The organism is Arthrobacter paludis (genome assembly GCF_056782315.1).
In genome coordinates, this window is the sequence record NZ_JBXAEW010000019.1 from 1 (window position 1) to 55,368 (window position 55,368).

At 74.1% G+C, this 55,368-nt stretch carries 54 protein-coding genes, 1 tRNA gene, 1 rRNA gene and 1 riboswitch (1 of these 57 only partly in view); of the genes, 25 read left to right on the top strand and 31 right to left on the bottom strand.

The features are described 5' to 3' along the window. Positions 1–133: 133 nt before the first annotated feature. Positions 134–1,656 (bottom strand): 16S ribosomal RNA (locus tag AC1Q5D_RS14905). Positions 1,657–2,230: 574 nt separating this feature from the next. On the opposite strand from AC1Q5D_RS14905, the gene AC1Q5D_RS14910 reads away from it, so the two are divergent. After that, positions 2,231–3,238, top strand: coding sequence for an NAD(P)H-dependent flavin oxidoreductase (locus AC1Q5D_RS14910; RefSeq protein ID WP_481739249.1), 1,008 nt, complete (start codon positions 2,231–2,233; stop codon positions 3,236–3,238). A gap of 3 nt (positions 3,239–3,241) precedes the next feature. On the opposite strand, the gene panC is transcribed toward AC1Q5D_RS14910, so the two are convergent. The 14 genes from panC to dacB form a co-directional block, all read right to left on the bottom strand. Next, positions 3,242–4,177 carry a pantoate--beta-alanine ligase gene (panC, locus tag AC1Q5D_RS14915; protein WP_481739250.1) on the bottom strand — a complete coding sequence of 312 codons (936 nt, stop codon included), beginning with the start codon at positions 4,175–4,177 and terminating at the stop codon, positions 3,242–3,244. Positions 4,178–4,186: 9 nt separating this feature from the next. After that, a complete protein-coding gene (locus AC1Q5D_RS14920; RefSeq protein WP_481739251.1) occupies positions 4,187–5,083 on the bottom strand; it encodes a Rossmann-like and DUF2520 domain-containing protein in 897 nt (298 codons plus the stop codon). After that, on the bottom strand, positions 5,076–6,650 hold the full coding sequence (locus AC1Q5D_RS14925) for a PH domain-containing protein (RefSeq protein ID WP_481739252.1): 1,575 nt from the start codon (positions 6,648–6,650) through the stop codon (positions 5,076–5,078). The genes AC1Q5D_RS14920 and AC1Q5D_RS14925 overlap by 8 nt, the downstream gene beginning before the upstream one ends. A 38-nt stretch (positions 6,651–6,688) precedes the next feature. Beyond that, entirely contained in the window at positions 6,689–7,201 is a 513-nt protein-coding gene (locus AC1Q5D_RS14930; RefSeq protein WP_481739253.1) for a PH domain-containing protein, read from the bottom strand. Further along, positions 7,182–7,685 (bottom strand): DUF3180 domain-containing protein, encoded by a 504-nt coding sequence (locus tag AC1Q5D_RS14935; RefSeq protein WP_481739254.1) that lies wholly within the window; start codon positions 7,683–7,685, stop codon positions 7,182–7,184. Before AC1Q5D_RS14935 ends, AC1Q5D_RS14930 begins: the two co-directional genes overlap by 20 nt. A 4-nt stretch (positions 7,686–7,689) precedes the next feature. Continuing rightward, positions 7,690–8,193 (bottom strand): 2-amino-4-hydroxy-6-hydroxymethyldihydropteridine diphosphokinase, encoded by a 504-nt coding sequence (gene folK / locus AC1Q5D_RS14940; RefSeq protein WP_481739255.1) that lies wholly within the window; start codon positions 8,191–8,193, stop codon positions 7,690–7,692. Then, positions 8,190–8,564, bottom strand: a complete 375-nt coding sequence (folB, locus tag AC1Q5D_RS14945) for a dihydroneopterin aldolase (RefSeq protein ID WP_481739256.1) — start codon at positions 8,562–8,564, stop codon at positions 8,190–8,192. The genes folK and folB overlap by 4 nt, the downstream gene beginning before the upstream one ends. Positions 8,565–8,566: 2 nt before the next feature. Beyond that, on the bottom strand, positions 8,567–9,487 hold the full coding sequence (folP, locus tag AC1Q5D_RS14950; RefSeq protein WP_481739257.1) for a dihydropteroate synthase: 921 nt from the start codon (positions 9,485–9,487) through the stop codon (positions 8,567–8,569). A gap of 7 nt (positions 9,488–9,494) precedes the next feature. Beyond that, entirely contained in the window at positions 9,495–10,109 is a 615-nt protein-coding gene (folE, locus tag AC1Q5D_RS14955; protein ID WP_481739258.1) for a GTP cyclohydrolase I FolE, read from the bottom strand. Positions 10,110–10,154: 45 nt separating this feature from the next. Further along, a complete protein-coding gene (gene ftsH, locus AC1Q5D_RS14960; RefSeq protein ID WP_481739259.1) occupies positions 10,155–12,203 on the bottom strand; it encodes an ATP-dependent zinc metalloprotease FtsH in 2,049 nt (682 codons plus the stop codon). Positions 12,204–12,332: 129 nt separating this feature from the next. Continuing rightward, complete coding sequence (hpt, locus tag AC1Q5D_RS14965; protein WP_481739260.1) at positions 12,333–12,884, bottom strand: hypoxanthine phosphoribosyltransferase; 552 nt, start codon at positions 12,882–12,884, stop codon at positions 12,333–12,335. A gap of 130 nt (positions 12,885–13,014) precedes the next feature. Beyond that, complete coding sequence (tilS, locus tag AC1Q5D_RS14970) at positions 13,015–14,082, bottom strand: tRNA lysidine(34) synthetase TilS (protein ID WP_481739261.1); 1,068 nt, start codon at positions 14,080–14,082, stop codon at positions 13,015–13,017. Beyond that, positions 14,082–15,233: a zinc-dependent metalloprotease gene (locus tag AC1Q5D_RS14975; RefSeq protein WP_481739262.1), complete on the bottom strand. Its 1,152-nt coding sequence runs from the start codon at positions 15,231–15,233 to the stop codon at positions 14,082–14,084. The genes tilS and AC1Q5D_RS14975 overlap by 1 nt, the downstream gene beginning before the upstream one ends. Before the next feature lie 9 nt (positions 15,234–15,242). Further along, positions 15,243–16,676: a D-alanyl-D-alanine carboxypeptidase/D-alanyl-D-alanine endopeptidase gene (dacB, locus tag AC1Q5D_RS14980; protein WP_481739263.1), complete on the bottom strand. Its 1,434-nt coding sequence runs from the start codon at positions 16,674–16,676 to the stop codon at positions 15,243–15,245. Between the two features lie 131 nt (positions 16,677–16,807). Between dacB and AC1Q5D_RS14985 the strand changes: the two genes are divergently transcribed. Both AC1Q5D_RS14985 and AC1Q5D_RS14990 read left to right on the top strand, forming a co-directional pair. After that, complete coding sequence (locus tag AC1Q5D_RS14985; protein ID WP_481739264.1) at positions 16,808–17,386, top strand: inorganic diphosphatase; 579 nt, start codon at positions 16,808–16,810, stop codon at positions 17,384–17,386. A gap of 60 nt (positions 17,387–17,446) precedes the next feature. Further along, a complete protein-coding gene (locus AC1Q5D_RS14990; RefSeq protein ID WP_481739265.1) occupies positions 17,447–18,103 on the top strand; it encodes a hypothetical protein in 657 nt (218 codons plus the stop codon). Here AC1Q5D_RS14990 and AC1Q5D_RS14995 read toward each other — a convergent pair. Then, the gene (locus AC1Q5D_RS14995; protein ID WP_481739266.1) at positions 18,091–20,268 is read right to left on the bottom strand and encodes an MMPL family transporter; all 2,178 of its coding nucleotides are present in this window, start codon (positions 20,266–20,268) and stop codon (positions 18,091–18,093) included. The genes AC1Q5D_RS14990 and AC1Q5D_RS14995 overlap by 13 nt on opposite strands. A 35-nt stretch (positions 20,269–20,303) precedes the next feature. On the opposite strand from AC1Q5D_RS14995, the gene AC1Q5D_RS15000 reads away from it, so the two are divergent. Then, entirely contained in the window at positions 20,304–20,798 is a 495-nt protein-coding gene (locus AC1Q5D_RS15000; protein WP_481739267.1) for a MarR family winged helix-turn-helix transcriptional regulator, read from the top strand. Between the two features lie 94 nt (positions 20,799–20,892). Further along, on the top strand, positions 20,893–21,321 hold the full coding sequence (locus AC1Q5D_RS15005; protein ID WP_481739268.1) for a DUF1761 domain-containing protein: 429 nt from the start codon (positions 20,893–20,895) through the stop codon (positions 21,319–21,321). A 19-nt stretch (positions 21,322–21,340) separates the two neighbouring features. Here the strand turns inward: AC1Q5D_RS15005 and AC1Q5D_RS15010 are convergent, their stop codons facing one another. Beyond that, a complete protein-coding gene (locus AC1Q5D_RS15010; protein ID WP_481739324.1) occupies positions 21,341–22,171 on the bottom strand; it encodes an HAD family hydrolase in 831 nt (276 codons plus the stop codon). 81 nt (positions 22,172–22,252) lie between these two features. Further along, positions 22,253–23,545, bottom strand: a complete 1,293-nt coding sequence (serS, locus tag AC1Q5D_RS15015; protein ID WP_481739269.1) for a serine--tRNA ligase — start codon at positions 23,543–23,545, stop codon at positions 22,253–22,255. 43 nt (positions 23,546–23,588) lie between these two features. Between serS and AC1Q5D_RS15020 the strand changes: the two genes are divergently transcribed. Continuing rightward, positions 23,589–24,665 (top strand): diacylglycerol/lipid kinase family protein, encoded by a 1,077-nt coding sequence (locus AC1Q5D_RS15020; protein ID WP_481739270.1) that lies wholly within the window; start codon positions 23,589–23,591, stop codon positions 24,663–24,665. Positions 24,666–24,681: 16 nt separating this feature from the next. On the opposite strand, the gene pheA is transcribed toward AC1Q5D_RS15020, so the two are convergent. Together pheA and AC1Q5D_RS15030 are read right to left on the bottom strand one after the other, a co-directional pair. Next, positions 24,682–25,620, bottom strand: coding sequence for a prephenate dehydratase (gene pheA, locus AC1Q5D_RS15025; protein ID WP_481739271.1), 939 nt, complete (start codon positions 25,618–25,620; stop codon positions 24,682–24,684). Further along, positions 25,617–25,943, bottom strand: a complete 327-nt coding sequence (locus AC1Q5D_RS15030; protein ID WP_481739272.1) for a rhodanese-like domain-containing protein — start codon at positions 25,941–25,943, stop codon at positions 25,617–25,619. Before AC1Q5D_RS15030 ends, pheA begins: the two co-directional genes overlap by 4 nt. Before the next feature lie 82 nt (positions 25,944–26,025). On the opposite strand from AC1Q5D_RS15030, the gene AC1Q5D_RS15035 reads away from it, so the two are divergent. Both AC1Q5D_RS15035 and AC1Q5D_RS15040 read left to right on the top strand, forming a co-directional pair. Further along, the gene (locus tag AC1Q5D_RS15035; RefSeq protein WP_481739273.1) at positions 26,026–28,092 is read left to right on the top strand and encodes an ABC1 kinase family protein; all 2,067 of its coding nucleotides are present in this window, start codon (positions 26,026–26,028) and stop codon (positions 28,090–28,092) included. A 33-nt stretch (positions 28,093–28,125) separates the two neighbouring features. Beyond that, entirely contained in the window at positions 28,126–29,520 is a 1,395-nt protein-coding gene (locus AC1Q5D_RS15040) for an amidase (RefSeq protein ID WP_481739274.1), read from the top strand. Between the two features lie 24 nt (positions 29,521–29,544). Here the strand turns inward: AC1Q5D_RS15040 and AC1Q5D_RS15045 are convergent, their stop codons facing one another. After that, positions 29,545–30,129, bottom strand: coding sequence for a DUF4190 domain-containing protein (locus AC1Q5D_RS15045; RefSeq protein WP_481739275.1), 585 nt, complete (start codon positions 30,127–30,129; stop codon positions 29,545–29,547). A gap of 171 nt (positions 30,130–30,300) precedes the next feature. On the opposite strand from AC1Q5D_RS15045, the gene pgm reads away from it, so the two are divergent. Then, a complete protein-coding gene (gene pgm, locus AC1Q5D_RS15050) occupies positions 30,301–31,941 on the top strand; it encodes a phosphoglucomutase (alpha-D-glucose-1,6-bisphosphate-dependent) (protein WP_481739276.1) in 1,641 nt (546 codons plus the stop codon). A gap of 113 nt (positions 31,942–32,054) precedes the next feature. Here pgm and AC1Q5D_RS15055 read toward each other — a convergent pair whose 3' ends face one another. Then, positions 32,055–32,624: an NAD(P)H-dependent oxidoreductase gene (locus AC1Q5D_RS15055; protein ID WP_481739277.1), complete on the bottom strand. Its 570-nt coding sequence runs from the start codon at positions 32,622–32,624 to the stop codon at positions 32,055–32,057. A gap of 116 nt (positions 32,625–32,740) precedes the next feature. Then, positions 32,741–32,838: riboswitch (TPP riboswitch) on the top strand. Between AC1Q5D_RS15055 and thiM the strand changes: the two genes are divergently transcribed. The 5 genes from thiM to AC1Q5D_RS15080 all read left to right on the top strand — a co-directional run bounded on the left by thiM (position 32,830) and on the right by AC1Q5D_RS15080 (position 38,286). Then, entirely contained in the window at positions 32,830–33,645 is an 816-nt protein-coding gene (thiM, locus tag AC1Q5D_RS15060; protein WP_481739278.1) for a hydroxyethylthiazole kinase, read from the top strand. It overlaps the preceding riboswitch by 9 nt. Next, entirely contained in the window at positions 33,642–34,331 is a 690-nt protein-coding gene (gene thiE / locus AC1Q5D_RS15065; protein WP_481739279.1) for a thiamine phosphate synthase, read from the top strand. Before thiM ends, thiE begins: the two co-directional genes overlap by 4 nt. Next, positions 34,328–35,851, top strand: coding sequence for a bifunctional hydroxymethylpyrimidine kinase/phosphomethylpyrimidine kinase (gene thiD, locus AC1Q5D_RS15070; RefSeq protein ID WP_481739280.1), 1,524 nt, complete (start codon positions 34,328–34,330; stop codon positions 35,849–35,851). Before thiE ends, thiD begins: the two co-directional genes overlap by 4 nt. 71 nt (positions 35,852–35,922) lie before the next feature. After that, entirely contained in the window at positions 35,923–37,239 is a 1,317-nt protein-coding gene (locus tag AC1Q5D_RS15075; RefSeq protein WP_481739281.1) for a uracil-xanthine permease family protein, read from the top strand. Between the two features lie 48 nt (positions 37,240–37,287). After that, positions 37,288–38,286 carry a hypothetical protein gene (locus AC1Q5D_RS15080; RefSeq protein ID WP_481739282.1) on the top strand — a complete coding sequence of 333 codons (999 nt, stop codon included), beginning with the start codon at positions 37,288–37,290 and terminating at the stop codon, positions 38,284–38,286. Positions 38,287–38,316: 30 nt separating this feature from the next. On the opposite strand, the gene AC1Q5D_RS15085 is transcribed toward AC1Q5D_RS15080, so the two are convergent. Continuing rightward, positions 38,317–39,144 carry a glycerophosphodiester phosphodiesterase family protein gene (locus tag AC1Q5D_RS15085; protein ID WP_481739283.1) on the bottom strand — a complete coding sequence of 276 codons (828 nt, stop codon included), beginning with the start codon at positions 39,142–39,144 and terminating at the stop codon, positions 38,317–38,319. Positions 39,145–39,178: 34 nt separating this feature from the next. Between AC1Q5D_RS15085 and AC1Q5D_RS15090 the strand changes: the two genes are divergently transcribed. Continuing rightward, the gene (locus AC1Q5D_RS15090) at positions 39,179–39,844 is read left to right on the top strand and encodes a nitrilase-related carbon-nitrogen hydrolase (protein WP_481739284.1); all 666 of its coding nucleotides are present in this window, start codon (positions 39,179–39,181) and stop codon (positions 39,842–39,844) included. A gap of 42 nt (positions 39,845–39,886) precedes the next feature. On the opposite strand, the gene AC1Q5D_RS15095 is transcribed toward AC1Q5D_RS15090, so the two are convergent. The 3 genes from AC1Q5D_RS15095 to AC1Q5D_RS15105 form a co-directional block, all read right to left on the bottom strand. Further along, positions 39,887–40,699: an HAD family hydrolase gene (locus tag AC1Q5D_RS15095; protein WP_481739285.1), complete on the bottom strand. Its 813-nt coding sequence runs from the start codon at positions 40,697–40,699 to the stop codon at positions 39,887–39,889. 7 nt (positions 40,700–40,706) lie between these two features. Beyond that, positions 40,707–41,621: a carbohydrate kinase family protein gene (locus tag AC1Q5D_RS15100; protein WP_481739286.1), complete on the bottom strand. Its 915-nt coding sequence runs from the start codon at positions 41,619–41,621 to the stop codon at positions 40,707–40,709. Positions 41,622–41,744: 123 nt separating this feature from the next. Next, positions 41,745–42,557 (bottom strand): enoyl-CoA hydratase/isomerase family protein, encoded by an 813-nt coding sequence (locus AC1Q5D_RS15105; protein ID WP_481739287.1) that lies wholly within the window; start codon positions 42,555–42,557, stop codon positions 41,745–41,747. Positions 42,558–42,738: 181 nt separating this feature from the next. Between AC1Q5D_RS15105 and AC1Q5D_RS15110 the strand changes: the two genes are divergently transcribed. Then, positions 42,739–44,121, top strand: coding sequence for an OFA family MFS transporter (locus tag AC1Q5D_RS15110; protein WP_481739288.1), 1,383 nt, complete (start codon positions 42,739–42,741; stop codon positions 44,119–44,121). Between the two features lies 1 nt (position 44,122). Beyond that, a complete protein-coding gene (locus tag AC1Q5D_RS15115) occupies positions 44,123–44,263 on the top strand; it encodes an MFS transporter small subunit (protein ID WP_481739289.1) in 141 nt (46 codons plus the stop codon). Positions 44,264–44,267: 4 nt separating this feature from the next. On the opposite strand, the gene AC1Q5D_RS15120 is transcribed toward AC1Q5D_RS15115, so the two are convergent. Continuing rightward, entirely contained in the window at positions 44,268–45,032 is a 765-nt protein-coding gene (locus AC1Q5D_RS15120; RefSeq protein ID WP_481739290.1) for a LysR substrate-binding domain-containing protein, read from the bottom strand. 58 nt (positions 45,033–45,090) lie between these two features. Here AC1Q5D_RS15120 and AC1Q5D_RS15125 point away from each other — a divergent pair, with 58 nt between their 5' ends. After that, positions 45,091–45,480 (top strand): DUF5997 family protein, encoded by a 390-nt coding sequence (locus tag AC1Q5D_RS15125; RefSeq protein WP_481739291.1) that lies wholly within the window; start codon positions 45,091–45,093, stop codon positions 45,478–45,480. A 61-nt stretch (positions 45,481–45,541) separates the two neighbouring features. On the opposite strand, the gene AC1Q5D_RS15130 is transcribed toward AC1Q5D_RS15125, so the two are convergent. From AC1Q5D_RS15130 to AC1Q5D_RS15145, 4 genes are all read right to left on the bottom strand, one after another. Next, a complete protein-coding gene (locus AC1Q5D_RS15130) occupies positions 45,542–45,973 on the bottom strand; it encodes a universal stress protein (protein WP_481739292.1) in 432 nt (143 codons plus the stop codon). Between the two features lie 63 nt (positions 45,974–46,036). Further along, positions 46,037–46,747 (bottom strand): dienelactone hydrolase family protein, encoded by a 711-nt coding sequence (locus tag AC1Q5D_RS15135; protein WP_481739293.1) that lies wholly within the window; start codon positions 46,745–46,747, stop codon positions 46,037–46,039. Positions 46,748–46,844: 97 nt separating this feature from the next. After that, positions 46,845–47,258, bottom strand: coding sequence for a VOC family protein (locus AC1Q5D_RS15140; protein WP_481739294.1), 414 nt, complete (start codon positions 47,256–47,258; stop codon positions 46,845–46,847). 139 nt (positions 47,259–47,397) lie between these two features. After that, positions 47,398–47,481 (bottom strand) — tRNA-Leu (locus AC1Q5D_RS15145). A 325-nt stretch (positions 47,482–47,806) separates the two neighbouring features. On the opposite strand from AC1Q5D_RS15145, the gene AC1Q5D_RS15150 reads away from it, so the two are divergent. The 7 genes in view from AC1Q5D_RS15150 to pknB are tightly spaced (at most 21 nt apart) and all read left to right on the top strand, a layout consistent with a single transcriptional unit that may run on beyond the window. Continuing rightward, positions 47,807–48,514: an FhaA domain-containing protein gene (locus AC1Q5D_RS15150; RefSeq protein WP_481739295.1), complete on the top strand. Its 708-nt coding sequence runs from the start codon at positions 47,807–47,809 to the stop codon at positions 48,512–48,514. A 21-nt stretch (positions 48,515–48,535) separates the two neighbouring features. Then, positions 48,536–49,024 carry an FHA domain-containing protein FhaB/FipA gene (locus AC1Q5D_RS15155; protein ID WP_481739325.1) on the top strand — a complete coding sequence of 163 codons (489 nt, stop codon included), beginning with the start codon at positions 48,536–48,538 and terminating at the stop codon, positions 49,022–49,024. Position 49,025: 1 nt separating this feature from the next. Beyond that, a complete protein-coding gene (locus tag AC1Q5D_RS15160; protein ID WP_481739296.1) occupies positions 49,026–50,450 on the top strand; it encodes a PP2C family protein-serine/threonine phosphatase in 1,425 nt (474 codons plus the stop codon). 5 nt (positions 50,451–50,455) lie between these two features. Beyond that, complete coding sequence (locus tag AC1Q5D_RS15165; RefSeq protein ID WP_481739326.1) at positions 50,456–51,844, top strand: FtsW/RodA/SpoVE family cell cycle protein; 1,389 nt, start codon at positions 50,456–50,458, stop codon at positions 51,842–51,844. After that, positions 51,841–53,286, top strand: coding sequence for a peptidoglycan D,D-transpeptidase FtsI family protein (locus AC1Q5D_RS15170; RefSeq protein WP_481739297.1), 1,446 nt, complete (start codon positions 51,841–51,843; stop codon positions 53,284–53,286). Before AC1Q5D_RS15165 ends, AC1Q5D_RS15170 begins: the two co-directional genes overlap by 4 nt. After that, positions 53,283–55,256: a protein kinase domain-containing protein gene (locus tag AC1Q5D_RS15175; RefSeq protein ID WP_481739298.1), complete on the top strand. Its 1,974-nt coding sequence runs from the start codon at positions 53,283–53,285 to the stop codon at positions 55,254–55,256. Before AC1Q5D_RS15170 ends, AC1Q5D_RS15175 begins: the two co-directional genes overlap by 4 nt. Before the next feature lie 7 nt (positions 55,257–55,263). Beyond that, positions 55,264–55,368, top strand: the 5' portion of a protein-coding gene (pknB, locus tag AC1Q5D_RS15180) for a Stk1 family PASTA domain-containing Ser/Thr kinase (protein WP_481739299.1). Its footprint extends 1,899 nt past the window's final position; 105 of the gene's 2,004 nt are visible here — the first part of the coding sequence; the start codon lies at positions 55,264–55,266; its stop codon lies off the right edge, out of view.

Here is a 55,368-nt window from a genome sequence, read left to right on the forward strand (position 1 = left end):
CCTCCCGGCCACCATCCGTTGACATTCCACCCATGAGCACCCGCCGGCGGACACTGGCCGCCGCAACGGGCAAACACTGGACAAGCCCCCCAACACCACGCGGTGCGGAAGGCCATGCCGAGCTGCTCCTTAGAAAGGAGGTGATCCAGCCGCACCTTCCGGTACGGCTACCTTGTTACGACTTAGTCCCAATCGCCGGTCCCACCTTCGACGGCTCCCCCCCAAAGGGTTGGGCCACCGGCTTCGGGTGTTACCAACTTTCGTGACTTGACGGGCGGTGTGTACAAGGCCCGGGAACGTATTCACCGCAGCGTTGCTGATCTGCGATTACTAGCGACTCCGACTTCATGGGGTCGAGTTGCAGACCCCAATCCGAACTGAGACCGGCTTTTTGGGATTGGCTCCACCTCACAGTATCGCAACCCATTGTACCGGCCATTGTAGCATGCGTGAAGCCCAAGACATAAGGGGCATGATGATTTGACGTCGTCCCCACCTTCCTCCGAGTTGACCCCGGCAGTCTCCCATGAGTCCCCGGCATAACCCGCTGGCAACATGGAACGAGGGTTGCGCTCGTTGCGGGACTTAACCCAACATCTCACGACACGAGCTGACGACAACCATGCACCACCTGTGAACCGGCCCCGAAGGGAAGGACGATCTCTCGCCCGGTCCGGCCCATGTCAAGCCTTGGTAAGGTTCTTCGCGTTGCATCGAATTAATCCGCATGCTCCGCCGCTTGTGCGGGCCCCCGTCAATTCCTTTGAGTTTTAGCCTTGCGGCCGTACTCCCCAGGCGGGGCACTTAATGCGTTAGCTACGGCGCGGAGGACGTGGAATGCCCCCCACACCTAGTGCCCAACGTTTACGGCATGGACTACCAGGGTATCTAATCCTGTTCGCTCCCCATGCTTTCGCTCCTCAGCGTCAGTTACTGCCCAGAGACCTGCCTTCGCCATCGGTGTTCCTCCTGATATCTGCGCATTTCACCGCTACACCAGGAATTCCAGTCTCCCCTACAGCACTCAAGTCTGCCCGTACCCACCGCAGATCCGGAGTTGAGCCCCGGACTTTCACGGCAGACGCGACAAACCGCCTACGAGCTCTTTACGCCCAATAATTCCGGATAACGCTCGCGCCCTACGTATTACCGCGGCTGCTGGCACGTAGTTAGCCGGCGCTTCTTCTGCAGGTACCGTCACTTGCGCTTCTTCCCTACTGAAAGGGGTTTACAACCCGAAGGCCGTCATCCCCCACGCGGCGTCGCTGCATCAGGCTTGCGCCCATTGTGCAATATTCCCCACTGCTGCCTCCCGTAGGAGTCTGGGCCGTGTCTCAGTCCCAGTGTGGCCGGTCACCCTCTCAGGCCGGCTACCCGTCGTCGCCTTGGTGGGCCATTACCCCACCAACAAGCTGATAGGCCGCGAGCCCATCCCCAACCAATAAATCTTTCCACCACCAGGCCATGCGGCCAATGGTCGTATCCGGTATTAGACCCAGTTTCCCGGGCTTATCCCAGAGTCGGGGGCAGGTTGCTCACGTGTTACTCACCCGTTCGCCACTAATCCACCCAGCAAGCTGGGCATCATCGTTCGACTTGCATGTGTTAAGCACGCCGCCAGCGTTCATCCTGAGCCAGGATCAAACTCTCCGTAAAAAACAAACGGACACGGCAACCACAGGATCGGGAAAACAACCCCACAGCCACCGCACCAAGCAAAAAATCCCGGCAAAAAACCCAGCCAACCACACGGGATGCGGCCAACCAGGCAATTCACCAATCAAAAAATCGGTGTCAACAAACATGGCACACTATTGAGTTCTCAAACAACAGACACCCACGGCCTCCACACCCCAACCAGGGCGCTTCCGCTACCGGAGCAACTTGTCCATGACACCCTACCGCGTGTCCCCGCGCAATTCCACCGTATCCGGCGGTCTTACTGCTAGAATTCGCGTCCCCCTGAACCGGTCCAGCGCGCTGGGCGCGACCGAACCATTCGGTTCCGTGAGGGTGGGTGTCTGCCGTACGATCTTCAGCTTTTCGCTGTCCTCGTCCCGGCGACTTGCATAACTTTACACAGATGCCGGGCGCACGCCAAATCGAGGGGCCGCATGCCCGGAATCCGCACCATTGCTGGCATCTGCGGTCCTTCTTGACCCCTCGAGCCGCGACTGCCGCCCCCCGCGTTCCTGAGGGGCGCGTCACACTGTCTCCTATGCTGGCGTACATGAGCCTCCCTCCACAAGACCCCGCACACGATTCACCGCTTTGCGACCGCCTCGGCCTCCGGGAGCCCGTGATCAGCGCGCCGATGGCGGGGGCCGCCGGGGGCCGGCTGGCCTCCGCCGTGTCCGCGGCCGGCGCACTGGGGATGGTGGGCGTCGGGGGCGGGCAGTCCCCGGAGGCCGTCGCCGCCCAGTGCGCCGAGGCCGCGGCCGGCGGCCGGGCCTGGGGCGTCGGCTTCATGGCGTGGGCCCTCGAACGGGATCCGGCGCCCCTGCGCGCCGCCCTCGAGCACGGGCCCGCCCTGGTCTCCGTCTCCTTCGGGGACCCCGGGCCGCACCTGGCCGCCATCGGCGAGGCGGGGGCGCTGGTGGCCATGCAGGTCGGGGACGAGGCCGACCTCCGCCGGGCACTCGAGCTGCCGGTCGACGCCGTCGTCGTCCGCGGCGGGGAGGGCGGCGGCCACGGGCGCAACGACATCGCCACGCTCCCACTGCTCCAGCTCGCCCTGGAGACCACGGACCGCCCCGTCGTCGCCGGAGGCGGCATCGCGACCTCCCGCGGCGTGGCGGCGGCCCTGGCCGCCGGGGCGGCGGCGGTGTGGGTCGGCACGCGCTTCGCCGCGTGCGCCGAGTCCGCCTTCGCCGACACCGCGAAGGCCGCGGTGGCGCGGGCCGGCGTCGGGTCGACCGTGTACACGCGGGCGTTCGACGTGGCGCAACGGCTGCCGTGGCCCCCGGAATTCGGCGGGCGCGCGCTCGGGAACCGGTTCACGGACGAGTGGGCCGGGCGCGCGGACGAGCTCGAGCGGACCATCGGGGACCGGCCGGGGGTGACCCGGGCCGTGGAGGAGGCGCGGGCCGCGGGCGACACGTCCCTGGCCCCCGTCTACGCCGGGCAGTCCGCGGGCCTGGCCCGGGGCGGGGAAACGGCCGCCGAGGTGGTGGCTGACCTCGCGGGGTTCCGGCGCCACCTGGCCGCGGCCGCCGGCCGGTGGGGACGCGCCGGGTAGGGGCTACCCGCCCAGCGGCATGTTGTCGATCAGCCGCACCGCGCCGACCCGGGCGGCGACGAGCGCCAGCCCCTCCCCCGTGAACGGGGTGTCCTGGCAGCTGAACGCCAGCGGCTGCAGGGTCGCCGGATCCACGACCTCGAGGTAGTCCAGGTCCACCAGCGGCTGGCTGGCGATCATGGCCTCGGCGTCGTCGGTGCGCAGGGGCTCGTGCGCGTCCGCCCGCTCCTTCAGCAGGAACAGCGCGCGGGAGAGCACCAGGGCCGCCTGGGCCTCCTCCGGCGAGAGGAAGCGGTTGCGGCTGGACAGCGCCAGGCCCTCCGGGGAGCGGACGATCGGCACGGCCCGGATCTCCACCGGGTAGCCGAGGTCGGCCACGAGCCGCCGGACGATCGCCAGCTGCTGCGCGTCCTTCTGCCCGAAGTAGGCGCGGTAGTGCCACGGGACGGCCGTGTGCGGCAGCGGCTCGGCGTAGTGCAGCAGCTTCGCGACGACGGCGAGCATCCCGTCGAAGTGGCCGGGCCGCGACGCGCCCTCGAACGCCTCCCCGAGCCGCCCGCTCTGCAGCCGCACGAGCGGCGGCCCGTCGGGGTAGACCTCCCCCTTCGCGGGCGCGAAGACGACGTCGACGCCCTCCTCGGCCAGCAGCGCGGTGTCCTCGTCGAGGACGCGGGGGTAGCGCTCGTAGTCGGCGGGGTCCTCGAACTGGAGCGGGTTGACGAAGACGGAGACGACGACGGCGTCGTTCTCGGCCCGGGCCGCCCGCACGAGCTCGCGGTGCCCGTCGTGCAGCGCGCCCATGGTCGGCACCAGCCCGATGCGGCGCGGCCGCCCGGGCTGGCCCGGGACGCTCTCGAGCAGGTCGCGCGTGGTCGCCTTGAGCTCGGCGACGGTCGACAGGACGCGCGGACGGGTGCCGGGGGCGGGGGTGGTGGTCACCGGGGCAGTCTAGCCCCGCCCGGCCGGCCCGGGTCCGAGGGCGTCGAGGATCGCCGCGGCCTGGTCCTCGCGCAGCAGCCCGCGGGCGAGCGCGCGCTGCGCCGTCGCCCGGGCCATGGCCAGGTAGGCCTCCCGCACGTCGGCCGGGACGCCTTCCTCCGCGAGGGCGGCGCGGTGCATGCCGACGGTCCCGGTGTCGCCGCGCGCCACGGGACCGGTCAGGGCCCCCTCCCCGGACGAGAGCGCGTTCTCGAGCGAGGCGCGCATCAGGGGGCCCAGGACGCGCGCCGGATCGTCGATGCCGATGGACCCGAGCAGCCCCGCGGCCTGTCCGGCGACGGTGACCAGGTGGTTCGACGCGTGGGCGAGCGCCGCGTGGTAGAGCGGGCGGTCGCCCTCCGCGACGACGGTGGGCTCGGCGCCCATCTCCACCACGAGGGCCTGGCCGACCGGCAGCATGGGGGCATCGGCGGTGACCCCGAAGACGCAGTCCTGCAGCCGCGCGAGGTCCAGGCTCATGCCCGTGAAGGTCATCGCCGGGTGGATGGCCAGCGGGATCGCCCCGGCCCGGCGGGCGGGCTCGAGGATCCCGGTCCCGTAGCGCCCCGCCGTGTGGACCACGAGCTGCCCCGTCTGCCAGTGCCCGGCGCCGGCCAGGCCGGACACGAGCGGTCCGAGGGCGTCGTCGGGCACGGCGAGCAGGACCAGTTCGGAGCGCCGGACGATCTCCTCGATGGGCAGCACGGGGACGCCGGGCAGCAGCGCGTCGGCCCGCTCGCGCGAGTCCGCGGAGACCGCGTGCACGCCGACGACGGCGTGCTCCGCGGCGCGCAGGGCCGCGCCCAGCACGGCCCCGACCTTGCCGGCGCCGATCACTCCGACGCCGAGTCGTCCCGGCCTACCCATGTGCATCGTCCTCCAGCCAGTGGTCGCGGTCGTGCAGGCGCCGCGCGGTCGCGGCGCGGTCCGCCTGCTCCAGGAACAAAGTGCGGGCGCGCCCGGCGCCCAGTTGCCGGATCACGGGGTCCACCGGACCCGCGGTGGTGGCCAGCCGGAGGTCGCACACGCCGAGCACCCGGGCCAGCGGCCCCTGCGTCAGGACGAGCCCCTGCGTGCGCTCGTGCGGCACCAGCGCCAGCCGCCGGAAGAGGACCCCGGTGCGGACCAGCACGGCCGTGTCCGTGACCGCGAACCCCTGGCGCCGCCACGCCAGCGGCGCCACGGGCCGCGCGGCGGAGGGGCTCGTCGTGAAGTCCGGGCCGGGCCGTCCGGACAGTCCGGAGTCGATGAGGTCCGCGGGCCTGTGGGTCCCGGCGTCGGGCAGGATGACGGACAGGACGGACAGGACGTCGTCGCGGGTCCCGACGGGCAGGACGGTGGAGCGTTGCCCGGAGCCCTCCAGGGAGCCGTAGCCGGCGACGTTCACCACCATCCGGTGCCACCCGAGCAGCCGCCAGAGCGGGCCCTGCGACACCTGCACCGCCTGGACGCGGCCGGGGGGCACGGTCTGGTGGCGGGTCTCGGTCAGCCCGTAGGCCAGGCGCAGGCCGTCGGGCCCGTGGGAGGCGCGGAAGTTGAACCCGCTCGCGAACCCGCTCCACAGCGGCGCGATCAGGCCGATCAGGCCTGGGACCAGGTAGACGACGCTGAACGCCCCGTCCGTGAGGACGGTGGCGACGGCGCCGAGGACCGCGATGACGACGACGGCGACCAGCCAGCCGCCCAGCAGGAGGGAGCCCACGAGCCGGCCCGGCGGGACGGAGGCCACGGGGGTCCCGGGCGGTCCGCCGCCGTCGATCGGGTGCCCGGGGTAGGCCGCCCCGGCGCCGGCGGGGGGCACGGCGCCGGCGTCCGCGGCACCGGGGCGCCCCGCCGCGGTGGCGCCGCCGTCGTCCCCGGCCGCGGGGGGCGTCTCCGCCCCGCGCCGCGTGGACCGGGCGCCGGCGGCCAGCGCGAGGATCTCCGTGCGCAGGCGCCGGGCCTCGTCCAGGCGGACATAGGCGAGGCGCATGGCCGTCTCCCCGGCGTCGGCGACCTCGAACTTCAGCTCCGCGAGGCCGGTGATGCGCGCGACGAGGGGCTGGACGATGTCGATGGCCTGGACGCGGTCGATGCGCGCCTGCCGCTGCTGGCGGAAGACGATCCCCGAGTTGATGTTCACGTGGCGGTCCGTCACCTGGTACTTGGTGAACCACCAGGCCAGGAAGAACCCGGCCACGGCCAGGACCAGCGCGCCGAGGCCGAGGCCGACGAGCAGGAGCAGGTCCGGGGACCAGCCCGGCTCCCGGCGGGCCTCCTCGCCGACCTGCACGAGGCCCTCGAGCCAGTTCTGGCCGAAGAAGTACCCGACGGCCAGCACGGCGATCCAGCCCCGGACCAGAGGGGAGATCGGGTGGACGCGCCGCCACGGGGCGTCCGGGGCGCCGTCGGGGAGCCCGGGCGCGGGGCCGGGCACCCCGGCTGCCGGGGGCACCGCTTCGCCGCCCGCCCCGGACGCGGGGCCGGCGCCGCTCACAGTCCCGCCAGGCGCGCCTCGCCGCGCGCCGAAAGGTGCTCGCGCAGGCGCGCGCCCTCGGCCGCGGGCACGCCGGGGATCTCGGCCTTCGCCGCGGCGGCCGCGGTGTGCAGCTGCACGGTGCACAGGCCGAGGGCCCGCTGGATGGGGCCGGCGGCGACGTCGACGTACTGCATGCGCCCGTACGGGACGACCAGCAGGCGGCGGAACAGCAGCCCGCGGCGCACCAGCAGGTCGTCGCGGCGCTCGGCGTACCCGATGGCGCGGACCTGCCGCGGGATCAGGACGAGTTCGACGAGGGCGAAGGCGACCACCACGGCGGGCAGCCCCCAGGCGATCCACGCCGGCAGCCCGGGCCAAACGCCCAGCTGCCGCAGCACGAGGGGCACGCTGGTCGGCACCAGGAGGAGCAGGGTCCCGACGGCGGTGCCGAGGGTGCGGACGACGGCGTACTGGGGCGACACCCGGCTCCACTCGATGCCCTCGGGATCAACCGGCTCCTGCGGCATACCCCTCGTTGTCCTCCCTGTTGTCCTGGCGCCCGTCCGGTGCGGAGGGGTCGTCCGGCGGGAGCTTGCAGAACTGCTCCACCGTCCACCCCACGATAACCATCACGGCGGCGCCCGCCATCATCCCCAGGGCGGAGGCGCCGGCCGGGGTGTCGAGGGCGCCGGCGACGGCGAGGTCCGCAACGACCCCGCCGTGCCAGCCGACGATCAGCGACCCGGCGTAGGCCGTGGCCTGGGCCAGCACGACGGTGCGGGCGGCCTGGATCGGGTCCAGGCGCCGCTTGAGCTTCCCCTGCCGGTGGCGCAGGACGCGCCACCCGAAGCCGAGCGTGATCAACATGCCCGCACCCATGGTCACCAGGGAGGACCAGTGCAGCACCGGGGCCGGCAACCCGTTCGCGGACGCGCCCACGCTCGCGAGCCACCCGACGGCGGCGGCGCACCCGGCGACGAGCAGCAGGAGCAGGGGGCGCAGCGGGGCCACGGGGCTAGCCCTCCCCCGCCGGGGCGTGGCGGCGCACGCCGTCCCGGTCCGGGGCGGCGGCGGCCAGCTCGGCCACGCTGTGGCCGGCCAGGCGCGCGTCGGGGTCCATCCACGCCCACGGCTGCAGGACGAACGCCCGGCCCGTCGCCCGCGGGTGCGGGATGGTCAGGTCCGGGGTGTCGAGGGACTCGTCGCCGAAGTCGATGATGTCCACGTCGAGCGTCCGCGGGCCCCAGCGCACCTCGCGGGTGCGGTGGTGGGCCCGTTCGACGTCCTGGCAGTGGGCCAGGAGCTGGTGGGGGGTCAGGGTCGTGCGGACCTCCACGACCATGTTGAGGAAGTCCGGCTGGCCCTCGGGCCCGCCCACGGGCCGGGTGGCCGCGACCGGGGAGGCGCGGAGGAGCTCGACGGCGGGGTGCGCGGCCAGCTCGGCCACGGCGGCCGAGAGCGTGTCCGCGCGCTCGCCCAGGTTGCTGCCCAGGGCCAGGATGGCGCGGACGGCGGTCATGCCCGCTCCCGGTGGATGGCGACGGAGACGTCCCCGAACGGCACCTCGATGGGCGCCTTGGGCTTGTGGACGGTCACGTCGACGGCCTCGACGGTGGGGAAGCCCCCCAGGACCGCGCCGGCGATCCGCTCGGCGAGGGTCTCGATCAGTTGGTGCGGCCCGCCGGTGATGCAGTCGCGCACGCGCTCGGCGAGGATCCCGTAGTGGGGCGTGTCCGCAATGTCGTCGCTCGCGGCGGCCCGCCGGGTGTCGGTGTGCAGGACCACGTCGACGACGAACGGCTGCCCGTCGCGCCGCTCGTGCTCGAACACGCCGTGGTGGCCGGTCGCGGTGATCCCGGCCAGGGTGATCGTGTCCCGGCGGACGGGCACGGCTACTTCCGGACCTGGCTGGCCGGGTCGGCCCAGGCCGCCGCGACCTTGATGGCGTCCCGCGTGGACTCCACGTCGTGGACGCGCACGCACCACGCGCCGGAGGCGGCGGCCAGGGCGCTCGTGGCCGCGGTGGCCGCGTCGCGGGCCGCGGGCGCCGCGGGCTTGCCGCGCTCGGCGAGCAGGTGGCCCAGGAAGCGCTTGCGGGAGGTCCCGATCAGCACCGGGTGGCCCAGGCCGCGCAGGCGGTCCATGGCCTGCAGGAGCTCCCAGTTGTGCTCGGGGTTCTTCGCGAAGCCCAGGCCCGGGTCGATGACGATCCGCTCCGGGGCGACGCCGGCCGCGACGAAGGTGTCGCGCAGGCCCGACAGCTCGTCGAGGACCTCGGCGACGACGTCGGTGTAGTTGGCCTCGGTGGCCATCGTCTGCTGGTCCCCGCGGCGGTGCATGAGCACATACGGGACGTTCCGCTCGGCGATGAGCGCCGGCATGTCCTCCTCGTGGGTGAGGCCGGAGACGTCGTTGACGAGGTGGGCGCCGGCGTCGAGGGCGGCGCGGGCAGTGGCCGTGTGCATGGTGTCGATGGAGACGATGGCGCCGGCCTTCACGAGCGCCTCGACGACCGGCACCACGCGCGCCCGCTCCAGCTCGGGGTCCACGAACTCGGCGCCCGGCCGGGTGGACTCGCCGCCCACGTCGATGATATCGGCGCCCGCGTAGAGCATGCGCAGGCCGTGCTGGATGGCGTCGTCCGCCTTGAGGTACTGGCCCCCGTCGCTGAACGAGTCCTCGGTGACGTTGAGGATGCCCATGACCAGCGTGCGGCCGGTGGGCAGGTCCTTGAGGCCCTTGACCTTGGAGGGGCGGATGACGGGCAGCGGGGAGGTGGCGGGTCCGGTTCCGGGGACGGCTCCAAGGGACATGCGGTACCTACTTTCCGAGAATGAGGCTCATGGCCTCGGCGCGGGTGGCCGGGTGGTGGAGTTGGCCACGCACGGCGCTGGTCACGGTCTTGGCGCCCGGCTTGCGGACGCCGCGCATCGACATGCACAGGTGTTCGCACTCGACGACGACGATGGCGCCCCTCGGCTCCAGGTGCTTCATCAGGGCGTCGACGATCTGGCTCGTCAGGCGCTCCTGGACCTGGGGCCGCCGGGCGTACAGCTCGACGAGGCGCGCGAGCTTGCTCAGCCCGGTGACCTTGCCGTCCCGCCCGGGGATGTACCCCACGTGCGCGGACCCGTGGAACGGGACCAGGTGGTGCTCGCAGGTCGAGTAGAAAGCGATGTCCTTGACGAGGACCAGCTCGTCGTGGTCGATGTCGAACGTCGTCTCGAGCAGCGCGGCGGGGTCCTCGTGGAGCCCGGCGAAGAACTCCGTGTACGCCTTCGCGACCCGCTGCGGGGTGTCCACCAGGCCGTCGCGGTCCGGGTCCTCGCCGATCGCGACGAGGATCTCGCGCACCGCCCTCGCGATGCGCTCCTGGTCCACGGACCCCGTGGACAGGGGCGTGCCGATGGTCTCTTCGTCGATGTGGTGGGTCACGGTTGAATCCTAGCGTGCCGGCCCGGGCGGCCCCGGGCCGGCCGGTCAGCGTGCGGTGGGGCCGTCGGGGCCGAAGCCGCCGTCGCCCGTCCCGGAGTCGGGGCCGGGGTGGCCGCCGGGCAGGGCGGGGGCGCCGGAGGGGTCGATCACGACGTCGGAGTGCCCCTTGCGGTCCGGCTGGGGCCGCGCCGGGCTGTCGACGGGGCCGCGCTCGTGCACGGGCCGGTCCTCGCTGGAGAGCCAGACGTCGCGCTCCGGGTGCTTCACGATGTCCCGGAACACCTCCTCGATCTCCTTCTGGTTCAGCGTCTCGCGCTCCAGGAGGGCGACGGCGAGCCGGTCCAGCACGTGCCGGTTCTCGGTGAGGATCGCGTACGCCTCGTCGTGGGCGGCGTCGATGAGGGAGCGGACCTCGCCGTCGACCACGCCGGCCAGCCGCTCCGAGTAGTCGCGGTCGTGCCCCGCGTCGCGGCCCAGGAACGGCTCCCCGCCGCCGGAGCCGAGCTTCACGGCGCCGATCTTCTCGCTCATCCCGTACTGGGTGACCATCTTGCGGGCGGTCCCGGTGGCCTTCTCGATGTCGTTGGACGCGCCCGTGGACGGGTCGTGGAAGACGATCTCCTCGGCGACGCGGCCGCCCATGGCGTAGGCGAGCTGGTCCAGCAGCTCGTTGCGGGTCACGGAGTACTTGTCGTCCTCGGGCACCACCATGGTGTAGCCGAGCGCGCGGCCGCGCGGCAGGATCGTCACCTTCGTGACGGGGGCGGAGTGGCGCAGCGCCGCGGCCACGAGCGCGTGCCCGCCCTCGTGGTACGCGGTGATCTTGCGCTCGTGCTCCTTCATCAGCCGGGAACGCTTCTGCGGGCCGGCCATGACCCGGTCGATCGCCTCGTCGAGGGCGCGGTCGTCGATGAGCTGCGCGTTGGAGCGCGCGGTGAGCAGGGCCGCCTCGTTGAGGACGTTGGCCAGGTCGGCGCCGGTGTACCCGGGGGTCTTCTTGGCCACGCCCCGCAGGTCCACGTTGGAGGCCATCGGCTTGCCCTGCGCGTGCACCTTCAGGATGTTCTCGCGCCCGGCGAGGTCCGGAGCCTCCACGGGCACCTGCCGGTCGAAGCGTCCGGGGCGCAGCAGCGCCGGGTCCAGCACGTCCGGTCGGTTCGTGGCGGCGATGAGGATGACGTTGGTGTTCGCGTCGAACCCGTCCATCTCCACGAGCAGCTGGTTCAGCGTCTGCTCGCGCTCGTCGTTGCCGCCGCCGACGCCGGCGCCGCGGTGGCGCCCGACGGCGTCGATCTCGTCGACGAAGATGATGGCGGGCGCGTTGTTCTTGGCCTGGTCGAACAGGTCGCGCACGCGGGAGGCGCCGACGCCGACGAACATCTCGACGAAGTCGGAGCCGGAGATCGAGTAGAACGGCACGCCCGCCTCGCCGGCGACCGCCTTGGCCAGCAGCGTCTTGCCGGTGCCGGGCGGGCCGTAGAGCAGCACGCCCTTGGGGATCTTGGCGCCCACGGCCTGGAACTTGGCGGGCTCGGCCAGGAACTCCTTGATCTCCTGGAGCTCCTCGACGGCCTCGTCGGAGCCCGCGACGTCCGCGAACGTCACCTGGGGCATGTCCTTGGTGATGAGCTTGGCCTTGGACTTGCCGAACTGCATGACCTTGGAGCCACCGCCCTGGGCGCGGGAGAGCAGGAACCAGAACAGCAGGGCGATCAGGATGAACGGGATGATCAGCCCGAGCATGCTGGTGAACCAGTTGTTCTCCACGGGCTGGTCCGTGAACGTCTCGAGGTCCGCCTGGTTGATGGCGTCGACGACGTCCTCGGCGCGGGCCGTGGAGTAGTAGAAGGAGACCTGGCGGCCCTTGTCGGTGCCGTCGAGGACCAGGTTCTCCTGCAGGGACAGGTCGACGCGCTGGTCGCCGTCGAAGATCTTGGCCTCCGTGGCCCGGTTGTCGGCCAGCAGCTCGAGCCCGACGCTCGTGTCGACGCGGCCCGTGTTGGAGGAGGCGAGGGACGGCAGGAAAATCAGCAGCGCCGCGACGCCGACCAGGACCCAGATGGCCCAGCTGTTGAGGATCTTCTTGGCTTTCATGCGTCTGGGGGTCGTCTCCCCGTCCCTCCTGCTCGCGGGCGGCGGCCGCCCGGTCGGTGGGGCGCCCGGCCGGGCGTCCCCTAGGTCCACGAACGAGGCGCGCCGCGGGTTCCCGCGGGCGCGGCCCCGCTAGTTGTACACGTGGGGCGCGAGCGTCCCGACGAAGTCCAGGTTGCGGTACTTCTCAGCGAAGTCGAGCCCGTAGCCCACGACGAACTCGTTCGGGATGTCCATGCCCACGTACTTGACGTCGATCTCCACCTTGGCGGCCGCGGGCTTGCGCAGCAGCGTGCAGATCTCCACCGAGGCCGGGCCGCGGGAGACGAGGTTGGCCTTGAGCCAGGAAAGCGTCAGGCCGGAGTCGATGATGTCCTCGACGATGAGGACGTGCTTGTCCATCAGGTCGGTGTCGAGGTCCTTGAGGATCCGCACGACGCCGGAGGACTGGGTGCCGGAGCCGTAGGAGGAGACGGCCATCCAGTCCATCGTCACGTGGCTGCGCAGGGCGCGCACGAGGTCCGCCATGACCATGACGGCGCCCTTGAGGACCCCGACGACGAGGATGTCCCGGCCGGCGTAGTCCGCGTCGATGCGCGCCGCGAGCTCGTTGATCTTGTCCTGGATCTCTTCCTTGGTGAAGAGGACGTGGTCGATGTCGGAGTTGACGTCGTTGTGGTCCACAGGGGCTCCTGGTCGTCTCGGGGTGCCCGGGCGGGGCGGGGCGCTACAGGGTTCAAGAGTGCCACAGTCTGGCGCGCCGTGGACAACCGCCGGGGGCCCGCCCGGGGCCCGCCCGGGGCCGCGGTCCCGCCTAGGGGGCGGCGCCGAACGCGAGCACCGCCGCCGGCCGCCCGGCCGCGGGGTCGGCGCGGAGCCGGCGGGCGGCGGCGTGCCCCGCGAGCTGGACGGGGCCGGCCGAGCGGGAGCCGGCGGCGAGGGCCTCCAGCGCGGCGGTGCGCTCCGCCGTCGGCTCCTCTGCCCCGGCCGCGACGGCCGCCAGACGCAGGACCCGGCGCCGCAGCGCGGGCGGGAGCGCGCGCACGCGCGCCAGCGAGAGGACGACGGCGGCGCCCGGGTCCGGCACGACGGCGGCGGCGTACGCCTCGGCGGCGAGGGAGTCGAGGGCGTCCGCGTCGTCGCGGGCCAGGGCCGCGGTGCGGGCGAGCGCCTCCGCGGCGCCCGGGCCCAGCTCGCGCTCGAGCACGGGCAGCACGTCGAGGCGGACCCGGTTGCGCAGCGGGCCCCGGGTGGCGTTCGTCGGGTCCTCCCAGTACTGGAGTCCCTCGTGGGCGCAGACGGCTTCGGTGTCCGCCCGGCGCAGGCCCAGCAGCGGCCGGAGGAGGCGTCCGCGCCGGGCGGGCATCCCGGCCAGGGAGCGGGTGCCGGAACCGCGCGCCAGCCCGAGCAGCACCTGTTCGGCCTGGTCGTCCAGGGTGTGCCCGAGCAGGACGTACTCGGCGGCGGAGGAGTCCGCCGCGGCCTCCAGGGCGGCGTAGCGGGCCGTGCGGGCGTCGTCCTCGGAGCCCGCCCCCGGGACGGCGACCCGCTCGACGAGCACGGGGTCCAGACCCAGGGCGCGCAGCTGCGCGGCGGCCCGCCCCGCGGCCGCGCCGCTGCCGGGCTGCAGCCCGTGGTCGACGACGGCGGCCCCGGCCCGCAGGCGCCCCCGCGAGGCCAGGAACGCCGCGGCCGCGGCCAGGGCGAGCGAGTCCGCGCCGCCGCTGCACGCCACGAGGACCCGCGGGGCCCCGGCCGCGGCGTCCCCGCCCGGCCGGGCCGGGGGCAGCGGGGCGCCGCCGTCGTTCCGGCGGGCCGCGGCGACGGCGTCCGCGACGGCGTTCCGCGCGGCCGCGACGGTCCGCGGCAGGTTCCCGCCCACTAGCGTCCGGCGGCCGGCCCCGGGACGGTCCCGCCGACGACCCGGCCGATCCAGGCCTCCGGGTGGTGCAGCTCGTGCTCGGTGGGCAGCGTCTCGGGCGAGGTCCAGATGGCGTTGAACCGGTCCATGCCGACGGCGTCGACGACGGCGGAGACGAACCGCTGGCCGTCGCGGTACTGGCGCATCTTGGCCTCGAAGCCCAGGGCCCGGCGCACCCAGCGCTCGACGGGGCCCCGGTTCTGGCCCCGGCGGTTGAAGCGCTGGCGGATGGTCTTCACGGTGGGCACCACCGAGGAGTCGACGGCGTCCATGACCACGTTGGCGTGGCCCTCCAGCAGGCTCATCACCGCGGTCAAGTGGCTCATCGCGGCCCGGTCGGCCGGGTCCTGGAGCACGGAGAGCAGCCCGGGGCCGGCCGCGGCGTCGTCGCCGGGGGCGTCGCCCCGCCCGTCCTGCCGGGCGGCGACGGCCGCCGCGGCGGCCTGCTTGAGCCGGGCGCCGAGGCCGTCGGCCTTGTCGAGCATGCCGTTGGCCAGCGAGGCGATGGACCCGCGCAGGTGGTCCCGCAGCCAGGGGGCGGCGGCGAACTGCACGCGGTGCGTCTGCTCGTGCAGGCAGACCCAGAGCCGGAAGTCGGAGGGCTCGACGCCGAGTTCGCGCTCGATCTCGACGATGTTCGGCGCCACCAGGAGCAGGCGGCCGCCCGCCGGGACCCCGGCGCGCAGGATCCCGGAGAACGGGTCGTACTGGCCGAGCACGTTGGCGGACAGGAACGCGAGGATGGAGCCGAGCTCGGCCCCGGTGACGGTGCCGCCGAGCAGGGACGCGCCGGCGGACATCTTGGCGCCCTTCGTCTCGGCGACGTGCCGCAGGACGGGGTCCAGGAGCGCCTCGAAGCTGTGGAGGTTGGCGCGGGACCAGCTGGGCCGGTCGACGACGAGCACCTCCGAGTCCCGCAGGTCGCGGGCGGCCTCCAGCCCGGTGATCCGGTGCACGTGCGGGACGGAGGCCTGGGCGTGGCGGTGCAGGTCGGCCACGACGGCGCCGATCGCCGCGCGGGAGAGGTGCGGGCCGGGGCCGGCGAGCCGCGCGGCCGTGGACGCGGCGAGGTCCCAGTTGATCAGTTGGAGCGGCTGCGCGGCGGAGTCCATGCCCCCACGCTACCGGCAGCCGCACCGGGCGAGGGCGGTGGCCGCGGAATCCAACGTGGCCCGGGCCGGGGCGAGGGAGCCCGGGAACCCGTGGCCGAAGAAGGAGAACGCGAGCAGCCGGCCGTCCGCGGTGGGGACGAAGCCCGTCAGCGTGGAGACGCCGAGCAGCGTCCCGGTCTTGGCGTGCACGAGGCCTCGGGTGGCGTCGCCGCCGAGCCGGCCCGCCAGCGTGCCCGTCGCCCCGGCGGAGGGCAGCAGCGACGCGAGGTGGCGCAGGTCGGGGTCCGCCGAATCCGCGGAGACGGCCAGGAGGCGCGCGAGCTGGCCGGGCGCGATCCGGTTCGTGGCGGAGAGCCCGGAGGCGTCGGCGAGGGCCATGCCCGCGGTGTCCACGCCCAGGCGGTCCAGGACGCTCCGGATCGCGGCGGTGGCGCCCCCGAATGTGGCCGGCTGGTCCTCCTCGAGGGCGACGAGCCGCCCCATGGCCTCGGCGACGTAGTTGTCCGAGGCCTCGCCCATGAAGCGCAGCTGCTCCAGCACGGTCGCGGACTCGACGCGGGCGACCTCCCGGGCCCCGGCCGGCGCCGGAGCCCGCTGGACGCCCCGGGTCAGGGCCGGGACGTCCGCCCCGGCGTCCGCGCGCCGGGCCAGTTCCGCGGAGAGCAGGCGGTGGAACGCGTTGGCGGCGGCGAGCCCGGGGTCCGGCACGCGCGGGCTCGTGGGGCCGGCGTCCCGGCGCGCCCCGTACAGGGCGATCGGGTGGACCGGGGCGATGTTGTTCGTCTCGACGAGGGAGGCGTCCCAGGCGGGGTGGAGGGCCGCCCCCTCGAACAGCGTGTCGTCGAGCAGCAGCGGGACCCTCTCCGGGCCGCGGCCGCGGAGCGCGACCAGCGCGTCGGCCGTGCGGTCCGCGAGGGTGGCGAGGCCGGCCCGGCCGACCGCCCCGGGCTGGTTGCGGCCCGTGCCGAGCAGGACGTCACCTCCGCCGACCAGCAGCAGCGAGCCGTCGTCCGCGCGGACCACCCGGGTGGCCAGCGTCGCCTCGGCGTCCAGGGCGGCCAGCGCGGCCGCCGCCGTCGCCGTCTTCAGGCTCGACGCCGGAACGGCCGGCTCCGCGGCCCGGCGGTCGTAGAGGACGTCCCCGGTGGCGACGTCGACCACGCTGGCGGAGAAGTCGCCGGGCGCGCCGTCGTCGAACGCGGCGTCGAGCGCCCGCGCGACGGCGGCGGGGCGCGGCGCGGGGGCGCCGCCGGCCAGCGCCGGGAGCAGGCTCGGTTCCGCGGGCGCGAGGGTCGCCACGGGCGCGGGGCCGGTGGCGGGCGCCGGGGCGGGGGCTAGCAGGGGCGCGACGGCGGGGCCCGCGTTCGCCGCGGCCGCGACTGCGAGCCCGCCGATCGCGGCCGCGAGGAGGGCGGAGGTCAGCGCGCGGGTGCCGCGGTGCATGCGGGCCTTTCGAGTCGTCGTGGCGCGCCGGGGCGCTATACGCTTGCCCCAGCACCCTTAACCCTAGACGGAGCCGCGGTCGGCGCCTGCCCGCGGCGTGCCTCCGCCGCCGAACGACGCAAGGAGCGCCCATGAGCCACGACGTCACGATCGAGATCCCGGCCGGTTCCCGGGTCAAGTACGAGATCGACCACGAGACCCACCGCCTGCGGCTGGACCGCGTGCTGTTCACCCCCATGCAGTACCCGACCCACTACGGCTACTTCGAGGACACGCTGGGCGAGGACGGCGACCCGTTGGACGCCATGGTGTGGATCCCGGGCGTCGACCTGCTCCCGGGTGTCCTCGTCGAGTCCCGCCCGATCGGCGTGTTCAACATGACCGACGACGGCGGCGGCGACGCGAAGCTGCTGTGCGTGCCGACGGACAAGCGCTTCGAGCACATCCGCGAGCTCGAGGACGTGGACGGCTGGCTGATCAAGGAGATCGAGCACTTCTTCACCCGCTACAAGGACCTCGAGCCGGGCAAGTGGGTCAAGGCGGAGGGCTGGCAGGGCCGCGCCGAGGCCGAGGCCGAGCTGGCCCGCTCGGTCGAGCGGTTCGCCCGCGTGGGCGAGGAGTCCGAGGAGGACGAGCCGCAGGGCCGCGACGTGGAGTCGGGCTCCCCGGCGCCGCAGGGCGGCGACGAGGCGCAGGGCCGCACCCTGTAGCGGCCGCGGCGCGCGGCCCGCTCCCCGCGGGGCGGCGCGCGCTTCGGCATACTGGTGCGCATGTACGTGCTCACCATCAACCAGCGCGACGCGCGCGAGGCCGGCGACCGGGTCGATGACCTGGTCGCCGGCCTTTCGCCGTTCGAGGCGCTGCTGCCGTTCCAGCGCTCGGTGGGCGACGAGGCGATCGGCGTGGTGGGCGACGCGGCCGCCGCCGTGGGGGCGGCCCTGCTGGCGCTGCGGCACCGGCGCTGGAACGTGGGCATCGGCGTCGGTCCGGTGCACGCGGCCGGGTCGGACGCGGCCCCCGGGCCACTGCCGGCGGCGGTGGCCGACGCCGAGGGGTTCGGCCTCGTGTACGCACGCCGCGCCGTCGAGCGGGCGCGCAAGGCCGGGGAACGGATCCCGCTGGCCGTGGAGGGCCCGGACTCCGAGGTGGCGGCGGAGGCCGAGGCCGTGCTGCGCCTGGTCGGGCAGATCGTGGCCACGCGCACGGAGGCCGAGTGGGCCGTGGTCGACCTGATGCTCCCCGGCGTGCGCGGCCAGCAGCGGGCGGTCGCGGACGCGCTGGGGATCACGGCGCAGGCGGTCTCGCGGGCCGTCGTTCGCTCGCACTGGGTCGAGGAGTGGGCGTGCCGGCCGGCGGCCGCGCGGCTGCTGGACCTCGTGGCCGGCCCGCCGGCGCTGCCGGCGGCGTCGTACCCCTACGCGCGGTAGGCGGCCGCCCGAACGGGGTCCCCGCGGGACCCCGGGGGCGCGTCCGGCCCGCCCGGGCGGCGCGCGGCGCGCTCCCGCCGCCACAGCGCGCCGGGCCACCAGGCGGCGGGACCGAGGTCCCGCACGAGCGCCGGGACCAGCAGGCTGCGCACGACGAGCGTGTCCAGCAGGACGCCGAAGGCCACGATGAAGCCGAGCTGGACCAGGAACATGATGGGGATGACGGCGAGCGCGGCGAACGTCGCGGCCAGGACGACGCCCGCCGACGTGATCACCCCGCCGGTGGCCGCGAGGCCGCGCAGGACCCCCTCCCGCGTGCCGTGGGCGGCGGCCTCCTCCCGCACCCGGGTCATGAGGAAGATGTTGTAGTCGACGCCGAGGGCCACCAGGAAGACGAACCCGAACAGCGGCACCGAGGGGTCCGCGCCCGGGAAGCCGAGCACGTGGTTGAAAACCAGCGCGGAGACGCCCATGGCGGTCCCGTAGGACAGGACCGTGGTGGCGACCAGGAGGACGGGCGCCAGGACCGAGCGCAGCAGGAGCATGAGGATCCCGAGGATCGCGGCCAGGACCAGCGGGATGATCAGCCGCAGGTCGGCCTGGGCGGTGTCCCGGGTGTCGACCGCCGTCGCCGTGGGGCCGCCCACCAGGGAGCCGGGGTCCTGCGCATGCATGGCCCGGCGCAACTCGCGCACCGTGTCCGCGGCGCGGTCCGAGTCGGCGGGGTCCTCCAGCGTCACGGACACCAGGGAGCGTCCGTCGACGACGGCGGCCGCTCGCCCGGGCACGACCGGGCCGCCGCCGTCGGACCGGACGAACGCGGAATCGACGCCGTCGACCCGGGCCGCGGCGTCCGCGAGTACGGCCGCGCGCCCGGCGTCCACGACGACCGTCGCGGGGCTCCCGGCGCCGCCCGGGAAGTGGGCGGCGAGCGCCTCCTGCCCCGCAGCCGACTCCGTCGCCCCGAGCACGAGTTCGCTCTGCGGGACGCCCCCGGCGCGCAGCTGGAACGTGCCGAGGCAGCCGGCGGCCAGCACCAGGGCGGTGGCGATCCAGACCCGGCGGGGCCGGCGGCCCACGAAGCCCGCGACGCGGCGCCACAGCCCGGAACCCGGGGCCGCGCTGCGGGAGCCGGCGGGAGCGGGACGCGGCGGGAAGGGCCAGTAGGCGGCCCGGCCGGCGAGCCACAGGACCGCGGGCAGGAAGCTCAGGGCCGCCAGCAGCGAAAACGCGATCCCCAGGGCCCCGATGGGGCCGAGGGACTGGTTGGAGTTCAGGCCGGAGGCCAACAGGCACAGCAGGCCCGCGGCGACCGTGCCGGCGGAGGCCGCGATGGGTTCGGCCGACCCCCGCCACGCGAGCCGGACCGCGCGCGACCGGGACGCGCCGGCGGCCAGGGCCTCGCGGTGCCGGGACACCAGCAGCAGGGAGTAGTCCGTCGCGGCGCCGATGACGAGGATGGACAGGATGCCCTGGCTCTGGCCGTCCAGGGCGAGGACGCCGGCCCCGGCCAGCGCGTAGACCACGAGGATGGAGCCGCAGAGCGCCGCGACGGCCGTGGCCAGCACGGCCACCGGGAGCAGGACGGAGCGGTAGACCACGAGCAGGATCAGGGCCACGGCGCCCAGGGCGACGCCGAGCAGGATGCCGTCGATGGCCCCGAACGCGTCGACGAGGTCCGCGGTGAAGCCGGCCGGCCCCGTGACCCAGGTCTGGACGCCGTCGGGCGCGGCGGCGTCCAGCAGCGACCGGAGCTCAGCGACGGCGGCTTCCGTGTCGGCCTCCGCATCCAGCGGGACCACGTACTCCGCGGCGAGCCCGTCGGCGGAGGGGATGGGCCCGGCGACCGGGCCGTCCAGGGACGGCATCCGACCCAGCGCCGACGCGATGCCGGACGCGGCGGCGGCGTCCAGCCCGTCCCCGTCGACGGCGACGACGACCGCCGGCAGCGGCGCCCCGTCGTCGAACCGCGCGGTCCACTCCAGGGCCCGCGTCGCCTCCGCGGACTCCGGCAGGAACGCCGTCTGGTCCGTGGTCTGGACCTCCTCGAGCTGGCCGAAGACGGGGCCACCGGCGCCCGAGACCCCGAGCCAGGCCAGCACGACGGCGAGGGCGGCCAGCGCCCGGAGCACGGACGGGAGGGCGGGGCGCCGGAATGCTTCCATGATGGAATCATATGCTCCGCAACTAGACTTCCACCATGCAAGCCGATCCCCTGTTCAGCGTGGTGCTCGCGCTGCAGGAGTTCGCGCAGGCGTCTGACCGCTACGTGGAGGCGGCCGGCGCGCGCCACGGGGCGCACCGCCGGGACCTGCAGGGCCTGGCCGCGGTCCTCCACCTCGAGCGCTCCGGACTGGAGGCCACCCCGGGCGCCATCGCCCGCACCCTGTCCCTCAGCCTGCCTGCGACGTCCGCGCTCCTGGCCCGGCTCGAGCGGCACGGCCACGTCGAGCGGGTCCGCAGCGAAGCGGACCGGCGCAGCGTGCGCGTGGTCCCGACGGCGAAGGCGCGCGAGGACGGGCGGGCCGTGTTCGGGCCGCTGGCCGGGCACCTGGCCGGCGCCGTGGCGGCCCTCGCGCCCGGCGAGGCGGAGACGGTGCTGCGGTTCCTCGCGGACGCGACCGCCGCCGTCGACCGCGCCGCGGCCGAAGCCGCTCCCCCCGGCCCGCCGGCACCCCCCTCCGCCCCCGCGTAGGGCCCTGCCGCCCCTATCCCCGGGCCGCGCGCCGGGCCTACGATCGGGCCAGGGCGGGCCGCCAGCCCGCGTCCCCCGAGGTCAGGAGGCAGGAATGGTCCCCGAGATCAACTACTGGGCGGTCGCCGTGGCGACCCTGGGCGCGATGGTCGTCGGGTCCGTGTGGTACACCCCGAAGGCCTTCGGCAACTACTGGATGCGCGCGGCGAAGGTGACGCCGAGCGGGAACGCGAAGGACGTGGCGGGGCCGGTCCTGGTGGCGCTGGTCGCCGGCTTCGTGACGGCCTGGGTGCTGGCCGGGTCGGCCGCGATCGCGCACGGCTTCTACGGGGGCAGCTTCCTGGCGGACACGTTCGTGACGGGCCTGATCCTGTGGGCCGGGTTCACGGCGGCCCGGTTCGCCACGCACGACGCGTTCGAGGGGCGTCCCGCCGGGCTGACGGCCCTGAACTGCGCGCACGAGCTCGTCACCGTGCTCGTGATGTGCCTGGTGATCGGCCTCTTCGGGCTCCCGGGGGCCTGATCCGCCCGCCCCCGTCCGGTCAGGCGAGGCCGCGCAGCACGGCGACCAGCCCGTCCTCCTCGACCGCGGCGACCACCTCGTCGGCGGCGGCCTTGACCTCGTCGGGGGCCTGGCCCATGGCCACCCCGCGCGCCGCCCACGCCAGCATCTCGACGTCGTTCCGCCCGTCCCCGACCGCGACGGTGTGGCCCGGGTCGACGCCGAGCGTCTCCCGCAGGGCCTCCAGGCCGGTGGCCTTGCTGATGCCCTCGGCCGCGATGTCCAGCCACGCCGTCCATCCGACGGAGTAGGTCACGCCGTGCAGGCCGATCGAGCGGACGGCCTCGCCGAACTCCTCGGCCGTCGAGTCGGTGGAGAAGACAACGAGGCGGGTCGCGGTCGCCTCCAGCAGGTCCTCGAACGTCACACCCTGGGCCCGGACGCCGAAGCTGGCGTCCTGGAAGCGCTCCGTGGACAGGAACCGGCCCTCGTCGTCCTCGAGGGCGTACTTCGCCGCGGGCAGGGCATCGCGCAGGGCCAGCAGGGCCGGGGCCGGGTCGAAGACCTTGCGCTCCACGACCTCGTAGCCGTCCGGCAGGGCCGTGTCGATCCGCAGCGTGACGCCGCCGTTGGAGCAGACGGCGTGGCCGGACTCGATGCCCAGCAGCTCCACGATGGGCAGGGTCGCGCCGAGCGAGCGGCCCGTGGAGACGACGACCTCGTGCCCCGCGGCGACCACAGCCCGCGCCGCCTCGCGCACGGCCGCGCTCATGTGCCCCTCGTGGTTGACGAGCGTGCCGTCCACGTCGAGGCACACCATCATCCGGGTGTCGGTGGCGGCCGGGGCCTGGGGGGTCTGTCGGTGCAGCATCACGCTCATGACCCTACCGAACCACAGCCCGCCGACGCTGCGGTGAACGCGCGGCGACGGGCGGGGGACACGTACCCTCGCCTACCGGACCGCCGGCAGGACCTCGAGGCCGCCGAGGTAGGGGCGCAGCGCGGCGGGCACCGTGACGGAGCCGTCGGCGTTCTGGTGGTGCTCGAGGATCGCCACGATCCAGCGGGTCGTCGCCAGGGTCCCGTTGAGGGTCGCGACCGTGCGCGTGCCCTTCGCGGGCCTGCCGTCCTCCCCCGCCGGGCGTTCGCGGATGTTCAGGCGCCGCGCCTGGAAGGTCGTGCAGTTCGACGTGCTGGTCAGTTCGCGGTAGGCGCCCTGCGTGGGGACCCACGCCTCGCAGTCGAACTTCCGGGCCGCGCTCATGCCCAGGTCGCCGGCGGCCGTGTCGATCACGCGGTAGGGCACCTCCACCTTGGCCAGCATCTCCTCCTCCCACGCGAGGAGCTTCGCGTGCTCGGCCTCGGCGTCCTCGGGGGAGCAGTACACGAACATCTCGAGCTTGTTGAACTGGTGCACCCGGATGATCCCGCGGGTGTCCTTGCCCGCCGCCCCTGCCTCGCGGCGGTAGCAGGAGGACCAGCCCGCGTAGCGGACGGGTCCCGCGGAGAGGTCCAGGATCTCGTCGGCGTGGTAGCCGGCGAGGGCGACCTCGGACGTGCCCGTCAGGTAGAGGTTGTCCCGCTCGAGGCGGTAGATCTCGTCGTCGTGCTCAACGTCGAAGCCGGTGCCCTGCATCGTCTCGGGGCGCACGAGCGTGGGCGTGATGACCGGGATGAAGCCGTTCGCGACGGCCTGGTCGAGGGCCATGTTGAGCAGGGCCAACTCGAGGCGGGCGCCGACGCCCCGGAGGAAGTAGAAGCGGGATCCGGAGACCTTGGCCCCGCGCTCCATGTCGATGGCGTCGAGCTTCTCGCCCAGTTCGAGGTGGTCGCGCGGCTCGAAGCCGTCCGCGGCGAAGTCGCGCGGCGTCCCGACGGTCTTGACGACCGTGAAGTCGTCTTCGCCGCCCGCGGGGACGCCGTCGAGCACGAGGTTCGCCACGGAGCGCTGCAGGTCCAGCAGCTCCGCCTCGGCGGCGTCGGAATCGGCCTGGGCGGCCTTGACCCCGGCGGCGAGTTCCTTGGCCTGGGCCAGCAGCTCCTGCTTCTCGTCGCCCTTCGCCTGGGCCACGCGCTTGCCGAACAGCTTCTGCTCGGCGCGCAGCTCCTCGAAGCGGGTGATCGAGGACCGGCGCGCGGAGTCCGCGGCGACGATCTTGTCGACCACGGACTCGTCCGCCCCGCGGGCCCGCTGCGAAGCGCGGAACTTGTCGGGATTCTCCACCACATCTTTGACGTCGATCACCCGTACAGGTTACCCAACGGGTGGGCCCCGATAGTGTGTCGCCATGCAGACCGAGATCCTTGCCCTCATCCTCGTCGCCGTGGCCCTTGTCGTGGCGGCGGCGAGCCTGGTGGCCGTGCGCGGGCTCCGCGGGCGGGTCGGGGAGCTGCGGTCCCGGGTGCGCGAGCTCGAGGAGACGCCCGTCGTCTCGCGCTCGCTCGCCCAGCCGTCGCGGATCGGCGTGGTCATCAACCCGTCCAAGGCGGACGCGGACACCGCCCGGAAGGCGCTGGAACGCGCGTGCTCCGAGGCGGGGTTCCCGGAGCCGGCGTTCTTCGAGACGACCCCGGAGGACCCGGGGGCGGGACCGGCCCGCCAGGCGCTGGCCGCGGGGTGCGACGTCGTCATCGCCGCCGGCGGGGACGGAACCGTCCGGGAGGTCGCCGAGGTCCTGGCCAACAGCGGCACCACGATGGGGCTGCTGCCGTTGGGCACCGGGAACCTCATGGCGCGCAACCTCGACTTCGACGTCGAGGACCGGCGCATCGCCATCCGGACCGCCGTGCACGGAACGACCCGCGGCGTCGACGCGGTGCGGATCGAACTGGAGCGCGCCGACGGGACCGTCGAGGAGAACGTCTTCATGGTCATGGCGGGCGTCGGGTTCGACGCGGAGATCATGGACGCCACGGACGACGCCCTGAAGGCCAAGGTGGGCTCCCTCGCCTACGCGGAGGCGGGGCTGCGCCAGGCGGCGGGGCACCGGCGCGAGGTCACGCTGCGCATCGACGACGGCCCCGTCCAGACCCGCCGGGTCCGCTCCGTGATCGTCGCGAACTGCGGGCGGCTCCAGGCCGGGTTCACGCTGGTGCCGGAGGCCCGGATCGACGACGGCATCCTGGACATCGTGGTGATGACCCCGCGTTCGGCCGTCGGTTGGCTGTGGATTGCGGCGAAGACGGCCTTCCGGCACCGCGGCCGGATCCCGGTGATCGACTTCTTCCAGGGGCGCCGGGTGGAGATCCGCGTGCCGGAGGAGATCGCGTCGCAACTCGACGGGGACACGACCGGCCACATCGTGGCCCTGCGCGCGGAGATCATGCCGGGCGCCCTGGACATCCGGGTGCCCGACATCCGCTAGCTGCCGCGGGCCGGTCTCAGGCCCGCTGGGCCAGCAGCGAGGACACCCACTCGCGGGCGCGGGCGAACGCCTCGTCGGTGTTGTGCCGCTCGACGGAGGGCCTGGAGACGGCCGCGTCCTGGGCGGCGCTGGGGTACGAGCCCAGGTAGCGCAGGGCGGGGCTGATCCGGTGCAGGCCGGCGAGCGCGTCGGCCATCCGGGCCTCGCCGATGTGCCCGTCGGCGTCCACGGAGAAGAAGTAGTGGCCCAGGCCCTCGCCCGTGGGCCGGGACTCGATGCGGCTGAGGTTGACGCCGCGCGCTGCGAACTGCTCCAGGATCTCCATCAGGGCGCCCGGCCGGTCGGCGGGCAGGGGGATCACGACGGTGGTCTTGTCCGCGCCGGTCGGCTCCGGGATGTCCCCTGGCCGGCGCACGAGCACGAAGCGGGTCACCGCGTTGGCGTTGTCCTCGATCCCGGCCCGCAGCACCCGCAGCGGGTGCCGCTCCGCGACCAGGGGCGAGCACATGGCGGCGTCGTAGCCCGGTTCCGCCTCCAGCAGGCCGAGCGCCCCGGCCGCGGTCGAGGACGCGGGCAGGAACGTGGCCTGCGGGATGTTCGCCGCGGCCCACCCCCGGCACTGGGCCCAGGCGTGGCCGTGGGTCGACACGGTGCGCACCTGGTCGAGGGAGTCGATGCCGTCGCGGGCGACGAGCACGAAGCTGATGGGGACGAGCACCTCGCGGATGATCTGCAGGTGCTCCCCGGCCGCGATCGCGTCGAGGGTGGCGGAGACGCCGCCCTCGACGGAGTTCTCGATGGGGACCATCGCCGCGACCGCCTCACCGGCGCGCACCGCGGCCAGGGCCGCCTCGACGTTGGCCGCCGGGACGCGCTCCGCGGCGTCGGCGCCCGGAACCTGCAGCAGGGCGGCCTCCGTGAACGTGCCGGACGGGCCGAGGTAGGCGTAGGTCATCGGACGGTGGGCTCCTGGCCGTTCTCGCTGGCCATGGGCAGGCCGGCCTCGAGCCACGCGCCGGAGCCGCCGGCGATGTTGTAGGCCGAGTAGCCCTGGGCGGTGAGCCAGGCGGCGACCTGCGCGGAGCGTCCGCCCGTGCGGCAGATGACGTAGGTGTCGGTGTCCGGGTCCAGCTCCGTGAAACGGTCCGGCACCTCGTTCATGGGCATGTGCGTGGCCCCGTCCACGTGCCCCTCGACCCACTCGTAGTCCTCGCGGACGTCCAGGACGAACCCGTCCTTCGGCACCTCGTTGACGTTCACGTTCTCCACGTCGGCCATGGCTGTCCTTTCGTCGGTTCCGCGGGGGCGACCCCAGCCTATAGTGGGAGCATCCGCGCCCGATCCAACGTTAAGGGGCTCGATGTTCACGGACGCCGGCCTGGACGCGCTGAACGCCTTCGGCGTGGTGCTGACGCTCGCGCTCAGCGCGGCGGCCCTCCTGCTGCAGGCGTGGGTCGTCGCGACCGTCGCGCGGCGCGTGCTCGGCGTTCCGGTCGGCTGGCCCCGCTCGATCGGCGTCGGCCTGCTCATGGCCGGCGCCCTGGCCTACAGCGTCCAGTACCTGTACCGGGCGGCGAACGTGGACGACGGCACCGGCCTCGCCGTCGACCCCGTCGTCGCGGTCATGTTCGGGCTGCTCGCGGTCCTCTGGGTCTTCGCGCTCGGCGTCGCCCTGCTGATGGTCCTGGAGATCGCGGTGCCCACGGGCTCGCTCCCCTCCCCCCTGCGGATGCTGCGCGGGTGGGGCGCCCGCCGCCGGCGCACCTCCCGCTACTTGGAGGTCGTCGGCATCGCCGTCAGGCACGGGCTCCTCGCCCAGGCCCGCGGCCTGAACCGGCGCAGCGCCCCGGAGACCGCGACCGGCACGGCCCGCGCGCTGCGGCGGGCGATGGAGGAGGCCGGCGTCGCGTTCGTCAAGCTCGGCCAGATGCTGTCCACCCGCCGGGACCTGCTGCCCGCCGAGTATGTGCGGGAGCTCTCGAGGCTGCAGACGGAGGCGGCCCCGGAGCCGTGGCCGGCGATCGAGGAGGCGGTCCAGCGCAGCCTGGGCCGGCCCCTCGCGGAGGTCTTCGCGTCCGTCGAGCGGGAGCCGCTGGCGTCCGCCTCCGTCGCCCAGGTCCACCGGGCGGTGCTGCTGGACGGGTCCCGCGTGGTCCTGAAGGTGCAGCGTCCGGCGGCCGTCGCGCAGGTCCGCCAGGACATCGGGATCGTCCTGCAGCTGGCGGGCTGGCTGGAGCGCTCCGCGCCGTGGGCGCGCCGGCTCGGCGTCCTCTCCCTCGCCGACGGGTTCGCGCAGTCGCTGCGGGAGGAGCTCGACTACCACGTCGAGGAGGAGAACATGCGCGCCGTCGGGCACGCGCTGGCGGACTTCGAGGTGCGGGTCCCCGCCGCCCACCCCGCACTCTGCCACCGGCGGCTGCTGGTCATGGAGGAGCTCGAGGGCCAGCCGGTGGCGGAGGCGGCCGAGCGCCTGCCGCGGCTCGGCGGGGCGGCGCGGCGCCGCCTCGCCACGGAACTGCTGCGCGCCACGCTGCACCAGATCGCGAACGACGGCGTCTTCCACGCGGACCTGCACCCGGGGAACGTCTTCGTCACCGACGCGGGGGGCCTGGCCCTGTTGGACTTCGGCTCCGTGGGCCGGCTCGACCCGGCCAGCCAGCAGTCGATGAACATGCTCCTCTTCGCCATCGACAAGGGCGACGACCAGCTGGCCACGGACGCCCTGCTCGGCCTCCTGGACCAGCCCGAGCGCCTCGACGAGAAGGCGTTCGAGCGCTCCCTGGGCCAGCTGCTGGTGCGGTACCGGCACGGCCTGGGCCGGCGGGGCGGCGCCGAGCTCTTCACGGCCCTGTTCGGGCTCGTCATCCACCACGGGTTCTCCGTCCCGCCGCAGACCGCGGCGGCCTTCCGGGCCCTCGGCTCCCTGGAGGGGACGCTCCAGCTGCTCGATCCGACGCTCGACGTCGTCGCCGCGGCCCGCGCCGAGGGCCGGCGGCTGGCCGGCGAGCGCGTGCGTCCCCGCGCCCTGGCGGACCAGCTGGAGCTGCGGCTGCTGCAGCTGCTGCCCCAGGTGTCGGCCCTGCCGCGGCGCCTCGGCAAGATCAGCGAGGACCTCGAACAGGGCCGGCTGAGCGTCAACGTGCGGGTGCTCTCCGACCCGCGGGACCGCGGCTTCCTGAACCGGCTCGTGCAGCAGGTCGTCGTGGCGATCCTGGCCGGGTCCGCGACGCTCGCGGCGATCATCCTGATCACCACGGACACCGGGCCGTACCTGACGGAGAACATCCGCACCCACGCGTTCTTCGGCTACACACTGCTGTTCATGGGCTTCATCCTGGCCCTGCGGTCCGTGGTCCTCGTGTTCCAGCGCGACGACCCGGACGCCGAGGAGGCGCCCCGGCGCGCCCGGGGCCGGGTCCGTGGCTAGGCCGTCCGGGACACCGGCGGGGAGGAGGAACCGATGGAACTGCACGAGCTGACCGCGCTGCAGCTGCGGGACGCGCTGGCCCGGGGGGAGGCGTCGGCGCGCGAGGCGGCCGAGCACTTCCTGGGCCGGATCGAGGCCCTCAACCCCGCCCTGGGCAGCTTCACCGCGGTGACGGCCGGGGACGCGCTCGCCGCCGCCGACGCCGCGGACCGCGCGCTCGCCTCGGGCGCCGCGCCGGGGCCGCTGCACGGGATCCCGCTGGCCTACAAGGACCTGTGGGACGTCGCGGGGGTCCCGACGACGTACGGCTCCGCCGCCGTCCCGCACGAGGCGGCCGCCGTCGACCACCCGCTGGTCGCCCGGCTGCGGGCCGCCGGCAGCGTGTCGCTGGGCAAGACACAGATCCCGGAGTTCGGCCTGAACTGCTACTCCGAGAACCTCATCGCCGCTCCCGCGCGCAACCCGCTCGACCCCCGGCTTTCGGCGGGCGGCTCCTCCGGCGGCAGCGCGGCCGCCGTCGCGGCCGGCATGCTGCCGTTCGCCCCGGGGAACGACGGCGGCGGCTCGGTGCGGATCCCCGCCTCGGCGTGCGGGCTGATCGGCCTGAAGCCCGGCTTCGGAACCGTCCCGGCGGATCTGGCCAACGGGACCGAGGACGCGTTCGGGGCGCCCCGGCTGGTCGCCTCGGGCCCGCTGGCGCGGACGGCGGCGGACGCGGGCCTGCTCCTGGACGCCATGGCCCCGCGGCCGGCGGGCGGGGACGCCCCGCCGTCGTACCTGGACGCGGCCCTGCGCGCGGAGCCGGCGGGCGGCCGCCCGCTGCGGATCGGGCTGAGCACCCGCTCCCCCTTCGAGTCGGAGATGGAGATCGTCCCGGACCGGGAGGCCCGGTCCGCGCTGGCGGACGGCGTGGCGGCCCTGGAGCGGGCCGGCCACACGGTCGAGGACGCCGACATCCGCTACGACAACCGCTACCCGGAGGCGTTCTCCATCGTGTGGACGTCGGCCCTCGCGGACGCGCCGATCCCGCCCGAGGGGGTCCCCCGGCTGACCCGCCTGACCCGGACGTTCCTGGAGCGCGCCCTGCGGCGCCCGGAATCGCGCCGCCGGTGGGCGGCCGAGACCATCCGGAAGATCGCCGAGGACTGCCGGGCCCAGTGGGGGCGCTGGGACGTGGTGCTCACGCCGGCCATGGCGCAGCCGCCCCGGCCGGTCGGGCACTTCACGGCGCACGCCGCGGACGACGACTACCGCCTGCAGTGCCAGTACACGCCGTTCACGTCCATGGTGAACGTGGCCGGCCTGCCCGCGGTCACCGTCCCGACGGCGACCTCCGGCGACGGGCTGTCGATGGGCGTCCAGCTCATCGGCCGGGCCGGGTCGGAGGCGGACCTCCTGGCGCTGGCCGCCCAGATCCACCTGGCCTGAGCGGCCCGCCCGCGTGCGCGGCGCCTACGCCTCGAAGCCCTGCTCGAAGCCCTGCTCGAAACCCTGCTCGATGCCGCCCACGGACCCGGCGACCGCGAGGAAGAACACCAGGGCGACGATGGCCAGCACCGTCAGGGCCAGGACGAGGTAGCCCATGACCAGGCCGGCGATGGCCATGCCGCGGGCCGCCGGTTCGCGGCGCAGGGACAGGTGCCCCAGCACGACTGCCGCGACCTGCGGGGCCAGGAACGAGCCGAACGTCACGATTCCGGCGATGCCGCACACCAGGGCGATGATCCCCAGGGTCTTGGGCTCCTGCGGGGGCAGCGCGCCGTAGCCGTAGGGGGCCGGCTGTCCCGGGTACGGCTGCTGGCCGGGCGGCGCCTGGTGCCAGGAGGCCGGCTCCTGACCGTACTGCGCCGGCTGGCCGGCCGCGGCCGGCGGTCCCTGCGGCGCCGGGGCCGCATAGGGGTTCGCTGGCCGGTCGTAGGCGTTCGCGGGCCGGTCGCCCCCGCCGGCCGGGCCGCCGGACCACGAGGGGTGGTGCGGGTCGCTGAAGGGGCGCTGGCGGTCCCCCGGGTCGTTGGGATTCATCCCCTGTTCGGACATGCCCCCAGTCTAGGCGTGGCCGTCCCCCGCCGGCCCCGCGTGAACGGGGGCCGAACGCCGGGCGGCGCCCCGCGTGAACGGCGGGCGAACGGTCCCGCGGACCGGACGTGGCGGACGCAACATGGCGTCCCACTGCCCCGCCGCGGGCGGCGCTTCTGCCAAGCTGGGCACATGGCCGAGAACCGCGCGGGGACCCCCGCACTCCCCGAGGACCTCATCGACGTGGACGCCGTGCGCTCGGCGTACTTCGACACCGCCCCCGACCCGGCCGATCCGGCGCAGCGCGTCGCGTTCGGCACCTCGGGCCACCGCGGCCGGTCGCTGGAAGGGTCCTTCAACGAGCGCCACATCGCCGCCATCACGCAGGCGATCGTCGAGTACCGCGCCGGGCAGGGGACCACCGGCCCGCTGTTCCTGGGCAAGGACACGCACGCCCTGTCCGACCCGGCGCACGACACCGCACTGGAGGTGCTGGCCGGCAACGGCGTGCGGGTGCTCGTCGACGCGCGCAACGCGTGGACCCCGACGCCCGCGCTCTCCCACGCGATCCTCGCGCACAACCGCGGCGGGGCCGCGGACCGGGCGGACGGCATCGTCGTGACGCCGTCCCACAACCCGCCCGCCGACGGCGGCTTCAAGTACAACCCGCCCCACGGGGGACCGGCGGACTCCGACGCGACCGGGTGGATCGCCGCGCGCGCCAACGAGCTCCTCGAGCGGAATCTGGACGGCGTCCGCCGCGCACCGCTGGACAGGGCCCGCGCGGCCGAGACGACCGGGACGTACGACTTCCTGGCCGCCTACGTCGACGACCTGCCCTCCGTCCTGGACCTGGACGCCATCCGCTCGGCCGGCGTGCGCATCGGGGCGGACCCGATGGGCGGGGCCTCGGTCGACTACTGGGCGGCGATCGCGGAGCGGCACCGGCTGGACCTGACGGTCGTGAACCCGCGCGTGGACCCCCGCTGGTCCTTCATGACCCTGGATTGGGACGGGAAGATCCGCATGGACTGCTCCTCCCCCGCCGCCATGGCCTCGCTGGTCGCCCAGCGCGAGGCTTTCGACATCGCCACCGGCAACGACGCGGACGCCGACCGCCACGGGATTGTCACCCCGGACGCCGGGCTGATGAACCCGAACCACTACCTCGCCGTCGCGATCGACTACCTGTACCGCCACCGCGACGGCTGGCCGGCCGCGGCCGGCGTCGGCAAGACGCTGGTGAGCTCGTCGATGATCGACCGGGTGGCCGCGTCGCTGGGCCGGACCCTCGTCGAGGTCCCGGTCGGCTTCAAGTGGTTCGTCCCCGGCCTGCTCGACGGGACCGGCGTGTTCGGGGGCGAGGAGTCCGCCGGCGCGAGCTTCGTCCGCCGGGACGGCACCCCGTGGACGACGGACAAGGACGGGATCCTGCTGGCGCTGTTGGCCTCGGAGATCCAGGCCGTCACGGGCCGCTCCCCCAGCCGCCGCTACGCCGAGCTGGCGGACGAGTTCGGAGCGCCGGCCTACGCGCGCATCGACGCGCCGGCGACCCGGGAGCAGAAGGCCGCCCTCGGCCGGCTTTCGGCCACGGACGTCACCGCCACGGAGCTCGCCGGGGAACCGATCACGGCCAAGCTCACGGCGGCGCCCGGCAACGGCGCCCCGATCGGCGGGCTGAAGGTCACCACCGACAGCGCGTGGTTCGCCGCCCGGCCCTCCGGGACCGAGGACGTCTACAAGATCTACGCGGAGTCCTTCCGCGGGCCGGAGCACCTGGGCCTCGTGCAGCAGGAGGCCAAGCGGCTCGTGGACACGGTGATCGGCGGCTAGGGCCCGACCGGGGGGCCGAAACGACCGCCGCGGCGGACGCCGGCCCCCGATACGCGGGAAGGGCCCCCGAACGGGAGGGCCCTTCCTGCTGAGCGCGCCGGAGGCGGCGCGTGCTAGTTCAGCTCGGCGCCGACCGGCTGCGCCGCGGACGCGAGGCCGGCGAGCACGCCCGCGACCTGGCCCACGACCTCGGAGTCGTCCTTCGGGTGGGTCTCGGCGAAGCGCACGAGCGAGCCCGGGATGGACAGCTTGACGTCCTCGAGGACCTTCGCGCCGGCGATGCCGACGGCCTTGCGGGCCTCGTCCTGGGCCCAGACGCCGCCGTACTGCCCGAACGCCGTGCCGATCACCGCGGCCGGCTTGCCGGAGACGGCGCCGGCGCCGAAGGGGCGGGACAGCCAGTCGATCGCGTTCTTCAGCACGGCCGGCATGGTGCCGTTGTACTCCGGGGAGACCAGCAGCAGGGCGTCGGCCTCGGCCGCGGCGGCGCGCAGCTCGGCGGCGGCGGCCGGAACCTGGCCCTCGACGTCGATGTCCTCGTTATAGAACGGCAGGTTCTCGATGCCCTCGTAGACGGTCACGGCGACGCCCTCGGGGGCGTTGGCGGCCGTGGCCTCGGCGAGCTGGCGATTGGTGGAGCCGGCGCGGAGGGAACCGACGAGGGTCAGGACGGTGGTGGCCAAGTGCGTCTCCTGGAAGTTCGGGGTTGATGTGTCAATGATCCCAACGGGAGGCGCCGCCGAACGATTCCCGCCGCGGCCCGTGATCTGCGCCACTTGCCGCATCGGGTAGGCTCGAGGGCACCGACACGGGGTGTCCCTGCGCGCAGGGACTGAGATGAGACCCGGAGAACCTGATCTAGCTAGCACTAGCGGAGGGATGTCGCGCATGGATTCCTTGGCGCCCCCACACCCGACCCCCGCACTGGCCGGGGAGGCCCTGGCGCGGCTGCGCGCCACGACCCCCCTGGTCCAGTGCCTGACCAATTCCGTCGTCGTGAACTTCACGGCGAACGTCCTGCTCGCGGCCGGGGCCGCGCCGGCGATGGTGGACGTCGCGGGCGAGGCGGGCGAGTTCGCCGGCCTCGCCTCGGCCGTCCTCGTGAACCTGGGGACCCCCGCCGACGGCCAGCGCGCCGCGATGTCCGAGGCCGTCCGCGCGGCCCACGCGGCCGGGACGCCGTGGGTCCTGGATCCCGTCGCGGCCGGCGCGGTCGGACTGCGCACCCGGTTCGCCCGCGAGCTGCTCGGCTGCGGCCCCGCCGTCGTGCGCGGCAACGCCTCCGAGATCCTGGCCCTCTCCGGCGCGGGCGCGGGAGGCCGGGGTGTGGACGCGACGGACGCGGTGGACGCCGCGGCCGACGCCGCCGCCGGCCTCGCCCGGACCACGGGCGCCGTCGTCGCCGTCTCCGGACCCACGGACCTCGTCACCGACGGCACGCGCGCCGCGCGCGTCGGCGGCGGGACCGAACTCCTCACGCGCGTCACGGGTGGCGGGTGCGCCCTCGGGGCCCTCGTGGCCGCGTTCACGGCGGCCGCCGGCGATCCGTTCGCGGGCACCGTCGCCGCGCACTCCTTCTACTCCGTGGCCGCCGAGGCGGCCGCGGCGACCGCGGACGGCCCCGGCAGCTTCGCCGTCGCGCTCCTCGACACCCTCGCCTCCACCACCCCGGAGGACCTCACCGACAAGGCGGACCTGGCATGACGCAGCACTTCACCCACACCCGGTTCGACCTCGGCACCTACGTCGTGGTCGACTCCAACAGCACGGCCGGGCGGCCCCTGGCCGACGTCGCCGTGGCGGCGGTCGACGGCGGCGCCACCATGGTCCAGCTGCGCTGCAAGGACCTGTCCGCCCGGGACTTCCTGGCGGCCACCATGGAATCGGCCCGCCGGATCGCCGGCCGGGCCGCCCTGCTGGTGAACGACCGGGTCGACGTCTACCTCGCGGCCCGGGCCGCGGGCGCCGCCGTCGACGGCGTCCACATCGGCCAGACGGACCTGCCCGCGGACGCCGTGCGCGCCCTGGTCGGCCCGGACGCCATCCTGGGCCTCAGCTCCAGCAAGCTGCCCCAGCTCGAGGCCCTGGCCGCCCTCCCGGCGGACACCGTGTCCTACCTGGGCAGCGGCGCCGTCCGGCCCACCCCGACGAAGAAGGACCACCCGGAGCCGCTCGGGTTCGACGGGCTGGCCCGGTTCGTGGCCGCCGCCCCGCTGCCGTGCGTCGCCATCGGCGGCCTCGGCGCCGGCGACGCCGCCGACGTCGCGGCCGCGGGCGCCGCGGGCCTCGCGGTCGTGCGGGCGGTGTGCGCCGCCGAGGACCCCGCCGCGGCCGCCAGCGCGCTGCGCGCCGAATGGATTGCCGCCGCGTCCCCGGTGACCGCCCCGTGAGCGCGCGCGTCCCCAACGTCCTGTCCATCGCCGGCTCCGACCCCTCGGGCGGCGCCGGGATCCAGGCCGACCTGAAGTCCATCGCCGCGTGCGGCGGCTACGGCATGGCCGCCGTCACCGCCCTGACGGCCCAGAACACCCGCCACGTCGCCGGCGTCCACGTCCCGCCGGCCGGGTTCCTCACCGAGCAGCTGGAGACCCTGGCCGCGGACGTCCGGATCGACGCCGTGAAGATCGGGATGCTGGCGACGGAGGAGGTGGCCGACGCGGTCGGCGCGTGGCTGCGCGGGCTGCCGCAGCCGCGCCCCGCCGTCGTGCTGGACCCCGTCCTCGTCGCGACCAGCGGCGACCGTCTCCTCGCCGCGGACGCCGAGCGCGCCGTCGTCGCGCTCCTGCCGCTGGCCGACGCGGTGACCCCGAACGTGCCCGAGCTGGCCGTGCTCGCCGGCGCCGAGCCGGCGGCCACGTGGGAGGAGGCGCTCGCCCAGGCCCGGTCCGTGGCCGCGGCGCACGGGGTGCTCGTCGTCGCCAAGGGCGGGCACCTGCCCGGCGCCACGGCCCGGGACGCCCTCGTGGGCCCCGCCGGGACGCTGCTGGAACTGGCCGCCGACCGCGTCGACACCCCCAACACGCACGGCACCGGCTGCTCGCTCTCCTCCGCCCTCGCGACCCTGCACGCGCGCACCGGCTCGTGGCCCGCCGCGCTCCGCCTCGCCAAGGAGTGGCTCACCGGCGCGCTGGCCGCCGCCGACGCCCTCGAGGTCGGGACCGGCGGCGGCCACGGCCCCGTCCACCACCTGTCCCGGCTGTGGGAGGGGCGCCGCGTCCCGGACCCGGCCGCCCTGCTGTCCACCTGGTGGGAGGAGACGGCGGGCCTGCGGGAGCGCATCGACGGCCTCGCGTTCATCCGCGGGCTCAGGGACGGGACCCTGCCGGCGGAGGACTTCGCCCACTACCTCGCGCAGGACGCCGTCTACCTGCGCGGCTACGCCCGGGTCCTCTCCCGGGCCTCCGACCTGGCGCCGACCGCCGCCGAGCAGCGGCTCTGGGCCGCCGGCGCGCACGCATGCCTCGAGGAGGAGCTCGCCCTGCACCGCACCCGGCTGGGCGCGGCCCCGCTGCCGCAGCCCACGGCGACGACGGCGGCGTACCTGGACCACCTCGCTGCCTCCGCGCGGAGCTACCCGGAGCTGGTCGCGGCGATCCTGCCCTGCTACTGGCTGTACCAGGACACGGGCGCCCGCCTGGCGGCCGCGGCCCGCGACGGGCACCCCTACGCCGACTGGCTGGCCGCCTACTCGTCGCCCGAGTTCGATGCGGCCACGGCGGCGGCGATCGACGCCGTGCAGGGCGCCGCCCTGGACGCCCCGGCCGAGGGGCTGGCCGCGATGCGCCGGGCCTTCGACGCGTCCTGCCGTCACGAGCTCCTGTTCTTCGCGCAGACCGCGGCGGACGGCGACCCGGGAGGCGCGGGCGCGGCGTTCGCGGCGGCGGAGCACGCGGGCGCCGGCGCGGAGTAGGATTCCGAGGGGCCGCGCCCGGCCGGACGGCCGCGCCGCCCCGGACCCGCCCCCTCCCCGAAGGCACCCACATGAGCAACCCCCTCGGCATCGGCTGGCGCCTGCACGGCGACGGCAAGACCATCCGCCCCGGAACCGTCGTGGCCCCGGACGAGCGCCTGAACTGGCTGCAGACCGCGGGCATCGGCGTCCAGCACGTCATGGCGATGTTCGGGGCCACGGTGCTGGTCCCGGCGATCACGGGCTTCCCCGTGACGACGACGCTGCTGTTCTCCGGCGTCGGCACGCTGCTGTTCCTGGTGGTCACGGCCGGGCGCGTGCCCAGCTACCTGGGCTCCTCGTTCGCGTTCATCGCCCCGGTCTCCGCGTCCATGTCCGCGCACGGGCTGCCCGGCGCCCTGGGCGGCATCGTCGCGGCGGGCGCGGCCCTGTTCCTGGTCGGCGCCGTCGTCCAGAAGGCCGGAGCGGGATGGATCCACGCGCTCATGCCGCCCGTGGTCATGGGCACGATCGTGGCCCTGATCGGCCTGAACCTGGCCGGCACCACGACGTCCGCCATGCAGGAGCTGCCGCTGACCACGTTCGCGACGGCGGGGGCGATCGTCGTGGCCGCCGTGCTGTTCCGCGGCCTGTTGGGCCGGTTGTCCATCCTCGTCGGCATCGCCGTGGGCTACGTGGTGGCGCTGGCCCAGGGGCAGGTGGACTTCGCCCCCGTCCCGGCCGCACCCTGGCTGGGCCTGCCGCCGTTCACGCTGCCGCAGTTCCACGCGGACACGCTCGCCCTGTTCCTGCCCGTCGTGTTCGTCCTGGTGGCGGAGAACATCGGCCACGTCAAGACGGTGGGCCTGATGACCCGCCGCGACCTGGACCCGGTCAACGGGCGCGCGCTGATGGCCGACGGGGCGGCGACGGTGGTCGCCGGACTCGGCGGCGGCTCCGGAACGACGACGTACGCCGAGAACATCGGGGTCATGGCCTCCTCCCGCGTCTACTCGACGGCCGCGTACTGGGTGGCCGGCGGCGTCGCGATCGTCGTCGCGTTCCTGCCGAAGTTCGGGGCGGTCATCAACACGATCCCGGCGGGAGTCACCGGCGGGGCGGGCATCGTGCTCTACGGCATGATCGGCATCATCGGCGCCCGCCTCTGGGTGCAGAACCGGGTCAACTTCTCCAACCCCATCAACCTGATGACGGCCGGGACCGGCCTGATCATCGCGATCGCCAACCCCACCCTGCAGTTCGGCGGCATGGCGTTCGGCGGCATCGCGCTCGGCACGGCCGCGGCGCTGCTGGTCTTCCACGGCATGACCGGCATCGCCCGCTGGCGCGGCACGGAGCCGACGGACGCGCCCGAGGACGAGGGCACCCAGCCCAGCAAGCTGGGATAGCGACGACGGCGGCGCCCGCGCGCCGGGCCCGCGGAGAGGGGTGGAACCGTGGCGGAATGGAACGACCAGTGGGACACCGGCGCGTGGCGCGCCGAGGCGCTCGCGTGGGTGGACCTCGTGCTGGAGACGTACGGGCTCGAGCGCACCGGCGACGCCGAGCGCCAGCGCGTGCGCCTGCACGCGACCGTGTTCGCGGTGCCGACCGACCACGGCCGGCTCTACGTGAAGGCCGTGTGCCCGGGCCAGGGCGGCGAGCCGTCCGTGACGGCGACGGCGGCCCACCTGGCCCCGAACCAGCTCGTGATGCCGCTGGCGATCGAGCCACACCGCGGCTGGATGGCGTCCCCCGACTACGGGGACACGCTGCGGACGGTGGCGGGCAGCGACTACCAGGTGTGGGCCCGGATCGTGCGGGACTTCGCCCGGCTGCAGGTCGAACTGCTGCCGTTCGGCGACACGCTCTTCGACGCGGGGCTGCTGCAGCTCGACCCTGCGTGGCTGCCGCAGCACATCGACGGCCAACTGATGCTCCACGCGTCCCTGCCGCCCGCGCACCCGCTGCACCTGCCCGCCCGCGAGGCGGAGGAGCTGGATGCCCGGCTCCCGGCCGTGCGGGAGATGTGCGCGGTGCTGGCCGCGGGGCCCGTTCCGCTCGGGCTGGACCACAACGACCTGCACCGCGGCAGCGCGTTCCTGCCCACCGGGCCGGACGAGCCGCTGCGCTTCCTCGACCTGGGCGACGCGTACTGGGCGCACCCGTTCTCGGTGCTGCGCCGCCCGCTCGCGGAGCTGCGCACCGAGCTGGGCTGCGGGCCGGACGATCCCCGGCTGCAGCGGGTCGTCGCCGCGTACCTGGGCGAGTGGCGGGACTTCGGGACGGTGGAGCAACTGCGGCCCCTCGTCGAGCCGGCCCTCCGCCTGGGCCGCGTCCAGGACCACGCCGTGTGGATGCGGATCCTCGAGGGCGCCTCCGAGGCCGACCTGCGCCGGAACGCCGGCGCGCCGCTGCGCGCGCTGGCGGAGCTGCCGGACCCGGTCCTCGCCTGAGCCTCGTCCCCGGCCGGGCGGCGCCCGCTCCTACCCGGCCCCGCCCGGCGGGCGCTGCGGCCACTGCCCGCGCTCGGCCATGACCTCCGCCAGCAGGTCCGCCCGGTCGGCCATCACGCCGTCGACCCCCAGGTCGAGCAGCCGGCGCATGTCCGCCTTGGCGTCCACCGTCCACACGTGCACGTGCAGCCCGGCCGCGTGGGCCCGGGCCACGAACGCGGCCGTGGCCACGGGCACGCCGCGGAACCGCTCCGGGACCTGCAGGGCGGCGAGCCCTCCGAGCCGGGCCCGCACGAGGGGCAGCAGCCCCACGGCGCCGAGTCCGGTCACGGCCCCGACCACGCGGGAGCCGGGGCTCGTGGCGACGGGGCGGCCCAGGGCACGCACGAGCCGGCGCCGGCGGGCGTCGGAGAACGAGGCGACGAGCACCCGGTCGTGGGCCTCGTGCTCGCGCAGGGCGCGGGCGAACGGCGCGACCCCGGCGTCGTCCTTCACGTCGATGTTCAGCCGCACGTCCGGCCACTCGGCCAGCACCTCGCCGAGCGTGGGGATCGGCTCGCGGCCTGCCACGCGCAGGCGGCGCAGCTGCGCGAGCGTGTGCGCCGAGACGGGGCCCGTGCCGTCCGTGGTGCGGTCCAGGCGCGCGTCGTGGATGACGACCAGGTGCCCGTCCCGGGTGGTGCGCACGTCCAGCTCGAGGTAGCCGTACCCGAGGGCGACGGCGGCGCGGAACGCGGCCAGCGTGTTCTCCTCGCCGTGCGGCGCCCAGCCGCGGTGGGAGAAGGCCAACGGCCAGCCGCGCCGGCCCGCGTACGTATCATGCAGATACGCGATCCCGTCCCGCCGTGCCTTGCCCACGGTCGGGACTCTACCCCCAGGAGGTGTCCGCGGCATGGACGCGCTGTTGGCCGAGGGGCAGGCGCCCGCGGACCCCGCCGAGCGGTTCCGGGTCCTCGAGGCGTGGGCCTCACGCGCCGCCGCCTCCGGCGCCCTGCTGCTCGCCGTGCCCACCGGCTTCTTCGGCGCGTCCCCCGACGCACCCGGCGGGGAGCTGCGCCGCCGGCTCGCCGCGGCGGCCCGGCGGGCCGGGGTGGCCCTCGCCGCGGCCACCCCGGAGCAGGCGCCCGGCGGGGTGTACGCGGCCGCCTCGCTGTGGGACCGGCACGGGCAGCTCGCCGGGCACACCCGCGCCCGCCGGCCCTCCGCGGCGCTGCGGGCCCGCGGCTTCCGCGGCTTCTCCGGCGCCCCGCCCGTCCTGCGCGCGCCCGGGTTGCCCCCGCTGTCCGTCGCGCACGCCCCGGACGCCGGGGCGGCGGACTACCGCGCCTACCTGTCCGCCGCCGGGGCGTCGGTCCTGGTGGTTCTGGGCGAGGCGGACACGGCGCTGGAGCCCCTCGCCGGGCCCGCGTCCTGGAACGCGACCCGCACCGGGGTCCCTTTCCCGCAGCCGGGGCCGCTGCCCGAGCCGCTGCTGCGCCCGCTGCCGCGGGACGCGGCCGCCTGGTACGCCCGCCTCGAGGACACGGAGCCGCGGCCGCCCCGCACCGGCGGATCCTGAGCGGCCGGACCCCCGCGCCGGAGGCGCCGCCCCCCGCAGGGGCTAGGCCGTGGCGTGGTCCGCGAGCAGGCGCTCCACGGTGCGGGCGACGCCGTCGTCGTCCAGCGTGCCGGCGAGCGCGTCGGCGGCCGCGCGGGCCTCGGGGTGCCCGTCCGCCATCGCGTAGCCGCGGCCGGCCCACCCCAGCATCTCGATGTCGTTGGGCATGTCGCCGAAGGCGACCACGTCCGCGGCGTCGATGCCGCGGGCGGCCGCGAAGTCGGCGAGCGCGACGGCCTTGTTGACGTCGCTGCGGGCCATCTCCAGCAGCGCGGTGTCCGGCGCCGAGTGGGTGACGGCGACGAGGTGGCCGACGCGCGGGTGGACCCGCGCCAGGAACCCCTCCGCCGTGCCCGTGTGCGACCGGGCGAGGAACTTCACGACGCCCTCCCGGGCCAGCGTGTCCATCGGGAACGGCCCCGGGACGCGTCCCTCGAGACCGCGGCCCTCCCGCTCGCCCGCGAACCCGGGCTCGAGGTACAGGCCGCGCGTGGTCTCGGCCGCGAAGCGGGCGCCGGGCTCGAGCCCGAGGATGAGCCCCCGGGCCTCCTCGAGCGCGTCGACGTCGATGGTCTTGGCCTCGAGGATCCGCTCCTGCTCGAGGTCGTAGACGAGGGCCCCGTTGGAGCAGATGACCGTTCCGAGGTGGCCGAAGGCCCGGCCGAGCGGCTCGAGCCAGCGGAACGGCCTGCCGGTCACGAAGACGATCCGCACCCCGGCCTCGCGGGCCGCGGTGAGGGCCCGGACGGTGCGCGGGGAGAAGGTGTCGTCCGGGCGGAGGATCGTCCCGTCCAGGTCGCTGGCGATGAGCCGCATGCCGCGGCTAGGGGATCTCGTGCCGGAAGGGCGGGTTGGCTCCGGGCCGGGACACGGTGACGGCCGCGGCGCGGACCGCGTAGGCGAGGATCTCCTCGAACTGCCCCGGCGTCAGCTCGCGCAGCTTCTCCCGGTGGGCGGAACCGACGAGCCCACGGTCCACGAGCGCGGAGATCAGCGCGGCCATGAAGGAGTCGCCGGCGCCGACGGTGTCCGCGACGTCGACGACGGGCACCGGGGCGGTGGCGTCGCCCGCCGCGACCAGGCCGTACGGGCCGCGGGACCCGTAGGTCGCCACGACCATGGCGGGGCCCAGCCCGAGCCAGGCCCGGCAGGTCTCCTCGACGCTCCGGCCCGGGTAGAGCCATTCGAGGTCCGAGTCGCTGGCGCGCACGACGTCGGAGAGCGCGACGAACCGCTCCACCTGGGCGACCGCCTCCTCGTGGTCGTCCATGAAGTTCGGGCGGACGTTCGGGTCGAACGTGATGGTGGCGTGCGGGCGGGCCCTGCGCACCGCCTCGAGGACCGTGCCGGCGCCGGGCTCGACGACCGTGGCGATCGACCCGGTGTGCAGCAGCTGGGCGTCCCCGAGGGCGCGGTCGGCGACGGCCTCGAAGCCGGCCAGGTCCCAGACGAGGTCGAACTCGTAGGTGGCCGCCCCGGCGGGGTCGAGCGTGCCGTGGGCCGTGCTGGTGGGATGGGAGTCGGGCGCGAGGACCTCCTGGACGGAGTTGTCCCGGAGGTGTTCGTGGATCATCCGGCCGTACCCGTCGTCGCCGTAGCGGCCGACGAAGGTGACGGGATGCCCCAGCCGGGCGAGCCCGACGGCGACGTTCATGGGGCTGCCGCCCACGTAGCTCTGCGGGGCGGAGAGCCCGCCGGAGAGCACGTCGACGAGCGCCTCACCCATGACTGTCAGCACACACTGCTCCCTCACCTCGGCGTTGACGCGGTGCCCTCAATATACCGGTGCGTCCGGCCGCGGGCCCATCCCCCGCCCGGGGCGGCGTGGCCCGCGGCCCGCGGCGCCGTGGCGCGGACTCGTTCAGCGGCCCGGGAACGCGGGGGCCTCCTTGGCCACGAAGGCGCGGCGCCCGACGGCGGAGTCCTCGGTGCCGAACGCCTCGCGGAAGCTGCGGACCTCGGCCTCGAGCCCCTCGGCAACGCTGGGCAGGTCGGCGATCTCGGCCAGGGCCGCCTTGGCGTTCGCGACGGCCGTGGGGGCCTTGGCGGCGATCTCGCCGATGGTCGCCAGGGCGGCCTGGAGCAGCGCGTCCGGGTCGTCGAAGACCGCGTTCGCCAGCCCGGTGCGCAGCGCCTCCCCGGCGGGGATCCGCCGGCCGGTCAGGATCAGCTCGCGGGCCATCGCCAGCCCGACGCGCCGCTGCAGCCGGACGGAGCCGCCGAAGCCGGGGACCAGCCCGAGGGCGACCTCCGGCTGGCCGAAGCTGGCGTTGGCGCTCGCGTAGATGAAGTCGCAGGCCAGGGCCAACTCGCAGCCGCCGCCGAGCGCGAACCCGTTGACGGCGGCGACGACGGGCACGGGCAGGCGCTCGAGCCGGATGGTGACCTCGTACATGCGGCGGGCGTAGGCCTCCGCGGCGTCGGCGTCCATGGAGCCCATCTCGACGATGTCCGCGCCGGCGACGAAGGCCTTGGCCCCGGCGCCGGTGAGGACGACGCCCCGGATGGGCCAGTCCCCGTCGCGGCCGACGGCGCCCAGGCGCTCCGTGAGGGCCAACAGGTCGTCGACGACGGCGCCGGCCAGCGCGTTCATCGACTCCGGGCGGTTGATGGTCACGACGAGCGCCGGGCCGTCGGTGCGGGTGTTCAGGGTCGGGTAGGTGCCCCAGTCCATGCGGTGTCGCTCCTGGTGTCGAGGTCTCCCCGCCGGGCGCGGCGGGCCACCCCCAGCTTGCCAGATGTGTGGCGCCCGTCATGCGGCACCCCTTTTCACTGGGGACAATCTGCATGACAATTGCCGCGGGCAACCGTCCCCGGGGCGGGCCGCCCCGCCCCGCACCCGAAGAGGAGGCCCCATGTCCTGGCTCGACCGCTCCCACTCGATCGCCCCGCCCGGCTTCAACCGCTGGCTGATCCCGCCCGCGGCCCTCGCGGTCCATCTCTGCATCGGCCAGGCCTACGCCACGAGCGTGTACAAGACGGCCCTGGTCGAGCACTTCGGAACGAGCCAGACGGCCATCGGCGTCGTCTTCTCGATCGCGATCGTCATGCTCGGCCTGTCGGCCGCGGTCATGGGCACGTGGGTCGAACGCAGCGGTCCCCGGCGGTCCATGTTCGTCGCCGCGTGCTTCTGGTCCTCCGGGTTCGTGGTCGGCGCGTGGGGGATCTTCGCGGAGCAGCTGTGGCTGGTCTACGCGGGCTACGGCGTCCTGGGCGGGATCGGCCTGGGCATCGGGTACATCTCGCCGGTTTCCACGCTCATCAAGTGGTTCCCGGACCGGCCCGGCATGGCGACGGGCATGGCCATCATGGGCTTCGGCGGGGGCGCGCTGATCGCCTCGCCCCTGTCGACGCAGCTGATGCGCGCCTTCGACCCGGGCTCGGGCGCGCCGGGCTGGGTGCCCAGCGGCCAGTCGGTCGGCCTGCTGTTCCTCACCCTGGGCGCCGCGTACTTCCTCGTCATGATGTACGGGGTGTTCAACATCCGCGTCCCGGCCGAGGGCTGGCGTCCCCGCGGGTGGGACCCCTCCACGGCGCGGCGTTCCGAGCTGGTCACGCGGAACCACGTCTCGGCGGCGAACGCCATCAGGACACGCCAGTTCTGGCTGGTGTGGACGGCCCTGTTCCTGAACGTCACCGCGGGCATCGGGATCCTCGAGCAGGCCTCCCCCATGATCCAGGACTTCTTCCGTTCGGGCGACGGGATCTCCGCCGTCGGCGCCGCGGTCGCGGGCGGCTTCGTCGGCCTGCTGTCCATCGGCAACATGGCCGGACGGTTCGCCTGGTCGAGCGCCTCGGACGCCATCGGCCGGAAGAACGTCTACATGGTCTACCTCGGCGCGGGCGCCGTGCTCTACGCGACGCTCGCCCTACTCGGGGGAAGCAGCCCCCTGCTCTTCATCGCCCTCGCGTTCGTGATCATCAGTTTCTACGGCGGCGGATTCTCCACCGTCCCCGCCTACCTGCGGGACCTCTTCGGCACGTTCCAGGTCGGCGCGATCCACGGCCGACTGCTGACGGCGTGGTCGGCGGCCGGCATCGCCGGCCCGCTCATCGTCAACGGGATGCTGGACGCCCAGGGCGAGCCCGGGACGCTCAACGCCCACCACTACCAGCCGGTGCTCCTCACGATGGTGGCACTGCTGGCCGTCGGCTTCGTCGCCAACCTGTTGATCTCACCGGTCCCCGAGCGGTTCCACGAACCGGAGCTCGTCGACGCCTCCCGGAAGGAGTCCTGACATGGATCCGATCCACGCCCCCCACGACGTTCCGACGCGGCCCTCGGCGGCGCGGCTGGCCTTCGGCTGGCTTCTGGTCGGGGTGCCGCTGGTCTACGGCATCGGCCAGACCCTCGCCCGGGTCGGGCAGCTCTTCCAGTAGCGGCCTAGCGGCGCCCCTGCTTCCCGGGACGCCGGGCCCCGCCGGAACCGCGGCCCTTCGCGCTCCCGCCCTTGGACGACTTCGCGGCCCCGCCGCCCTGGCCCGAGCCCTTCCCCACGGCCCCTCCGGCGCCCTGGCGGCGCCGCTGCGCCCGCGACGCCTCCTCCTGCTGGCGCTCCCGCACGGAGGGCTGGCGGGACGAGGTCTCCCGGCGCCCGCGGACGATCCCGATGAACTCCTCGACGAGGTCGTCGTTGGGCGCACCGTCGGCGGGACGCGGCCAGGCGAGCGCGACGCGGGTCGGTGGGGCGCCCTCGAGTACCCGCGCCACGACGTCCCGGCGCTGGAAGAGGCGGGCGACGGACATCGGGAGCACCAGCAGGCCCGCCCCGGAGGCCACGACCTCGAGCGCCATCTTCGCGCCGCCCACCTCCGGCGGGTAGTCGGCGAGGTCCAGGAACACGCGCCCCTCGAGCTCGGACGCGGGGACCGATTCGTCGTACAGTTCGACGTCGTCGTCCTTCGGCGCGCACACCACAGGCAGTTCCTCGTAGAGGGGGATCGCGTGGGTCGCCCCATCCGCCACGGTGTCCCCGTCCGGGTAGCGGACGAACACCATGTCCGCCTCCCCGGAGGCGAGCAGCGCGCGGGGGTCGCCGGAATCGTGGCGCCACGCGCGCACGGGGGCGTCCGGGCGGCGCCGGTTCCAGCGGTCGAGCCACTTGCCGGGCATCACGCCGGGGGCGTAGGCGATCCTCAGGGTGTCCACGCCCCAAGGCTACGCGGCGCCGCGGTGCCGGCCGCTCCCCCGCCCCTAGACTGGGGGCATGGCGAAACAACCGCAGACCATGAAGCCGGCGACGGCGGCCAAGAAGCTTGGCATCTACCTTCCCGCCGCGCCTGCGGACTTCCAGGAGCACCCGATCACGCGCGAGGCCCTGCAGGAACTGATGAACGATCCGCCCGAGTGGCTGCAGGAGCTGCGGGCGAACGGCCCGCACCCGCGCCCGGTGGTGGCCCACAAGCTGAACGTCACGATTTCCGGGCTGACCCGCGGCGGCGTGACGGAGCCGCTCACGACGCAGGAGATCGATGCGCTGCTCGCGGAGCGGCCGGAGTGGCTGCGCGCGGAGCGAGCGAACATGGCCGCGGTGCGCGAAGAGGAGCGCCGGGTCAAGGCCGCCCACGCGGCGAAGGACAAGCCGGCCGGGAGGTAGCGGCCGAACGGCGCGACGGCGGGGCACCGGTGCGGTGCCCCGCCGTCGCGCCGTCTGGCGGCTAGCCGGCGGTCTTGACGATGTAGACGTCGCAGGGCGCCGCGTGGGCGACGCTGCTCGCGACCGAACCCAGCACGCGCCCGAGGCCGCGCATGCCGACGTTGCCCACGACGATCAGCTGCGCCTTCGTCTCCGTGGCGACCTCGACAAGCGCGTCCTGGGGCTTCCCGAACGCGGCCCGCGCGGCGATGTCGGCGCCGGGAACCTGGTCGCGCAGGCGCGCCGCCGTCTTGTCGGCGAGCTTGCGGGCCTGCTCGGCGTCGTCGAGGATCCAGGTGTCGCTGCCGATGCGCACGACCTCCGTGTTGTCCTTCGTGTGGGCGGTGACCACCAGCAGCTGGGCGCCGAGGCCCGCCGCGACGGTGGCGGCGCGGCTGGCGGCCTTAAACGCGGTGTCGCTGCCGTCGACGCCGACGATCACGGTTCCTGACATGGGTTTCCTCCTTGGGAAGTGCCGGCGGCGGTCGTCGCCGGCGGTCGGTGGGGGTGTGGTTGTTCAGGCGGCGGAGGCGCCGAGCCGGTCCTTCAGGAAGCCGACGGCGCGCTCCCACGCGGCGCGGGCGTGCTCCGGCCGGTAGTTGCCCTGCGGATTCTCGTCGTTGTGGAAGGCGTGCGGGGCGTCGTAGAAGTGGAAGACGACGTCGGCGCCCGACTCGCGCCGGATCTGCTCCTCCTGCTCCCGGGCCTTCTCGGGCGGGTACATCCCGTCCTGCTCCGCGTAGTGGCCCTGGATCGCCGCCTTGACCCCGGTGTAGGAGTCGGGGACGGCCTGGCCCACGCCGTAGAAGGGGACCGCGGCCGCGACCTTGTCGCCCTGCTGCGCCGCCAGGGCCAGCACGAACCCGCCGCCCATGCAGAAGCCGATGGCGCCGACGGCGTCCCCGGTCGTCTCCCCGAGCGAGAGCAGGTGGTCGACGGCGCCGCCGAGCAGCCGCGCCCCCTCCTCGGCCGGGAGCCTCTGCATCATCTCCCCGGCCTCGTCCCCGTCGTGCGTGATCCAGCCGCCGTACAGGTCCGGCGCCAGCGCGACGAACCCCTCCGCGGCGAGCCGGTCGGCCACGTCGCGGATGTGGTCGGTCAGGCCCCACCACTCCTGGATGACGATGACGCCCGGGCCGCGGCCCGACTCGGGCAGCGCGAGGTAGCCGTGGGCCTGCTCCCCGTTGGAGGTGAACGTCGTGTTCTGGTGGGGCGTGCGTTCCGCCATGCGTGGCGCTCCTTCGCTTTCGCTCGGGTCGGCGCGCCGCGGATGCGGCGGCCGGGCACCAGTCTATGCATGCCCCCCACGGCGTCTGTGGGACACGTCACTTCCCCTCGTCGTCGAGCCCCGCGGTCTCGTCCGGCTGGTGGATGCCGAACGTGTTGCCCTCCGGGTCCAGGTAGTACCCCTGCCAGGCCATCCCGGGGAGCGCGAACTTGGGGAGGGCGAGCTGGCCCCCCGCCCCGAGGATGCGCTGCTCGGCGGCGTCGTAGTCGTCGACGACCATGGTGACGACGTAGGCGTTCGTGCCCTGCCCGATCTCGGGGGCCGGGGCGGGCCGTTTCAGCAGACCGCCGTTGATCCCGGGCTCGGAGTCGCCTCCGGTGGTGATGCCCCAGTACGTGTCGCCGGTGAATTGGGAGTAGTCCTCGAAAGTCCATCCGAAGGCGGCGCCGTAGAACTCCCGGGCGCGGTCGACGTTGTCGGCCTGGATCTCGAAGTGGACGGGACGTGCCATGGCGGCCTCCTGGGGTTTCGGGTTCGGCCCTTCCCATCCTGCGTCCCGGCGCGCCCGCGTCAAGGGGTCCGACTCCAGGGCCGGACCGCGGACGAACGAAAGGCCCCGGTCCAGGGGACCGGGGCCTTTTCTCGCCTCGTGCGCGAGGGGGGACTTGAACCCCCACGCCCTTGCGGGCACTGGCACCTGAAGCCAGCGCGTCTGCCAATTCCGCCACTCGCGCGAGTCGCTTTCCGCGGGCTTCCGCCCCGAACAGCGAGATCCATCATAACCAGCTTTCCCCGCCGATTCCTAATCGGGGCCCCGCCCTCCCGGAAAGTGTGCGCGACGCCACCCATTCCGGTCCCGGAACAGCCGGGATCCGCGCCGCCGCGGGAACCGCCGGGCCCTAGCGGACGTTGCGATGGGGGAGCGAAGCGGCCGGCACCGGACCCATTCCGGGGCCGGGCAAGTAGTATCGGACGAACACGGGCCCGACGCCCGGGGGTTCCGCCGTGCCTGCGGACGGAGCGAGAACGGACAAGCGGAACAACGGAAGGAGCCGCGCCATGGGACTGGTGGACAACGTCGAGCGCGGCCTCGAGAAGCTGGTCACGAGCGTGTTCCGTTCGGGTTCGGCCGAGGTCAAGCCGGTGGAGATCGCCAGCCGGCTGCGCAACGCGATGGACGCCAAGTCGCTGTCCCTTTCGGAGGGCCGCACCCTCGCGCCCAACGTGTTCACGGTGCGACTGGGCGAGAACGACTTCGCGACGGCGCGCGGGTGGGGCCAGGCCCTCGCGGCCGAACTCTGCGACGTCGCCGTCGACCATGCCCAGTCCCAGCACTACACGCTGCAGGGGACGGTGCGGGTGTCGTTCGCGAAGGAAGCCGGGCTCAAGCAGGGCCACTTCGCCGTCGACGCGGAGATGGTCGGGGACCGCGACGCCGCCCCGCAGCGCCCCGCGACGCCGGCGCGCGACCCCCGGCCGCTGCAGCCCGTGCTGGACCTGGACGGACAGCGGTACGCCCTGAACGCGGACTCGATCGTCCTCGGGCGCTCCGCCGAGGCGGACATCCCCATCGACGACCCCGGCGTCTCGCGCCGGCACGTCGAGATCGTGCGCGACGGAGGCGCGGTGTTCGCGGTGGACCTCGGCTCCACCAACGGCAGCTACGTCAACGGGCAGCGCGTCGAGGGCCGGTTGGAGCTCCTCGACGGATCGGTCCTGGCAATGGGCCGCACGCGCATCACCTTCCGGCTCCTTCCCCCCCCGTAGTGGAGGACGTGCATGAGCGAAATGAGCGACCTGGTCCTGACCGTCCTGCGGCTGGCCTTCCTGATCCTGCTGTGGCTCCTCGTCCTCGGCGTCGTGGGGGCCCTGCGCCGGGACCTCGCCGTCGGACGCAAGGACCGCACCGGCGTGCCCGCGTCCTCGCGGGAGGCGCGGCGGCACCCGGAGCGCGCCGAGCCCCCCGCGCCGGCGGCCGCCCGCCGCCCGGCCCGGACGCTGGCCGTCGTGGAGGGCCCGTCCACTGGGACCACCATCGACCTGGCGGCGAGCCCCATCCTGCTCGGCCGGGCCCAGGAGGCCACCCTGGTCCTCGAGGACGACTACGCCTCCGGCCGGCACGCCCGCCTGTTCCCGCAGGGCAGCCGCTGGTTCCTCGAGGACCTCGGCTCCACCAACGGCACCTTCCTCGGCGACTCCCAGCTCACCCGCGCCCAGCCCGTCGAACCCGGACAGCGCATCCGGATCGGCAAGACCGTCATGGAGCTGAGGCCCTGACATGCCCCTCGTGCTGAGGTTCGCGGCGCGGTCCGACGTCGGCAGGGTCCGCGCCAAGAACGACGACTCCGGCTATGCCGGGCGCCACCTCGCGGTGGTCGCCGACGGCATGGGCGGGCACGTCGGCGGCGACGTGGCGTCGTCGTCCACGGTGCTGGACCTGGTCCACCTGGACCAGGAGACGTCCGAGGACCCGGAAACGGTCCTGCCGGACGAGATTCAGACCGCGAATTCGATCCTCAACGAGCTCGTCAACGCCAACCCCAAGCTCTCCGGCATGGGCACGACGGTGACGGCGCTACTGCTGACCGGCGACACATTCCGCTACGCGCATATTGGCGACTCCCGCGCCTACCGGCTCAAGGACGGTCAGTTCGAGCAGATCAGCAAGGACCACACGTTCGTCCAGCGGCTCGTGGACGAGGGCCGCCTGCGGCCCGAGCAGGCCGAGTCCCACCCCCACAAGAACGTCCTCATGCGGGTCCTCGGCGACTCCGACGCCAGCCCCGAGCTCGACATCGACTCGTTCCCGGTGGCCCCCGGGGAACGCTGGATTCTCTGCTCCGACGGCCTCAACGCCGTCGTCCCGGACGAAGTGATCGAGCAGATCGTCCGCGGCACGAAGTCCCTGCAGGAGACGGTCGACGACCTCGTCGAGACGACGCTGGCCCACGGTGCGCCCGACAACGTCACCATCGTCGCCGTCGATGTGGTGGAGGACGACGGTTCGGACCCGGTGCCGGCGCCCGCCGAGCCCGAGGGCACGGCCAGCCCGGACACCGGCCAGCTGCAGAGCCTCGGCGACGAGTCCGACCTCGAGGTCAGCGCGGCGATCATCCGGCACGAGATGGCCCGCCGCCCGCACACGATCGTGGGCGCCGCGGCCCTGGCCACCGAGACCGGCCAGATCCCGATCGTCACCCAGCGCTCCGCGCAGAAACGCGCGGCCGCGATCCTGACCCACAAGGCGCTGGACGCCGACAGCCCGCGGGCCGCCGTGGCCCCTGCGCGGCGGCGGCGGCGCATCACCCGCTGGCTGGTCCCCGCGTTCCTGGCCCTGATGGGGCTGACCCTGGCCGCGGTGCTCTGGTTCGGCTACGCCTGGACCCAGACGCAGTACTACGTCGGCAACCACGAGGGACAGGTCGCGATCTTCAAGGGCGTCTCCCAGGACCTCGGTCCGATCGAGCTGTCCCACGTCGACACGCTGACCGAGATTCCCCTGGACGTGTTGCCCGCGTACACCCAGCAGCGGCTGCGCAGCTCGCTCGCCGCCCGGGACCTGGCGCACGCCCAGGACATCGTCGGGGAATTGCGCATCACCGCACGCCAGGCCTGCCCCGTCGTCGTCCCCGAGGACGGCAACGCCGCCGGAAGCCAGCCCGCTGACCTACCCGCCTACTGCCAGGAGGTGGAGGGACGATGACCGAGATGCCCGAGACGACGACCCCCGGCCGTCCCCGCCGGAACACCGAACTGCTCCTGCTGCTGCTCGCCCTCGCGGTGGCCATCGGAGCCAACTACCTCGTCAGCCTGTCCAACCCGACCGGCCTGGACCCGCGCTTCGCGTCCCAGGGCGCCGTCCTGGCCGGGCTCGCGCTCGCCCTGCACGTCGTCCTGCGCCTGTGGGCCAAGTACGCCGACCCGGTGATCCTGCCCTGCGTCGTGGCCGTCAACGGGATCGGCATCGCCATGATCCACCGCCTGGACATCGTCAGCGGCGACGACGCGGCGACCAGGCAGCTGTTGTGGACCGGGCTCGCGATGGTCGCCGCCATGATCACCGTGTGGGCCATCCGGGACCACCGCATCCTGCGCCGCGCCACCTACACGTTCCTCGCCATCAGTGCGATCCTGCTGCTGCTGCCGCTGATCCCCGGGCTCGGACGGGAGATCAACGGCGCGCGGATCTGGGTGGGGATCGGCTCCTACTCGTTCCAGCCCGGCGAGATCGCGAAGATCACGCTGGCCCTGTTCTTCGCCGGCTACCTCTCGAGCAACCGCGACCTGATCCTGCTGGCGGGGCGGAAGTTCGGCCCCCTGCAGCTGCCCCGGGCCCGCGACCTCGGCCCCATGGTCGTGGCCTGGCTCGTCAGCATCGGCGTGCTCGTCTTCCAGCGGGACCTGGGCTCCTCGATCCTGTTCTTCGGACTGTTCATGGTGATGATCTACGTTGCCACGGCCCGCATTTCGTGGATCCTCATCGGGCTCTCCCTCGTCGCCGTCGGCGGGCTGCTCGCCGCCCAGTTCATGGGCCACGTCACGCGGCGCATCGACGCGTGGATCAACGCCTTCGACCCCGAGGTCATCAACGCCGTCGGGGGCAGCCACCAGATCGTCCAGGGGCTCTTCGGGCTGGCCAGCGGCGGCCTCGTGGGGACGGGGCTCGGCAACGGGCGCCCCGACCTGGTCCCGCTCGCGAACTCCGACATGATCGTCGCGGCGCTCGGCGAGGAGCTGGGCCTGGTGGGCATCTCCGCCGTCGTCCTGCTCTACACGGTGATCGTCAGCCGCGGCATCCGGGCCGCGCTCGGCACCCCGGACGCGTTCGGCAAGCTGCTGGCCGCGGGGCTGTCCTTCACGATCGGCCTGCAGTGCTTCGTGGTGATCGGCGGCATTACCCGCCTCATCCCCCTGACGGGCCTGACCACGCCCTTCATGTCCGCCGGCGGCTCGTCGATGCTCTCGAACTGGATCATCGTCGCCCTGCTGCTGCTCGTGTCCCACGGGGCCCGCCGCCCGGCGGCCGTCGGACCCATGACCGATCCCGTGCCCGACCGGCCGGGAGTGCTGCCCACGAAACAGGGAGGAGACGCGTGAACCAGGCCCTCCGCAACGTCTGGATCGCAGTGACCGTGCTGTTCCTGTTCATCCTCGGTTCCCTGAGCTACGTGCAGTTCTTCGCCGCCGACCAGCTGAACGCGAACCCGCTCAACAACCGCCAGCTGTTCAAGGACTTCGACCTCGCCCGCGGCGCCCTCCTGGTCGACGGCGAGCCGGTCGCCGAGTCCGTCGAGTCCGACGGCCAGTTCCAGTACCAGCGCACGTACAACGACCCGCTGCTGTACTCGCACCTGACCGGCTTCTACTCGCTCGCGTTCGGCTCCAACCACCTCGAGCACGTGATGAACGAGGAGCTCACCGGCCAGAGCTCGGGACAGTTCTTCGACCGCATGGTCAACCTGCTCTCGGGCAGCACCAACGAGGGCGCGTCGGTGGAGCTGACGATCGACCCCGAGCTGCAGCAGACCGCCTACGACCTGATCCCGGACGGCGTCCAGGGCACGATCATCGCGTCGGACCCCAAGACCGGCGACATCCTGGCCATGGCGTCGAAGCCGAGCTACGACACGAACAAGCTCGCCGTGCACAGCACGTCCCAGGCCCGCGAGAACATGGAGGAGATCCTCGAGGTCGAGGGCCTGAGCCCCAACATCAACCCGGCCACCGGCCACCTGGTCCCGCCGGGTTCCACGTTCAAGATCCTCGACGCCGTGGCGGCCCTCGAGTCGGGCGAGTACACGCCGGAGACCGTGCTGGACAACCCCCCGACGGTCACGCTGCCGGGCACGTCGGCCCAGTTCAGCAACTTCGGCCAGGGCAACTGCGGACGCCAGGCGCGCGCGTCGCTCGAGTTCATCATCGCGCAGAGCTGCAACACCCCGTTCCTGGAGATCAGCCAGACCGTGGGCGAGGACAAGCTGCGCGAGGTCACGGAGAACTTCGGGTTCGGGCAGCCGCTGGAGATCCCGCTGCGGGTGACGCCCAGCCGCTTCCCGGCCGAACTGAACGACGCCCAGCTGGCCCAGTCCGCGATCGGCCAGTTCGACGTCGCCACCACGCCGCTGCAGATGAACATGGTCGCCATGGCCATCGCGAACGACGGCGTGATCATGAAGCCGAACCTGGTGGAGAAGGTCGTGGCCCCGGACCTGCGCGTCCTGGACGAGCCGCAGCCCCAAGAGTTCAGCACGGCGACCTCGCCCGAGGTGGCCGAGCAGATGACCCAGCTGATGCGCGGCCCCGTCGAGAACGGCACGGCCACGCGGGCCGACATCCCCGGCATCGACGTGGCGGCGAAGACCGGCACGTCGGAGATCGGCGAGACCGATCTGGTCAATTCCTGGATCACGGGCTTCGCGCCGGCGGACGACCCGCAGGTCGCGGTCACCATCGTCATCGAGAAGATCGACTACGACGTCGGGCACACCCTAACGAGTCCGAACCTGAAGAAGATGCTAGAGGCGGTGTTGATCAAGTGAGGCCAAGTTCGGGAACCACCCTGGGCGGTCGGTTCCGGTTGACCGAGCGGATTGCCATCGGCGGCATGGGCGAGGTGTGGAAGGCGCGGGACCAGATCCTGGGCCGCGTCGTCGCCATCAAGATCCTCAAGGAGGAGTACACCGGCGACAAGGGGTTCCTGCAGCGTTTCCGCGCGGAGGCCCGGCACACGGCGCTGCTGAACCACAACGGCATCGCGAACGTGTTCGACTACGGCGAGGAGGAGGGCTCGGCCTACCTGGTCATGGAGCTCGTCCCCGGGCAGCCGCTGTCGGCGATCATCGAGCGGGAGCAGGTGCTCTCGCCGGACCGCACGCTCTCGATCATCAGCCAGACCGCCCGCGCCCTGGCGGCGGCGCACGCCCAGGGCCTCGTCCACCGCGACGTGAAGCCGGGGAACCTGCTGATCCTGCCGGACGGCCGCGTGAAGATCACCGACTTCGGGATCGCCCGCATCGCGAACCAGGTTCCCCTGACCGCGACCGGCCAGGTGATGGGCACGGCCCAGTACCTGGCGCCGGAGCAGGCGACGGGCCAGCAGGCCACGGGCTCCTCCGACCTCTATTCCCTGGGGATCATCGGCTACGAGTGCCTCGCCGGCCGCCGGCCCTTCTCCGGGGAGTCCCAGATCGCGATCGCGCTGGCGCAGGTGAACGACCAGCCGCCGCCGCTTCCCGAGTCGATCCCGGAGCCCGTGCGAGCCCTGGTCATGGCGCTGCTCGCCAAGGACCCGGCCGACCGGCCGGAGAACGCGACGCGGCTCGCGGAGGCGGCCGACGCGATCCGCGCCGGCAACATCCGGGCCGCCGAGGCCGCCGTGCCGGGCATGCTGGCGTTCGGCGGCGGCGACGCGCCCACCGCGGCGATGAACGCCTACGACACCCCCACCCGGGCGAACCCGACCACGGGCGCGTCCGGCTCGCCCCGCACCAGCGCGCTGCCCGCCGTAGGCGCGGCCGGCGCGGCGGCCGTGGGTGCCGCGGCCGGCTCCGCGGCGGCCGGCGAGGCCCGCGACGCGGCGGGTGCCGGGGCATCCGCAGGCGACGGCGGCGGACGGGGCGGCGACTTCGACACCCTGTTGGGCGCCAGCCGCAGCTGGGATCCCGACGCCGGGGCGGACGACGACGGCGCGGCCGGCGGGGAGCCGCCCGCGCGGCGGCGCAGCCCCTGGACGTGGCCCCTGATTGCGCTGATCGTCCTGGTGCTGTTCACGCTGCTGGGTGCGTGGCTCGTCCCGATGCTCACCGGGGCCTCCGAGGCCGACCCCACGCCGACGGCGTCCGCCTCGGTCTCGACCTCCCCGGCGACGACGTCGGCAGCGACGACGTCCGCGTCGGAGGCACCGACGACGGCCGCCACCACCAGCGCCCCGGCCACCCAGGGGCCGCGGACGGTCACCATCAGCGAAAACGCCTTCCTGGGGCGGCAGCTGGAGGAGGCGCTGTCCGAGCTCGAAGCCCTCGGCCTCGAGGGGGACCCCCAGCCGCGGGAGACCACCGACCAGCCCGAGAACACCGTCCTGGCGGTCTCGCCGACGGGTTCGGTCCGGGTCGGATCGACCATCACCGTGACGTACGCGGTCCCGCCGGAGCAGTCCACGGTCCCCGACGTCACCGGCATGTCCGAACGCGAGGCCGCCGCGGCGATCCGCCAGGCCGACCTGGTGCCGGTCTCGGGAGGGACGACCGCCAGCGACCAGCCCGAGGGCACGGTCGTGTCCGTGCAGCCGTCCGCCGGGTCCGACGCCGAGCGCGGTTCGGAGGTCGTGTACATGCTGTCGGAGGGACCGCAGTCGCAGTCCCCGTCGCCCAGCCCGACCTCGGCGGCGCCGACGTCCGCGGCGCCCACGTCCGCGGCGCCGACGTCGTCCGCGCCGGCCACCCAGACCGACGCCGGATCCGCGTCGACGAGCGAATCCGGCCTCGTCGGCTCGCTTGCCGACGGAAGCTAGGCCGGGCATGGCGGACACGCGCATCGTCAACGACCGCTACGAGGTGGGGGAGCTCATCGGCCGCGGCGGGATGGCGGACGTCCACCACGCGACCGACCTGCGGCTGAACCGC

What these genes read in the sequence shown, in the direction of transcription:
- AC1Q5D_RS15020 (WP_481739270.1), top strand. Translation starts at nt 23,589, where the DNA reads ATGCAGACCGAGATCCTTGCCCTCATCCTCGTCGCCGTGGCCCTTGTC.
- AC1Q5D_RS15010 (WP_481739324.1), bottom strand. Translation starts at nt 22,171, where the DNA reads ATGCTGCACCGACAGACCCCCCAGGCCCCGGCCGCCACCGACACCCGG.
- thiE (WP_481739279.1), top strand. Translation starts at nt 33,642, where the DNA reads ATGACGCAGCACTTCACCCACACCCGGTTCGACCTCGGCACCTACGTC.
- AC1Q5D_RS15000 (WP_481739267.1), top strand. Translation starts at nt 20,304, where the DNA reads ATGCAAGCCGATCCCCTGTTCAGCGTGGTGCTCGCGCTGCAGGAGTTC.
- AC1Q5D_RS14910 (WP_481739249.1), top strand. Translation starts at nt 2,231, where the DNA reads ATGAGCCTCCCTCCACAAGACCCCGCACACGATTCACCGCTTTGCGAC.
- AC1Q5D_RS15095 (WP_481739285.1), bottom strand. Translation starts at nt 40,699, where the DNA reads ATGCGGCTCATCGCCAGCGACCTGGACGGGACGATCCTCCGCCCGGAC.
- pheA (WP_481739271.1), bottom strand. Translation starts at nt 25,620, where the DNA reads ATGACCTACGCCTACCTCGGCCCGTCCGGCACGTTCACGGAGGCCGCC.
- AC1Q5D_RS15035 (WP_481739273.1), top strand. Translation starts at nt 26,026, where the DNA reads ATGTTCACGGACGCCGGCCTGGACGCGCTGAACGCCTTCGGCGTGGTG.
- AC1Q5D_RS14930 (WP_481739253.1), bottom strand. Translation starts at nt 7,201, where the DNA reads ATGCCGCAGGAGCCGGTTGATCCCGAGGGCATCGAGTGGAGCCGGGTG.
- AC1Q5D_RS15005 (WP_481739268.1), top strand. Translation starts at nt 20,893, where the DNA reads ATGGTCCCCGAGATCAACTACTGGGCGGTCGCCGTGGCGACCCTGGGC.
- AC1Q5D_RS14920 (WP_481739251.1), bottom strand. Translation starts at nt 5,083, where the DNA reads ATGGGTAGGCCGGGACGACTCGGCGTCGGAGTGATCGGCGCCGGCAAG.
- AC1Q5D_RS15125 (WP_481739291.1), top strand. Translation starts at nt 45,091, where the DNA reads ATGGCGAAACAACCGCAGACCATGAAGCCGGCGACGGCGGCCAAGAAG.
- AC1Q5D_RS14995 (WP_481739266.1), bottom strand. Translation starts at nt 20,268, where the DNA reads ATGGAAGCATTCCGGCGCCCCGCCCTCCCGTCCGTGCTCCGGGCGCTG.
- AC1Q5D_RS15130 (WP_481739292.1), bottom strand. Translation starts at nt 45,973, where the DNA reads ATGTCAGGAACCGTGATCGTCGGCGTCGACGGCAGCGACACCGCGTTT.
- AC1Q5D_RS15110 (WP_481739288.1), top strand. Translation starts at nt 42,739, where the DNA reads ATGTCCTGGCTCGACCGCTCCCACTCGATCGCCCCGCCCGGCTTCAAC.
- AC1Q5D_RS15160 (WP_481739296.1), top strand. Translation starts at nt 49,026, where the DNA reads ATGCCCCTCGTGCTGAGGTTCGCGGCGCGGTCCGACGTCGGCAGGGTC.
- AC1Q5D_RS15075 (WP_481739281.1), top strand. Translation starts at nt 35,923, where the DNA reads ATGAGCAACCCCCTCGGCATCGGCTGGCGCCTGCACGGCGACGGCAAG.
- folP (WP_481739257.1), bottom strand. Translation starts at nt 9,487, where the DNA reads ATGTCCCTTGGAGCCGTCCCCGGAACCGGACCCGCCACCTCCCCGCTG.
- AC1Q5D_RS15150 (WP_481739295.1), top strand. Translation starts at nt 47,807, where the DNA reads ATGGGACTGGTGGACAACGTCGAGCGCGGCCTCGAGAAGCTGGTCACG.
- pgm (WP_481739276.1), top strand. Translation starts at nt 30,301, where the DNA reads ATGGCCGAGAACCGCGCGGGGACCCCCGCACTCCCCGAGGACCTCATC.
- AC1Q5D_RS15040 (WP_481739274.1), top strand. Translation starts at nt 28,126, where the DNA reads ATGGAACTGCACGAGCTGACCGCGCTGCAGCTGCGGGACGCGCTGGCC.
- AC1Q5D_RS14990 (WP_481739265.1), top strand. Translation starts at nt 17,447, where the DNA reads ATGTACGTGCTCACCATCAACCAGCGCGACGCGCGCGAGGCCGGCGAC.
- AC1Q5D_RS15135 (WP_481739293.1), bottom strand. Translation starts at nt 46,747, where the DNA reads ATGGCGGAACGCACGCCCCACCAGAACACGACGTTCACCTCCAACGGG.
- dacB (WP_481739263.1), bottom strand. Translation starts at nt 16,676, where the DNA reads ATGCACCGCGGCACCCGCGCGCTGACCTCCGCCCTCCTCGCGGCCGCG.
- AC1Q5D_RS15105 (WP_481739287.1), bottom strand. Translation starts at nt 42,557, where the DNA reads ATGGACTGGGGCACCTACCCGACCCTGAACACCCGCACCGACGGCCCG.
- AC1Q5D_RS15115 (WP_481739289.1), top strand. Translation starts at nt 44,123, where the DNA reads ATGGATCCGATCCACGCCCCCCACGACGTTCCGACGCGGCCCTCGGCG.
- AC1Q5D_RS15030 (WP_481739272.1), bottom strand. Translation starts at nt 25,943, where the DNA reads ATGGCCGACGTGGAGAACGTGAACGTCAACGAGGTGCCGAAGGACGGG.
- AC1Q5D_RS15140 (WP_481739294.1), bottom strand. Translation starts at nt 47,258, where the DNA reads ATGGCACGTCCCGTCCACTTCGAGATCCAGGCCGACAACGTCGACCGC.
- AC1Q5D_RS15155 (WP_481739325.1), top strand. Translation starts at nt 48,536, where the DNA reads ATGAGCGACCTGGTCCTGACCGTCCTGCGGCTGGCCTTCCTGATCCTG.
- AC1Q5D_RS15165 (WP_481739326.1), top strand. Translation starts at nt 50,456, where the DNA reads ATGCCCGAGACGACGACCCCCGGCCGTCCCCGCCGGAACACCGAACTG.
- ftsH (WP_481739259.1), bottom strand. Translation starts at nt 12,203, where the DNA reads ATGAAAGCCAAGAAGATCCTCAACAGCTGGGCCATCTGGGTCCTGGTC.
- AC1Q5D_RS14975 (WP_481739262.1), bottom strand. Translation starts at nt 15,233, where the DNA reads ATGGACTCCGCCGCGCAGCCGCTCCAACTGATCAACTGGGACCTCGCC.
- thiM (WP_481739278.1), top strand. Translation starts at nt 32,830, where the DNA reads ATGGATTCCTTGGCGCCCCCACACCCGACCCCCGCACTGGCCGGGGAG.
- folK (WP_481739255.1), bottom strand. Translation starts at nt 8,193, where the DNA reads ATGACCGCCGTCCGCGCCATCCTGGCCCTGGGCAGCAACCTGGGCGAG.
- AC1Q5D_RS14985 (WP_481739264.1), top strand. Translation starts at nt 16,808, where the DNA reads ATGAGCCACGACGTCACGATCGAGATCCCGGCCGGTTCCCGGGTCAAG.
- AC1Q5D_RS15045 (WP_481739275.1), bottom strand. Translation starts at nt 30,129, where the DNA reads ATGTCCGAACAGGGGATGAATCCCAACGACCCGGGGGACCGCCAGCGC.
- AC1Q5D_RS15090 (WP_481739284.1), top strand. Translation starts at nt 39,179, where the DNA reads ATGGACGCGCTGTTGGCCGAGGGGCAGGCGCCCGCGGACCCCGCCGAG.